Source organism: Bacillus sp. A015 (genome assembly GCF_053851875.1).
Genome location: NZ_JBSPZB010000013.1, coordinates 1 through 57,671, shown reverse-complemented (window position 1 = coordinate 57,671; position 57,671 = coordinate 1). Strand labels below are relative to the sequence as shown.

Annotated in this window: 54 protein-coding genes and 1 riboswitch (1 of these 55 running past the window's edge); of the genes, 37 read left to right on the top strand and 17 right to left on the bottom strand. The window is 43.1% G+C overall.

Features of this window, described 5'->3' with window-relative positions:
• A protein-coding gene (locus ACSLGF_RS12260) for an SMI1/KNR4 family protein (RefSeq protein WP_456005798.1) crosses the window boundary here: on the bottom strand, nt 1-47 show its 5' end (the start). The gene continues 406 nt to the left of window position 1, outside the view; only the first 47 of its 453 coding nucleotides appear in the window; its start codon is at nt 45-47; its stop codon lies beyond the left edge, outside the window.
• Nucleotides 48-266: 219 nt separating this feature from the next.
• Here ACSLGF_RS12260 and ACSLGF_RS12255 point away from each other — a divergent pair, with 219 nt between their 5' ends.
• Both ACSLGF_RS12255 and ACSLGF_RS12250 read left to right on the top strand, forming a co-directional pair.
• Complete coding sequence (locus ACSLGF_RS12255) at nt 267-959, top strand: winged helix-turn-helix domain-containing protein (protein WP_456005795.1); 693 nt, start codon at nt 267-269, stop codon at nt 957-959.
• The gene (locus ACSLGF_RS12250; RefSeq protein ID WP_456005792.1) at nt 949-2,376 is read left to right on the top strand and encodes an ATP-binding protein; all 1,428 of its coding nucleotides are present in this window, start codon (nt 949-951) and stop codon (nt 2,374-2,376) included. Before ACSLGF_RS12255 ends, ACSLGF_RS12250 begins: the two co-directional genes overlap by 11 nt.
• 36 nt (nt 2,377-2,412) lie before the next feature.
• Here the strand turns inward: ACSLGF_RS12250 and ACSLGF_RS12245 are convergent, their stop codons facing one another.
• From ACSLGF_RS12245 to ACSLGF_RS12230, 4 genes are all read right to left on the bottom strand, one after another.
• Nucleotides 2,413-3,258, bottom strand: a complete 846-nt coding sequence (locus ACSLGF_RS12245) for a GAF domain-containing protein (protein ID WP_456005790.1) — start codon at nt 3,256-3,258, stop codon at nt 2,413-2,415.
• Between the two features lie 162 nt (nt 3,259-3,420).
• The gene (locus ACSLGF_RS12240; protein ID WP_456005787.1) at nt 3,421-4,797 is read right to left on the bottom strand and encodes an aspartate kinase; all 1,377 of its coding nucleotides are present in this window, start codon (nt 4,795-4,797) and stop codon (nt 3,421-3,423) included.
• Nucleotides 4,798-4,971: 174 nt separating this feature from the next.
• Nucleotides 4,972-6,405 (bottom strand): MDR family MFS transporter, encoded by a 1,434-nt coding sequence (locus ACSLGF_RS12235; protein WP_456005784.1) that lies wholly within the window; start codon nt 6,403-6,405, stop codon nt 4,972-4,974.
• 16 nt (nt 6,406-6,421) lie between these two features.
• On the bottom strand, nt 6,422-7,288 hold the full coding sequence (locus ACSLGF_RS12230) for a TetR/AcrR family transcriptional regulator (protein ID WP_456005782.1): 867 nt from the start codon (nt 7,286-7,288) through the stop codon (nt 6,422-6,424).
• 198 nt (nt 7,289-7,486) lie between these two features.
• On the opposite strand from ACSLGF_RS12230, the gene ACSLGF_RS12225 reads away from it, so the two are divergent.
• Nucleotides 7,487-7,798 (top strand): ArsR/SmtB family transcription factor, encoded by a 312-nt coding sequence (locus ACSLGF_RS12225; protein WP_456005779.1) that lies wholly within the window; start codon nt 7,487-7,489, stop codon nt 7,796-7,798.
• A gap of 31 nt (nt 7,799-7,829) precedes the next feature.
• On the opposite strand, the gene gabR is transcribed toward ACSLGF_RS12225, so the two are convergent.
• On the bottom strand, nt 7,830-9,254 hold the full coding sequence (gene gabR, locus ACSLGF_RS12220; protein ID WP_456005776.1) for a MocR-like transcriptional regulator GabR: 1,425 nt from the start codon (nt 9,252-9,254) through the stop codon (nt 7,830-7,832).
• A 108-nt stretch (nt 9,255-9,362) separates the two neighbouring features.
• On the opposite strand from gabR, the gene gabT reads away from it, so the two are divergent.
• Genes gabT through ACSLGF_RS12205 form a run of 3 tightly spaced genes read left to right on the top strand, consistent with a single transcriptional unit; the run spans nt 9,363 to nt 13,458 of the window.
• Nucleotides 9,363-10,679: a 4-aminobutyrate--2-oxoglutarate transaminase gene (gabT, locus tag ACSLGF_RS12215; RefSeq protein ID WP_456005774.1), complete on the top strand. Its 1,317-nt coding sequence runs from the start codon at nt 9,363-9,365 to the stop codon at nt 10,677-10,679.
• A 21-nt stretch (nt 10,680-10,700) separates the two neighbouring features.
• Entirely contained in the window at nt 10,701-12,089 is a 1,389-nt protein-coding gene (locus tag ACSLGF_RS12210) for an APC family permease (protein WP_456005772.1), read from the top strand.
• Nucleotides 12,064-13,458 carry an NAD-dependent succinate-semialdehyde dehydrogenase gene (locus tag ACSLGF_RS12205; RefSeq protein ID WP_230031291.1) on the top strand — a complete coding sequence of 465 codons (1,395 nt, stop codon included), beginning with the start codon at nt 12,064-12,066 and terminating at the stop codon, nt 13,456-13,458. Before ACSLGF_RS12210 ends, ACSLGF_RS12205 begins: the two co-directional genes overlap by 26 nt.
• 44 nt (nt 13,459-13,502) lie before the next feature.
• On the opposite strand, the gene ACSLGF_RS12200 is transcribed toward ACSLGF_RS12205, so the two are convergent.
• The 3 genes from ACSLGF_RS12200 to ACSLGF_RS12190 form a co-directional block, all read right to left on the bottom strand.
• On the bottom strand, nt 13,503-14,099 hold the full coding sequence (locus ACSLGF_RS12200; RefSeq protein WP_099726045.1) for an NAD(P)H-dependent oxidoreductase: 597 nt from the start codon (nt 14,097-14,099) through the stop codon (nt 13,503-13,505).
• Nucleotides 14,100-14,230: 131 nt separating this feature from the next.
• Entirely contained in the window at nt 14,231-14,845 is a 615-nt protein-coding gene (locus ACSLGF_RS12195; protein WP_456005770.1) for a YcnI family copper-binding membrane protein, read from the bottom strand.
• 16 nt (nt 14,846-14,861) lie between these two features.
• On the bottom strand, nt 14,862-16,496 hold the full coding sequence (locus tag ACSLGF_RS12190) for a copper resistance CopC/CopD family protein (RefSeq protein WP_456005767.1): 1,635 nt from the start codon (nt 16,494-16,496) through the stop codon (nt 14,862-14,864).
• Nucleotides 16,497-17,001: 505 nt separating this feature from the next.
• Between ACSLGF_RS12190 and ACSLGF_RS12185 the strand changes: the two genes are divergently transcribed.
• The 5 genes from ACSLGF_RS12185 (at nt 17,002) to ACSLGF_RS12165 (ending at nt 22,771) form a co-directional block, all read left to right on the top strand.
• Nucleotides 17,002-18,444 (top strand): PTS mannitol transporter subunit IICB, encoded by a 1,443-nt coding sequence (locus ACSLGF_RS12185; RefSeq protein WP_456005764.1) that lies wholly within the window; start codon nt 17,002-17,004, stop codon nt 18,442-18,444.
• A 96-nt stretch (nt 18,445-18,540) separates the two neighbouring features.
• Nucleotides 18,541-18,975 carry a PTS sugar transporter subunit IIA gene (locus ACSLGF_RS12180; RefSeq protein ID WP_012008933.1) on the top strand — a complete coding sequence of 145 codons (435 nt, stop codon included), beginning with the start codon at nt 18,541-18,543 and terminating at the stop codon, nt 18,973-18,975.
• A gap of 1 nt (nt 18,976) precedes the next feature.
• A complete protein-coding gene (locus ACSLGF_RS12175) occupies nt 18,977-20,098 on the top strand; it encodes a mannitol-1-phosphate 5-dehydrogenase (protein WP_456005762.1) in 1,122 nt (373 codons plus the stop codon).
• Nucleotides 20,099-20,403: 305 nt separating this feature from the next.
• Nucleotides 20,404-22,152 carry a methyl-accepting chemotaxis protein gene (locus ACSLGF_RS12170; protein WP_456005760.1) on the top strand — a complete coding sequence of 583 codons (1,749 nt, stop codon included), beginning with the start codon at nt 20,404-20,406 and terminating at the stop codon, nt 22,150-22,152.
• Between the two features lie 226 nt (nt 22,153-22,378).
• Nucleotides 22,379-22,771: a RidA family protein gene (locus ACSLGF_RS12165; RefSeq protein WP_456005757.1), complete on the top strand. Its 393-nt coding sequence runs from the start codon at nt 22,379-22,381 to the stop codon at nt 22,769-22,771.
• 242 nt (nt 22,772-23,013) lie between these two features.
• Here ACSLGF_RS12165 and ACSLGF_RS12160 read toward each other — a convergent pair whose 3' ends face one another.
• From ACSLGF_RS12160 to ACSLGF_RS12150, 3 genes are read right to left on the bottom strand one after another with little or no spacing between them, the layout of a single operon-like run.
• Nucleotides 23,014-23,256 (bottom strand): DUF2651 family protein, encoded by a 243-nt coding sequence (locus ACSLGF_RS12160; protein WP_456005754.1) that lies wholly within the window; start codon nt 23,254-23,256, stop codon nt 23,014-23,016.
• A 26-nt stretch (nt 23,257-23,282) separates the two neighbouring features.
• Nucleotides 23,283-23,576 carry a DUF5316 domain-containing protein gene (locus tag ACSLGF_RS12155; protein WP_456005752.1) on the bottom strand — a complete coding sequence of 98 codons (294 nt, stop codon included), beginning with the start codon at nt 23,574-23,576 and terminating at the stop codon, nt 23,283-23,285.
• A 27-nt stretch (nt 23,577-23,603) separates the two neighbouring features.
• Nucleotides 23,604-23,981 (bottom strand): VOC family protein, encoded by a 378-nt coding sequence (locus tag ACSLGF_RS12150; protein WP_456005750.1) that lies wholly within the window; start codon nt 23,979-23,981, stop codon nt 23,604-23,606.
• Nucleotides 23,982-24,165: 184 nt separating this feature from the next.
• On the opposite strand from ACSLGF_RS12150, the gene ACSLGF_RS12145 reads away from it, so the two are divergent.
• The 8 genes from ACSLGF_RS12145 (at nt 24,166) to ACSLGF_RS12110 (ending at nt 30,845) form a co-directional block, all read left to right on the top strand.
• Nucleotides 24,166-24,432, top strand: a complete 267-nt coding sequence (locus ACSLGF_RS12145) for an excalibur calcium-binding domain-containing protein (protein WP_456005747.1) — start codon at nt 24,166-24,168, stop codon at nt 24,430-24,432.
• A gap of 104 nt (nt 24,433-24,536) precedes the next feature.
• Nucleotides 24,537-25,316, top strand: a complete 780-nt coding sequence (locus tag ACSLGF_RS12140; protein ID WP_456005744.1) for a Cof-type HAD-IIB family hydrolase — start codon at nt 24,537-24,539, stop codon at nt 25,314-25,316.
• A 163-nt stretch (nt 25,317-25,479) separates the two neighbouring features.
• Nucleotides 25,480-26,238 carry a LamB/YcsF family protein gene (locus tag ACSLGF_RS12135; protein ID WP_456005742.1) on the top strand — a complete coding sequence of 253 codons (759 nt, stop codon included), beginning with the start codon at nt 25,480-25,482 and terminating at the stop codon, nt 26,236-26,238.
• A 26-nt stretch (nt 26,239-26,264) separates the two neighbouring features.
• On the top strand, nt 26,265-27,482 hold the full coding sequence (locus tag ACSLGF_RS12130) for an NRAMP family divalent metal transporter (RefSeq protein ID WP_456005740.1): 1,218 nt from the start codon (nt 26,265-26,267) through the stop codon (nt 27,480-27,482).
• 5 nt (nt 27,483-27,487) lie between these two features.
• Nucleotides 27,488-28,279, top strand: coding sequence for a putative hydro-lyase (locus ACSLGF_RS12125; protein ID WP_456005738.1), 792 nt, complete (start codon nt 27,488-27,490; stop codon nt 28,277-28,279).
• A gap of 18 nt (nt 28,280-28,297) precedes the next feature.
• The gene (gene pxpB / locus ACSLGF_RS12120; RefSeq protein ID WP_456005735.1) at nt 28,298-29,044 is read left to right on the top strand and encodes a 5-oxoprolinase subunit PxpB; all 747 of its coding nucleotides are present in this window, start codon (nt 28,298-28,300) and stop codon (nt 29,042-29,044) included.
• A complete protein-coding gene (locus tag ACSLGF_RS12115) occupies nt 29,041-30,057 on the top strand; it encodes a 5-oxoprolinase subunit C family protein (RefSeq protein WP_456005732.1) in 1,017 nt (338 codons plus the stop codon). The genes pxpB and ACSLGF_RS12115 overlap by 4 nt, the downstream gene beginning before the upstream one ends.
• Nucleotides 30,058-30,071: 14 nt before the next feature.
• Nucleotides 30,072-30,845, top strand: a complete 774-nt coding sequence (locus tag ACSLGF_RS12110; RefSeq protein WP_456005730.1) for an IclR family transcriptional regulator — start codon at nt 30,072-30,074, stop codon at nt 30,843-30,845.
• Nucleotides 30,846-30,879: 34 nt separating this feature from the next.
• Here ACSLGF_RS12110 and ACSLGF_RS12105 read toward each other — a convergent pair whose 3' ends face one another.
• Entirely contained in the window at nt 30,880-31,515 is a 636-nt protein-coding gene (locus tag ACSLGF_RS12105) for an FMN-dependent NADH-azoreductase (protein WP_099726026.1), read from the bottom strand.
• 416 nt (nt 31,516-31,931) lie between these two features.
• On the opposite strand from ACSLGF_RS12105, the gene ACSLGF_RS12100 reads away from it, so the two are divergent.
• The 3 genes from ACSLGF_RS12100 (at nt 31,932) to ACSLGF_RS12090 (ending at nt 35,953) form a co-directional block, all read left to right on the top strand.
• A complete protein-coding gene (locus ACSLGF_RS12100; RefSeq protein WP_456005728.1) occupies nt 31,932-32,564 on the top strand; it encodes a GDSL-type esterase/lipase family protein in 633 nt (210 codons plus the stop codon).
• Between the two features lie 86 nt (nt 32,565-32,650).
• Complete coding sequence (locus tag ACSLGF_RS12095; protein ID WP_456005726.1) at nt 32,651-33,733, top strand: C45 family autoproteolytic acyltransferase/hydolase; 1,083 nt, start codon at nt 32,651-32,653, stop codon at nt 33,731-33,733.
• A 132-nt stretch (nt 33,734-33,865) separates the two neighbouring features.
• Nucleotides 33,866-35,953, top strand: a complete 2,088-nt coding sequence (locus tag ACSLGF_RS12090) for a BglG family transcription antiterminator (protein ID WP_456005724.1) — start codon at nt 33,866-33,868, stop codon at nt 35,951-35,953.
• A gap of 16 nt (nt 35,954-35,969) precedes the next feature.
• Here ACSLGF_RS12090 and ACSLGF_RS12085 read toward each other — a convergent pair whose 3' ends face one another.
• Nucleotides 35,970-36,581 (bottom strand): class I SAM-dependent methyltransferase, encoded by a 612-nt coding sequence (locus ACSLGF_RS12085; protein ID WP_456005854.1) that lies wholly within the window; start codon nt 36,579-36,581, stop codon nt 35,970-35,972.
• Between the two features lie 160 nt (nt 36,582-36,741).
• Between ACSLGF_RS12085 and ACSLGF_RS12080 the strand changes: the two genes are divergently transcribed.
• The 3 genes from ACSLGF_RS12080 to ACSLGF_RS12070 all read left to right on the top strand — a co-directional run bounded on the left by ACSLGF_RS12080 (nt 36,742) and on the right by ACSLGF_RS12070 (nt 38,992).
• Nucleotides 36,742-37,611, top strand: a complete 870-nt coding sequence (locus ACSLGF_RS12080) for an SDR family oxidoreductase (RefSeq protein ID WP_456005721.1) — start codon at nt 36,742-36,744, stop codon at nt 37,609-37,611.
• Nucleotides 37,612-37,903: 292 nt separating this feature from the next.
• Entirely contained in the window at nt 37,904-38,326 is a 423-nt protein-coding gene (locus ACSLGF_RS12075) for a pyridoxamine 5'-phosphate oxidase family protein (RefSeq protein WP_456005719.1), read from the top strand.
• A gap of 399 nt (nt 38,327-38,725) precedes the next feature.
• On the top strand, nt 38,726-38,992 hold the full coding sequence (locus ACSLGF_RS12070; protein WP_456005717.1) for a hypothetical protein: 267 nt from the start codon (nt 38,726-38,728) through the stop codon (nt 38,990-38,992).
• A 149-nt stretch (nt 38,993-39,141) separates the two neighbouring features.
• Here ACSLGF_RS12070 and ACSLGF_RS12065 read toward each other — a convergent pair whose 3' ends face one another.
• Nucleotides 39,142-39,360, bottom strand: a complete 219-nt coding sequence (locus tag ACSLGF_RS12065; RefSeq protein WP_251191103.1) for a hypothetical protein — start codon at nt 39,358-39,360, stop codon at nt 39,142-39,144.
• 160 nt (nt 39,361-39,520) lie between these two features.
• Between ACSLGF_RS12065 and ACSLGF_RS12060 the strand changes: the two genes are divergently transcribed.
• On the top strand, nt 39,521-39,937 hold the full coding sequence (locus ACSLGF_RS12060) for a hypothetical protein (RefSeq protein WP_456005715.1): 417 nt from the start codon (nt 39,521-39,523) through the stop codon (nt 39,935-39,937).
• A gap of 32 nt (nt 39,938-39,969) precedes the next feature.
• On the opposite strand, the gene ACSLGF_RS12055 is transcribed toward ACSLGF_RS12060, so the two are convergent.
• Complete coding sequence (locus ACSLGF_RS12055) at nt 39,970-40,266, bottom strand: DUF3817 domain-containing protein (RefSeq protein ID WP_456005713.1); 297 nt, start codon at nt 40,264-40,266, stop codon at nt 39,970-39,972.
• A gap of 136 nt (nt 40,267-40,402) precedes the next feature.
• Nucleotides 40,403-41,077 carry a GntR family transcriptional regulator gene (locus ACSLGF_RS12050; RefSeq protein ID WP_456005710.1) on the bottom strand — a complete coding sequence of 225 codons (675 nt, stop codon included), beginning with the start codon at nt 41,075-41,077 and terminating at the stop codon, nt 40,403-40,405.
• Between the two features lie 153 nt (nt 41,078-41,230).
• Between ACSLGF_RS12050 and ACSLGF_RS12045 the strand changes: the two genes are divergently transcribed.
• The 11 genes from ACSLGF_RS12045 (at nt 41,231) to ACSLGF_RS11995 (ending at nt 57,359) form a co-directional block, all read left to right on the top strand.
• Complete coding sequence (locus ACSLGF_RS12045; RefSeq protein ID WP_456005708.1) at nt 41,231-42,058, top strand: AraC family ligand binding domain-containing protein; 828 nt, start codon at nt 41,231-41,233, stop codon at nt 42,056-42,058.
• Nucleotides 42,048-42,833 carry a DMT family transporter gene (locus ACSLGF_RS12040; protein WP_456005706.1) on the top strand — a complete coding sequence of 262 codons (786 nt, stop codon included), beginning with the start codon at nt 42,048-42,050 and terminating at the stop codon, nt 42,831-42,833. Before ACSLGF_RS12045 ends, ACSLGF_RS12040 begins: the two co-directional genes overlap by 11 nt.
• A gap of 96 nt (nt 42,834-42,929) precedes the next feature.
• Nucleotides 42,930-43,985 (top strand): tartrate dehydrogenase, encoded by a 1,056-nt coding sequence (locus ACSLGF_RS12035; protein WP_456005703.1) that lies wholly within the window; start codon nt 42,930-42,932, stop codon nt 43,983-43,985.
• A 72-nt stretch (nt 43,986-44,057) separates the two neighbouring features.
• Nucleotides 44,058-46,244: a DNA topoisomerase III gene (locus ACSLGF_RS12030; protein ID WP_456005702.1), complete on the top strand. Its 2,187-nt coding sequence runs from the start codon at nt 44,058-44,060 to the stop codon at nt 46,242-46,244.
• 198 nt (nt 46,245-46,442) lie between these two features.
• Nucleotides 46,443-47,525, top strand: coding sequence for a glycosyl hydrolase family 8 (locus ACSLGF_RS12025; protein ID WP_456005699.1), 1,083 nt, complete (start codon nt 46,443-46,445; stop codon nt 47,523-47,525).
• Nucleotides 47,506-48,357 (top strand): diguanylate cyclase domain-containing protein, encoded by an 852-nt coding sequence (locus tag ACSLGF_RS12020; RefSeq protein WP_456005697.1) that lies wholly within the window; start codon nt 47,506-47,508, stop codon nt 48,355-48,357. Before ACSLGF_RS12025 ends, ACSLGF_RS12020 begins: the two co-directional genes overlap by 20 nt.
• Nucleotides 48,347-50,062: a DUF2334 domain-containing protein gene (locus ACSLGF_RS12015; RefSeq protein WP_456005695.1), complete on the top strand. Its 1,716-nt coding sequence runs from the start codon at nt 48,347-48,349 to the stop codon at nt 50,060-50,062. Before ACSLGF_RS12020 ends, ACSLGF_RS12015 begins: the two co-directional genes overlap by 11 nt.
• Before the next feature lie 37 nt (nt 50,063-50,099).
• Nucleotides 50,100-51,323: a glycosyltransferase family 2 protein gene (locus tag ACSLGF_RS12010; protein WP_456005851.1), complete on the top strand. Its 1,224-nt coding sequence runs from the start codon at nt 50,100-50,102 to the stop codon at nt 51,321-51,323.
• Between the two features lie 4 nt (nt 51,324-51,327).
• Complete coding sequence (locus tag ACSLGF_RS12005; protein ID WP_456005692.1) at nt 51,328-53,418, top strand: cellulose biosynthesis cyclic di-GMP-binding regulatory protein BcsB; 2,091 nt, start codon at nt 51,328-51,330, stop codon at nt 53,416-53,418.
• Nucleotides 53,419-53,484: 66 nt separating this feature from the next.
• Nucleotides 53,485-53,628, top strand: a riboswitch (cyclic di-AMP (ydaO/yuaA leader).
• Between the two features lie 112 nt (nt 53,629-53,740).
• Nucleotides 53,741-55,567, top strand: a complete 1,827-nt coding sequence (locus ACSLGF_RS12000) for an APC family permease (protein WP_456005690.1) — start codon at nt 53,741-53,743, stop codon at nt 55,565-55,567.
• A gap of 70 nt (nt 55,568-55,637) precedes the next feature.
• Nucleotides 55,638-57,359: a pyruvate oxidase gene (locus ACSLGF_RS11995; RefSeq protein ID WP_456005688.1), complete on the top strand. Its 1,722-nt coding sequence runs from the start codon at nt 55,638-55,640 to the stop codon at nt 57,357-57,359.
• The last annotated feature ends 312 nt before the right edge of the window (nt 57,360-57,671 follow it).

Genomic DNA, 57,671 nt, shown 5'->3' with positions numbered 1-57,671 from the left:
TCTTGATATTTTTTAAAGTAATGTAGAATCATATCTTCAACTAACATCTTGGGCCACCTTTTACAACGCCTTATCGAGGAATTTTCTTCATTTTCCCCCATTCTAACATTTTATTGGATGATGCATCCAACGCCATCAAAAAGTATGAATAAAAGATGACCAAACCATGATAAGTTCATGAAATCGTTTGAATCCAATTGAGATTTGAGAAGGAACATGTAAAATAAAGCTACATAAAGAAAAACAAGCAACAGCGGAGGCTGATGATGAAAATATTAATGATTGAAGACAATCAGAGCGTTTGTACAATGACAGATATGTTTTTTCAAAGAGAGGGGTTTCAAGCAGAATTCGTTCATGATGGACTAGAAGGACTGAATCGGTTTCAGCAAGAGGAGGATTGGGATTTGCTCATCTTAGATGTCATGCTTCCGTCGATGGATGGTTTGACCATTTGTCAAAAGGTGCGCAAGATCAGTGATGTTCCGATTATTATGCTGACGGCAAAGGAAACCGAGTCTGATCAGGTGCTTGGTTTTGATCTTGGAGCAGATGATTATGTGACCAAACCCTTTAGTCCTTTGACCTTAATGGCAAGAATCAAAGCGGTGAAGCGACGCTTTGCTCATACATCCACTCTAGAAAAGGTGAAAGAGGACGAACGGCTGGAGACAGCGCATTTTCAATTAGATAAGAAAACGAGAGAAGTCTTTTTGGATGGAGAGCGGATTGAAAACTTAACGCCAAAGGAATATGATCTGCTGTGCTTTTTTATTCAGCATCCTCGGCAAGTGTTTTCGCGCGAGCAATTACTGGAACAGATTTGGGGATATCAATTTTATGGAGATGAACGGACGGTTGATGTTCATATTAAACGGCTTCGCCAAAAAATTGGGGACGGGCCTAAGCCCTTTTTATATACAGTATGGGGCGTAGGGTATAAGTTCGATGAAGATTAAATATTTTTATCAGCTGCTGATTAGCCACCTTGGGTTATTGCTCATCGCCATCATGATTATCAGCACCCTCTTATCTCATTTTGTGAAAGATATTGCCTATCAAAACAGGGTCGATGAAATGAGCTCCTATGGCAATGAAATCTTGCAGAATTTTAAACAGCTGTCTAAAACCGAGATGATCTTCCGTCTGCGCCCATTTGAAGATATTCTCTCGACAAGACAAATTCGCTTTTTCGTATTTGATGAGAAAGGGGATGTTCTGTCTCAGCAGCAAGGGATGCCTCCGCATGAAGCTTTGCTGACAAAGGATTTATGGGTCAAGCTCTCAAAAGGAGAGCAAATCATCGTGAAACGGAGTGATTCACGCCGCCTCGATCAAGAGGCATCACTTGTGGCGCTCCCTGTCATGGAGGATGGGAAGCTGAAGGGCGGAGTCGTCCTCATTGCTCCGATTCAAGGAGCTGAACAGCTCATCGCCCAGATGAACCGCTATCTGTATATCATCGTATTTGTGGCACTGACGATTACCTTTATTCTCAGTCTGTTTCTGTCTAAATTTCATGTGAACCGAATCAAAAAATTGAGAGAGGCGACTGAAAAGATTGCACAAGGCGATTACAATATCAACCTTGAAAACAAACACCTTGATGAAATTGGCACACTTAGTGAGGATTTTAATATGATGGCCGAACGCCTCCAACGATCAAGAGAGGAAATTGACCGGCTTGAAAAGCGGAGACGTCAATTCATCGCTGATGTGTCTCACGAATTAAAAACGCCGCTGACCACCATTCGAGGGTTGGTAGAGTGGCTGAATACAGCGGATGTGCCCGCAGAAGAGAAAGAGAAATGCTATGCTTTAATCACAGACGAGACAAAACGAATGCTGCGCCTCGTCAATGAGAATATGGATTATGAGAAAATCAGATCGAATCAAATTACCCTTCAAAAATTTCACTATCCACTCATTGATACGTTTGAAGTGATCAAAGAGCAGCTGAGCCGAATCGCTGAAGAGAAAAACAATCAGCTGATCGTAGACGTTGATCCTGAACAAAAGGTATACGCAGATTATGACCGGCTCATTCAAATCCTTGTCAATATCACAAAGAACGCCATTCAATTCACAGAAGGCGGCCATATTTCCTTAAGAGGGAAACAAGAGAATCAAGAGACGGTCATTGAAATTGAAGACACGGGCATTGGCATTGCGCCAGACGAAGTCAAACACATATGGGAACGTTTTTATAAAGCGGATATCTCCAGAACGAATACACCGTATGGAGAATACGGACTGGGTTTGTCCATTGTGAAGCAGCTTGTGGACTTGCATGAAGGGCATATCGATATGAAAAGTGAAAAAAACAAAGGAACAACATTTACCATTCGACTGCCGTTTCCAGAAGAAAAGGGCTAAAACAAAATCGTTTTAGCCCTTTTGACGGATCATCACTTATTCATTTTTGGTAAACGTTAAGCCGATATGAGCTAGCGCTTGCGGTAAATCTTTACGAATGGTGATATCTTTAAATGAAATATTAGACTGAATCGCACTTAAAGTAAGGTCTTGCTTAACACCTGTTAATACAGCCGAAATCCCTAAAAGTCTCAGCGTTTGCGCATAGCTGACCAAATATTGAATGCTTTGTTCATTCAGGCGTTTTGTTCCCGATACATCGATGACCAGATGAGAGAGCGACAGCCTGTAGCTTTCCTGTAAAATGGTTTCTAAAATATGCTGAGCACGTGTCTCTTCGATATCACCAAGAAGAGGGAGCACGGCGACACCGTCAACAACTGGTACGATCGGTACAGATAATTGCTGAATCTGCCGGTTGGCACGGTCGAGTTCAAGGACGTAGCTTAATAAAGAAGCCATCGTTTCAAACATATACACATGCTCTTCTGTAAACTGCTGCACCCTTAGATCAAGTCCACAAATCGTTCCGTAGTTCGTGCCATCTGTAAAATCAATGGGAACCCCAATGAACGAGCCGCCTTGAAGCCGTTTCGTGACCTCTAAGTATTTAGAACGGTCATCCAATGAAATATCAGGGATCACCAGTGTATCCTGATAATCGACCGCCAGCTTGCAAAATGTCTTTTCGTAAGGAAGTTCTTCCCCTTCTTCAAGAAGCTGCTCGTCATGATTTAGCACCTTTACAATCTGATTGGTGTTTTGATCGTTTTTAGCAATAAACAGTGTATTCACATCAATGAATTGACTCATCATGTTTAAAATACTTGTAGAAGCATCATGAAAATTGCGAAACTGTTTTAATAGTTGTTGACGAGGCATGGATTAGGACTCCTTGTAGCTCCGATCAAAGGCCGGAACGATAGTTGATTTGTCTCTATCATACAAAATCAAACGAGGAATAGATATACTTTAATGCGCAAATCAGCTTGAATCGTGCGAGATCAAAAAGACTGCCGATCCGGAGATCTGACAGTCTGCTAATTAAATGGAGACAGGTACAGTAGACATAGAGAAAAATTCCTCATACAAGGCCTGAACGGCTTCTTTTTCTTGAGCCGCTTTGACGCCAAACATCATGCTGACCTCTGAAGAGCCTTGGTTGATCATTTCAATATTGACCTTGGCTTTTGACAGTGCCTTTGCCGCTCTTGCTGTTGTGCCAACATTATGACGCATCGCTTCTCCTACGACCATAATGAGGGAGAGATTCCGCTCTAAAGTGACCTCATCAGCATCAAGCACGAGCTTCAGGCGGTCTAACAGCTCTTGTTCAATATGCTGCTCCTCCAGTTGATCCTGCCTTAAAATAATGGTCATATCATCAATGCCTGAGGGAACATGCTCATAAGTAAGGCCATATTCCTCTAATGTTTGCAGCACCTTACGTCCAAAGCCGACTTCTCGGTTCATCAAATATTTACTGATATAAATGCTGCAAAATCCATGATCTGAGGCGATGCCAACAACAGGTCCATTCGTATGATCCCGCTGACTCACGATTTTTGTGCCTTTGGCTGCTGGATTATTGGTGTTTTTAATTTGAACAGGGATGCCTGCCCGGAAAGCTGGAATGAGCGCTTCATCATGGAACACAGAAAAACCAGCATAGGACAGTTCGCGCATTTCCCGATACGTCAGCTCAGTGATCTCCTTTGGCTCGTGAACGATCGTTGGATTGACGGCGTAGACAGCATCCACATCTGTAAAGTTTTCATACACATCTGCCTTTAGCCCGTTTGCCAAAATGGAGCCGGTAATATCTGATCCGCTTCGAGAAAAGGTGACGATATCACCCGCTAGACTGAAGCCAAAAAACCCAGGGAATACAATGATGCCAGAGCGTTCTCTTAATTTGTACAAATGATCATATGATTCCGGGAGGACTTGCGCTTGGCCAGGCTCGTCGCTCACAAATAAACCAGCTTCCTTTGGATTCACATAGTGGGCCTCGACACCTTGATGGCGGAAATAGGCGGCAATCAGCTTCGCGTTATTATCTTCACCACTTGCTTTGATAGCATCAAGATAACGCTCAGGATGAGACGAATCAGCCTGTAATAATGCGTCTAGGTCGTGCCGGATGGTGTCAATAATGTGATGACCTAAACCTAGTTCATCAGCAATCGAGGCATACCGCTCGATGACGGCTTCCTGTAAATCATGTGCTTCACCTAAACGTAAATATTGTTCACCACAGCTAATTAATAGATCGGTGACCTTCGTATCCGTTGAATGCCGTTTTCCTGGTGCGGAAACAACGACTGCTTTTCGAGCTGGATCTGCTGTTACAATGTCAAATACCTTTTGCAGCTGCTTGCCAGATGCAAGAGAACTGCCACCAAATTTAACGACCTTCAATGCATACATCTCCTATAGTAAAAATTTTCTCACAAATTGAATAGTTCCTATTATCAACTCTTTTCTTCAAATGATCAAGGTTTTTCTTCACTAGAAAAACAAATGTATTTTCAGGGAGGACGATATAGAGGGATTATATGAAAAAAGAGCCGGCAATATGCCGAGCCCTTTTTCTTATGAAGAAGATGAGGAGGAAGATAGCTCCTGTTTCATCACTTTGTCCTCACGTTTTTCCTTTAAGAAAAAGGCGAGGACGAGTCCAACGACCGCAATCAGACCAGAAACGATAAATGACGTATTCATGCCATGAACGGCTGATTTCAATGGATTAGCTATTTCTGCATTTGCAGCAGAGCTGCTCATAATGGAGACAAGCACAGCCGTCCCAATAGAGCCGCCCATTTGTCTCATCGTGTTATTCATCGCTGTCCCATGCGGGATAAGCTGCGGTGGTAAAGAGTTAATACCTGCTGTTGTCAGCGGCATCATGATCATCCCAACTCCGATTAAGCGAAGCGTGTAGGCCACCGTAATGAGAGCAATCGAAGAATCAAGGCTAAGCATCATAAATGGCAGGGAGGTGACAGTTAATATCGTAAACCCGCCTATTGCCAGCCCTCTTCCGCCGACTTTATCAAAAATCCGTCCGATAATCGGTGATAGCAATCCCATAAAGAGAGCACCCGGCAATAAGATGAGCCCTGTATCAAGCGCAGACAATCCTCTGACATTCTGCGTATAGAGCGGCAGAATGGTCTCAGTTCCAATCAGTAAAGCAAAGACGAGCATGCCGAGGAAGGTTGTTAAGCTAAAGACCGCAAACTTAAATACACCAAACTCAAGCATCGGTCTTTCCAAATTCGACTGACGCAGGATAAAGAGGAATAAGCTCACGGCGCCGACAATCAGCGAAATGAGGACAGGTGCACTCGTCCATCCATATGATCCGACACTAGAAAACCCGTACAGTAAACCGCCGAAACCGAAGGACGACAGGATGACGGATAAGACATCAATACGTGTCTCTCTTTGCTGCGTGACATTTTTCATTAAGAAATAAGCAAGAATGAGATCAATGATACCGATTGGCAGAACAATATAAAACAAGAATTTCCAACTAAAGGAATCGACAATCCAGCCGCCAAGTGTTGGCCCAAGCGCTGGTGCGAACGAAATGACAAGTCCGACCATGCCCATGGCCTGCCCGCGTTTTTCTTTCGGGAAAATGGTCAAAAAGATCGTTTGCATCAGCGGCATTAAAATCCCTGCGCCGGCTGCCTGTACAATACGCGCTGCAAGTAACACAGGGAAATTTGTTGCAAACGCAGCAAGAATCGTACCTGCTGTAAAAATGCTAAGAGCCGTTAAAACTAAGGCACGGCTCGAAAATTTCTCTATTAAAAAGGCGGTAACCGGGATGAGAATCCCGTTTGTCAGCATAAAGGCTGTTGTCAGCCATTGTCCTTTGCTGACATCAATATTGAATTCCTCCATGATATGTGGGATCGCTGGAATGAGCAGTGTTTGGTTTAAAATCGCTACGAATGCCCCGACGAGAAAAATCCCAACAATCACAGGTCGATGATACGATGTTGTTGATTGGTTCATGTTATCCCTTCTTTATCTATAAAATGATGCTTTTCAGCTGTGACACGTTTTGAGATAAAACGCTGTATTTGCCTAAATAATCGAGCAATGAGCTGATTAAAAAGGTTCTCGGTTGATCCTTTGATAATTCTTGATTCAGCAGCTCAAATGCAGAGAGGAGATCGTCCTTCTCTTCTCCGTTTGATAGTGCATGAAGCTCCTGCTTGATCTTCGTTAAGTACGTAATGACATGTTTTTCTTCATCATATTCGTCCTGCGAGGAAAGCAGATAAGAGTCCATCAGCTCATCTGTTAACACAGGCTCAATGGAGCAAGGCTTTTTCGATACACGGTCCATCACACCGATGATCATCTCGGCAGCATTTTCTAATTGAATGTTCTTATGCTCAATCGCCAGCATTAAGATGACTTCTCTCATTAATCCATTGAGGACAATCACAAGATCCCAGACATAAGGAGCAACAGTTTCGCCATATGTGCTTAAAATAATATCTCTGTGCCGCTGCATGATAATAGAGCGTGTTTCACGCAAATGCTTTTTGACAATGGGGGAATGCTGAGAAAATGCCTCGAAGGACAACATATTCAAAAATTTATGATTCTCTTTAAACTCTTCAAGCTCAAGCTTAATCTTCTTTGTGAATTTTTCCTTTTTGGACAGCGTCGTTTCTGAATGAATGAGGTGAGAAATCTCCCTCATCTTGCGCTGATTATATTTAATCAGTTCTAATAGAAGCTCTTCCTTTGAATCAAACAGTTTATAAATAGACGCTTTTGATATTTTACAGGCATCAGCAATCGACTGCATGGAGACACTCATATAGCCTTTTTGTGAAAACAATTTTTTCGAAACCCGCAAAATCTCTTCTTGCTTTTCTTTCATTTTCTTAAGTCCTTTCCGAATCGGCAAAACCATGTGGTCACAATGGAAACCGAGTGGTCACTTTTGACATAATAACAAAACCAATGGCTTATTTCAAGAAAACGAACTTTAAAAAATACCTATCTGTATGACAGGTATTTGATCGTTCTATTTAGGAATGAGATTGTATGTTATAAAGAAATACGATACATTTATCATATGAATAATCCAATCCATCCAACCCAAGAAGACATGACACTGATTTCTGTGCTGCAAGCATTAGCTGACCCTGTCCGATTAGAAATTGTCCGCTGCTTAGCAGAAGCGGGGGAGAGGACATGCGGCACGTATGATATGAACATTGCCAAATCCACGCTTTCCCATCACTTCAAAGTGCTGAGGGAGGCAGGCGTCGTGAAAGTGAGAATTGACGGGAAGCACCGCTACTATTCTCTAAGAAAAGAAGACATCGAGACCGCTTTTCCTGGACTTGTGTCATCGATTTTAGCTGTAGATAAAGAGCGGTGGTAAGTCAGCTGTCTATGAAGAGCAGCTGGCTATTTTATTTCCCATAAATCGACTCGTACAGCCGTTTCACCGCTGGCTGAATATCCTCTGGCCGCATATGTGAGAAGCCAAGGACGAGCGGGACAAAGCCTTCTTGATGCCCTGGCAAATACTCATCAAGGGTAAAACGGTCCATCCCGTACATTTTCAGCTTTCTTTCTTTGGCTCGCTTTAAAATGTCGTGCTGCGTTCGATCTGAGCGGAACTCTGCGATAAAATGAAGACCTGCATTTTCCCCAATAATGCGCACGCTGTCAGCAAAGACGATTTCGAGTTCTCCGATGAGCTGCTTCCTTTTTTCTTCATATAATCCATTCATTCTCTTAATATGCCGCTGATACGCGCCGTCTTTCATAAAATGAAGAAGGGTGTATTGGGTAAAAAGATTGGCTGTTTGAATGAAAAAATGCTGTTCTTCCTTATAGCGTCTTAATAAATGCTGCGGGAGCACCATGTAGCTTAGCCGCAAGCCGGGCAGCAGTGATTTTGAAAAGGTGCCCATATAAATCACTTTGTCATAGCGATCAAGACTCTGCAAAGCCGGTATGCTGTCTGTGCCATACTTAAATTCACTGTCATAATCGTCCTCAATGATATAGCGGCCTGGCTGATCAGCCGCCCAGTTTAACAACTGTATCCTCCGAGAAATCGGCATGATCACTCCTGTTGGGAACTGATGAGAAGGGGTAATGATTAAGACATTCGGCTGTTTTTTGTGAATGTCGCTCATCCGCACACCTTTTTGGTCAATCCCAATCGTTTCAATTCGGTGATGATTGTTTTTCAGCATTTGATAGAGCCTGCGGTAGCCAGGGTTTTCTAACCCGTATACTTGATCAGCCGGAAGGATGCTCGATAACGAATGAATGAGTGACTGTGTGCCTGCGCTTAAAATGAGCTGCTCTGGGTAGCATTTAACGCCTCGTGCAAGTCCGATCAGCCGGGCAATCGTTTCCCGCAGCTCATAAACGCCTTGTGGATGCGGAAGCTCACCAAAGGCTTCTTGGTGGAGGCTGATCGCCTTTTGTTCACTTTTCAGCCAGCTTTTAAAAGGGAAGTTTGCTGTATCAACGGAGATGTGTGAAAAGGAATACCAGTCGTCTCGCGCAATAGGCTCTTCCTTTAAATCCGCTGGAAGGGAAGAGGGTTTCAGCTGACCTGATTCATGAAACGTGTCTAGTGATTCCACAAAAAAGCCTTTGCGCTCAACCGAATATAAATATCCCTCGGCAAGCAGCTGTTGATAGGCGCCATTCACCGAATTGACGCTGACTTTTAATGTATCGGCTAACTCTCGTTTAGAGGGTAATTGATCGTGCGGCTGAAGATTTCGATTTAAAATTTCATCTTTAATTTTTGTATAGATTTGATGATAAATAAAGCCGTTTGCCCCTGTTGGATCTAGTTGAATTGTCAGCATCACGCCATTCCATCCTCTCTGATACCATCAAAAAAATGATATTGGTACTTTCTATCATACCAAAAAATATTCAGAATAATAAAAAAGACATAAAGGGGATGGATGACAATGAGTCAAACGACAACAAACCGTTTTTCAACAGAAGAATGGCAGGGGAAAAGAGATCAATACGTCGCAAGGGGCGTCAGTAATGGCAACCGTCATCTTGCAGGGAAAGGGAAGGGAGCCGAGCTGTTCGATATTGATGGGAATCGTTTTATCGATTTTGCAGGCGCTATCGGTACATTAAATGTAGGGCATTCACATCCAAAGGTTGTGGAAGCAGTCAAGGCACAGGCAGACAGTCTGATTCACCCAGGATTCAACGTGATGATGTACGAATCCTATATCGAATTGGCAGAAAAGCTATGCCACCTAACGCCAGGCGACCACGAGAAGAAAGCCATTTTCTTAAATTCAGGTGCAGAAGCTGTGGAAAACGCGGTGAAAATTGCCCGTAAATATACGAAACGACAGGCTGTTGTATCTTTTACAAGAGGCTTCCATGGCAGAACGAATATGACGATGAGCATGACGAGCAAGGTCAAGCCATATAAATTTGGGTTCGGACCATTCGCATCAGAGGTGTATCAAGCGCCGTATCCTTATTACTATCAAAAGTCTGAGGGATTAAGTGATGCGGCCTACGATGAGTACATCATTGATCAATTCAATCAATTCTTTGTCGCAACCGTTGCACCAGAAACAGTTGCTTGTGTGGTCATGGAGCCTGTCCAAGGGGAGGGCGGATTCATTGTACCATCGAAGCGCTTTGTACAGCACGTCGCTTCATTCTGTCAGCAGCACGGTATTGTATTTGTCGCAGACGAGATCCAAACAGGTTTTGCGAGAACGGGGAAATACTTTGCCATTGAGCACTTTGAGGTTGTGCCAGACTTAATCACTGTGTCAAAATCACTTGCAGCTGGCCTGCCGCTAAGCGGTGTCGTTGGCAGAAAAGAACTGCTTGATGCAGCGGATCCAGGCGAGCTCGGGGGAACGTATGCTGGAAGTCCGTTAGGCTGTGTGGCAGCATTAGCGGTTCTTGATATCATTGAAACAGAACAATTAAATCAACGATCTGAACACATTGGACAAGTCATTGAGGACAAAGCAAATGATTGGAGAACAAAGTACCCATTCATTGGAGAAGTCCGGAGATTAGGGGCAATGGCAGCAATTGAAATTGTGGAAGATCAAAGAACGCGTACACCTGATAAGAAAACAGCCGCAGCGATTGCAGCATATGCAAACGAGCATGGGCTGCTCTTATTAACGGCAGGGATTAATGGGAATATTATTCGCTTTTTAACGCCACTTGTCATCACAGATGAGCTGCTGCATGAAGGATTAGGGATCATCGAGGACGCCTTCAAAGCACGCTAAACAACAAAGGGGGATGGTTGTATGCAAAAACAAGAAATGGCAAAAACCATGTCGCAGTCAGACGTAATGTTTTTGTCCATTGGTGCAATGCTTGGCTGGGGCTGGGTTGTACTTTCGGGAGATTGGATTTTAACAGCTGGATTTTTAGGAAGTGTGATTGCCTTTGTCATAGGGGGCATTCTCGTCATCTTTATTGGACTCACGTATGCCGAGCTTTCGTCGGCAATTCCAGAGACAGGCGGGGGGCTCGTCTTTGTCCAGCGGGCCTTTGGGATAAAATCAGCGTTCGTCTCCGCATGGGGCGTATTGTTTGGTTATGTGTCCGTCATTACGTTTGAAGCTGTCGCACTGCCGACAGTGATTGACTATGTCATTCCAACACAGCATGTTGGTTTCCTATGGAATATAGGGGGATGGGACGTTTATTTCACGTGGGTATTGATTGGATCTGGCGGTGCGTTATTTTTAACAGCTCTGAACTACATTGGCGCAAAGCCTGCTGCCATTTTTCAATCAGTGTTCACAGTGGCGATTATTCTGACAGGTTTTCTCCTTTTAGGTGGAGCGACGTTTAATGGCGATTTTGCAAACCTTGAGCCGATGTTTCAAGGCGGGGTTGGCGGTCTCATGGCCGTTTTAGTCATGATTCCCTTTTTATTCGTTGGATTTGATGTCATTCCGCAAGTGGCGGCAGAGATCAATGCACCGAAGAAGATCATCGGGAGAATCTTGATTATCTCCATCGTGAGTGCCGTTGTTTTTTATCTGCTCATTGTCTTTGGCGTATCGGCTGGGTTGTCAAAGAGCCAGCTTGAAGCCTCTTCACTGGCGACAGCAGATGCCATGGTACAGCTTCTCGGTCATCAAGCATTTGGGACAGTGCTTGTGATTGGCGGTGTAGCAGGGATTGTGACGAGCTGGAATGCTTTTATCATTGGTGCAAGCCGTATTTTATACGCAATGGCGGAAAGAGGCATGATTTCCAAATGGTTTGCGTATATTCATCCAAAGTATAAAACACCGACAAATGCGATTTTATTTTTAGGGGCATTGGCCTTTTTTGCTCCACTGCTAGGCCGCCCTGCCCTTGTCTGGATTGTGAATACAGGCGGTGTGGGAATTATCGTCGGGTACTTAATTGTGTCCATCGCCTTTATGAAACTTCGCAAAACAGAACCTGAGCTTGAGCGTCCATACTGCATTAAATATTGGCGGACGACAGGCGTTTTAGCCATCGGACTTAGTCTCCTTTTTCTTTCATTTTATTTTCCGGGGATGCCGGCGTCTCTGTCATGGCCAGCTGAATGGATCTTGCTTTTAGGTTGGGCACTCATTGGGTATATACTATATGTAATGAATCCAAGAACGAAGGGGAAGGTAGAGAATGACAAACGAACTCAAAGTGTATAATCCTGCAACAGGGGAAGAGATTGCTTCAGTTGCTCAGCATACAAAAGAACAGATCGAAGACGCGATATCTCGCTCACACAAAGCATTTAAAACGTGGGCAAAAACGTCCGCCCATGATCGTGCAAATATCATCCGCAAGTGGTTTGATCTCATGATCGAACATAAAGAAAGGCTTGCCAAAATCATCACGGAAGAAAATGGGAAGCCTTATCAAGAAGCATTAGGGGAAATCGTCTATGCAGCTGGATATATTGAATGGTATGCAGAGGAAGCAAAGCGAATCTATGGCAGAACCATCCCGTCTCATACGACAAATAAGCGTCTTTTCGTCACAAAGCAGGCAGTCGGTCCTGTCGCTGCGATTACACCGTGGAATTTCCCTGCGGCGATGATTACGAGAAAGGCAGCACCAGCACTTGCGGCGGGCTGTACGTTTATTGTGAAACCTGCTGAAGACACGCCGCTCACGGCCATTGAACTTGTGAAATTAGGACATGAAGCCGGGATTCCAGAGGATGCTCTGCAATGGGTTGTTGGAGATGGAAAAGAAGTTGGTGAAATCTTCACAGATAGTCCATTGATTCGCAAGATCACGTTTACAGGCTCAACGCCAGTCGGAAAGCATCTGATCAAAAACAGTGCGAGCACAGTGAAACACGTATCGATGGAACTTGGCGGTCATGCCCCGCTGATCGTAGACAAGGATGCAAATCTTGAACTGGCTGTGAAACAAGCAGTAGCATCTAAGTTCCGCAATGCAGGACAAACCTGTGTCTGTGCCAACCGCTTAATTGTACATGAGGAGATTCATGAAGCGTTTGCTCAAGCGTTCAGCAAAGAAGTGAAAAAGCTGAAAGTGGGAAATGGGTTTGAAGAAGGCACATCAATCGGCCCAATTATCAATAAGCGCGGCTTTGATAAAATTGTCGGCCAAATTCAAGATGCAGTGGATAAAGGGGCGAAAGTGCTTGTCGGCGGCGATACGGATTTTGACGATGAGAAGTCATATTATTTTGTTCAGCCAACGGTGCTCACACATGTCGATCCTTCGATGAACATCATGCATGAAGAGACCTTTGGTCCTGTGGCACCGATTACGACGTTCCAAACATTAGATGAGGCGATTGAATTAGCCAACGATACACCTTTTGGACTTGCGGCATATTTCTTTACAGAGAATTACCGGAACGGACTCTACATCTCAGAGAATCTTGATTACGGTATTATTGGCTGGAATGATGGCGGCCCATCGGCTGTTCAGGCACCTTTCGGCGGTATGAAAGAGAGTGGAATTGGTCGTGAAGGCGGTATTGAAGGCATCGAGCCATATTTAGAAACAAAATATGTATCCATAGGTTTAGATGGATAATGAATGATTGAGACTGACCGAGAAACCTCGGCAGTCTTTTTTTATTAAACAGCTGGCGGGAAGAGTTGATCCACTGTTTCTTTCGTTTCCTGGAGGATTTCGTGGATATAATCAGCAGATGCTTGATCCATGCTGCTAAATAAAAGCCGTTCGACAGGCTCAACACCGATAAAACTGAAGACTTCTGTATCAGTTGTCATGTGATGGGAAGGGGGAACGATCATATTGGAATCAAGAAAGGTCCTTGGGGCATCGTGTGTGTTGATAATAACACCTTTTTTGTCCCGAAGCAGATTTTCAATAGCCCCGTGCTCATTTACCTGATAAGCAAATCCCTCCGAAAAGACGCGCTCCACATAGCCCTTTAGCATAGCCGGCAAGCCTGTCCACCATATCGGAAAAATAAACGTCAGAACATCCGCTTGTTGAATAAGCATCTGCTCTGTTTGAATGGCGATCGGCACATCACCGCGTTTGATCGCAGCCTTTTCCGCTATGGTGAGCTCTGGCTGAAAGCCGAGGGCATAGACATCACGAACAGTCACATCATGACCATTGTTCAAAAGAGTGCTCACAACAAGATCTAATAGGGTTTGATTTAAGCTTTGCTGGGGATGAGCAAATATAATTAGATGGTTCATCTCATAGCCTCCTAGGTGATCATCTGTCTCATTATGGCATGCGCCTGCATCCTATTCAATCCTATATTGGAAATGATAGGTTGGGAAAATAAAAAACGATCGCTTGTGAAAAACGATCGCTCATGTATGATTTACTTCTTTCTAAAAGCAAGACCAAGCGCAATAAGTGCTACGACTAGAGCGGCAATGGACAGGCCAAGGACAAGTGGTGAGGAAGAAGTGGACGCTGTTTCAGACGCCTTTTCTTCTTTTGGTTTTTCTTGACCATGTGAATCCGTTAAGGTATTAGATGCAACAATGTTTGTGATGGAATGAGGTTTATCAGCGTCTTGATCGCCAGTCCATTCAACGACCGTTCCATCTTTATAATATTGATACGCATCCCATGCAGCTTCACCTGCTTTTTCAGGGTTTTTTGCCACAAAAACGAATTGTTGGAACTGTCCAGCAAGCACACCATCACCCGTTGCTTCCCAAGTGACTCTTGTCACCTTGCCATCTTTCTCTTCAGTTGTTGTTTTCCAGCCAGGTACTGGCTCGTATTGTTGGAACTCTACGCCTTTAGGCATTGTGATGACAACCTTTGTTGTCGGGCTGTCACTTTCAGAAGGTACTTTTAACGTATAAGTTTCCCAAGCGTTTGTCGCAGACGTATCAGGTTTGACTGTCACGTGCGCACTCACAGGAATCGCCAGTAAAAATGAAGCGAGAAGCATTGGTAATAAAGCTTTAACGTATTTTTTCATGTGATCTAAACTCCTTTTAGTTTCTTCTAATAAATGTGGTATCGATCTTTTCAAAAGAACCAGTCAACGCATGGATGTCAATTTTCCAAGTGCCTTTTTCATTTAATAAGAGATTTTCAGCAGAGAAATGTCCATTTTTTAATCGTTTCAGCTGAAATTCACTCGGGGACTCATCACCGAACAAGGCAACTTTATGGATCTTGGCTGTCACAGATTGAATGTCAGTGATCGTTTGTCCATCCTTCTTTGTAAATGCCACCTCAAATGTATTTTTCCCAGGGGCATTCGGGGTAATGCTCAAGGACACAATGTCACGATGCTCCACTTGGTTTGCGCCGAAGAACGGCTCAGGTGCAGGCGGAGGAGGGCTCGGAATATTGGTGAATACAGCTGTTAATAACAAAATAGCAATTCCGATAATCCACTCAGCTCGTAACGAAACGTTTTGTTTCTGTTTCTTTTCCCATCTCAGCATCAAGTAGTGGACAAGTCCAAGGAGGCCCATGATGATAAATAAACCAAGCTTGATTAAAAAGGTTCGTCCGTATGCTGATTCGAATAGTGCATCAAACGATTGCAAAATAAAGATCGCATTCACAAATCCTGAAAACACAATGAGTCCAACAGAAAGCAGTGCCCACGGATGAAAGGCTGTCAGTGTCCTGCGTATGAGCGGCTGATCTTCATCTGGCAGCTTCTTCATTAATAGAAGGACAATGGCTGTTAAACCACCGACCCAAATGGATGCAGAGACGAGATGGATGAAATCAAGTGACGTTGTCAGTATTTTATTATCTGTTGCTGCTGGATGACCGATTTGTGCTTTCAGCCAAAGGAGCACCGTGAAAATGAGCAGCGGGAACAGCCATACCCGAAAAGAAGTGAAGTTCCCTTTTTTCAGCGCCACAATGGTCCAAATGGCAAGAAGAACAAACGATGCCATGAGCATCATCCACAGACTCCCGCCAGAAGTCGACGCAATGGTTTCTTGTAAAAGCGATGGTTGAAACGCCCCCCAAAAGGACACGCCTGCTGCTGATTTTGTTTGAATCGGCAGCTGGAACACGAGTGCTCCGCCCATCATGATAAGTGACAATGTCAGAAGCCACTTCATTCGTTTAGCTAATGCGTGTGAAATGGATGCTTTAAACCAAAACAGTCCAAACAAAATGGTTCCGAGGAATAAGCTGAACGACGTATAAAGAAAGGCTTTGTCAATGGTCGAAGCCATATCGATGGATTCATTCGATTGACCTTGATCTAATTGGTCAAATCCTCCATCCGCTTTTCCAATACTAAACGGGATCATGCCAGAGACAGAGTGTCCATCCGCAGATACCGCATTCCACTGAATGGTGTAAATCCCTTTTGGTAAATCCTTTTTTAATGCAGCTTCCATGATCTTTTGATCTTGAATGACCGTATCTCCCTTATCCACACGATCACCTTTTGCATTGAACACCTTAATGGCATGAAATCCGCTTTCGATTCCTTCACTAAATGTGATAGAAACTGAAGGAGGCTGCTTATCCAGCTCTTCATTTGCCGCTGGATTCGAGCTCACCACGTATGCATGAGCAAATGCTTCCTTTGGAATGAAAAAAGCGAACAAGAAGATAAGAAGCAGAAGCCACTTACTATTTTTCAACAAGGTGAATAACCGCCTTTCTACCTATGAAAATGTCTCATGTATCAGAAAGAAAGCGGCAGTAAACTATGAATCACAGAAAAAACCGCTCTTCCTATTGTGCCGCCCACTCTAAAAGGTAAACGAAACAACAGCAAGATGGTTCACTTTTTCTGGATCGTGTCTGCGCAGACGTTTCTTGAATGAATAGGTTTGATCAATATAAGCCTATTCGATTTAAGAAGAGGAAACAAGAAGTGACCATTTGAAAGTTGTGAAATTCCAATGAATTTTGCGCCAAAACAACGGCATATCAACCTTTTCACCTGTTATAACCTGTGATCTGACAGAGAATTCACATCATTTTTCAATTTTGTCACACACTATGTGACAAAGTGACGTTTAGTTTCAATTGAAGGGAAAGTGAAAGCGTTTTACGATAGGGATAAGGGCTTCACTGACACTTGTTCTTATATCTTTTGACCTATAAAGCCCTGAATAATGGGAGAGAAGAAAGGAGTTTTCACAGATGCAGGAAAAAAGCGGATTCCGTGTAAAAGTACAGCGCTTTGGAAGCTATTTAAGCGGTATGATTATGCCGAATATTGGAGCGTTTATCGCTTGGGGACTTATTACAGCTTTGTTCATTCCGAGTGGTTATTTTCCAAATGAACAATTAAATACACTCGTTGGACCAATGATCAACTACTTACTGCCGCTATTAATCGGTTACACAGGCGGTAAGCTCGTATATGACCACCGAGGCGGAGTACTCGGTGCAACCGCTACGATTGGGGTCATTGTCGGTTCGGACATCCCAATGTTTTTAGGTGCCATGATCATGGGGCCGCTTGGCGGTTATCTCATTAAGAAAATTGACCAGCTGTTCAAAGATCGAATCAGATCAGGCTTTGAAATGCTTGTGAATAACTTCACGGCAGGTATTCTAGGTGCCATTCTTGTCGCAATTGCTTTCTACGCAATCGGCCCAGTGGTACTTGGTCTTAATAAAGCCCTTGCGGCAGGTGTAGATATCATTGTCAATGCACACTTGCTTCCACTGGCAAGTATCTTCATTGAACCAGCGAAAGTATTGTTCTTAAACAATGCAATTAACCAAGGTATTTTAGGTCCTTTAGGGGTGGAGCAAGCAGCAAAAACGGGTCAGTCCGTCCTGTTCTTGCTTGAAACAAACCCAGGACCAGGTTTGGGTGTTCTTCTTGCGTATATGTTCTTTGGAAGAGGGAGTGCGAAGCAGTCTGCACCTGGTGCGATTATTATTCAATTTTTAGGGGGAATCCATGAAATTTACTTCCCGTACATCTTAATGAAGCCAAAGCTCATTTTGGCTGTCATTGCAGGGGGAGCAAGCGGTGTTCTGACCTTTACACTTTTAAATGCAGGATTAAAGGCTGTGCCATCACCAGGAAGTATTATCGCGCTCATGCTGATGTCTCCAAAAGGCGGCCACCTTACCGTTCTAGCAGGTGTTGTGGTGGCAGCGATCGTATCCTTCCTTGTCGCTTCTGTGATTTTAAAAGCGTCCAAGGCAGCAGATGAGGATCTAACAGCAGCAACAGAAAAGATGCAAGATATGAAAGGGAAGAAAAGTGCAGCAGCAGCTGCTCTAACTGCACAAAAGGAAGAAGCTCAAGGAAGCGAGCAATCAGCATCTCCGAGTGATGTCAATCCAGCTGACGTGAACAAAATTATCTTTGCCTGCGATGCAGGAATGGGCTCAAGTGCGATGGGCGCATCCATCTTAAAGAACAAAGTCAAAAAGGCAGAGCTTGATATTGACGTGACAAACACATCCATCAGCAACATTCCAAATGATGCCGATGTGGTCTTTACCCATAAGGATTTAACAGACAGAGCGAAGGCAAAACTTCCAGCAGCTGTGCATATCTCAGTTGATAATTTCTTAAACAGCCCGAAATACGATGAGCTGATTGAGAAGTTGAAAAAATAACATGACGAAACGGGTTGAGTTCAATTTTTCCTGATTGAACTCCCCGTTTTGGTTGTTTTCCTGATTTTCCATTCTAAAAAAGGTGTGTGATCATTCATGAAACAAGTACTTTCAAAAGACAATATTTTTCTAAACGAACAAGCAGGCTCTAAAGAAGAAGCCATTAAAAAAGCAGGCGAAGTCCTAGTGGCTAACGGCTATGTCACAAGCGATTATGTCGACAAAATGTTTGAAAGAGAAAATATCTCTTCTACATTTATGGGAAACGGGATTGCGATTCCTCATGGAACAGAGGATGCCAAAGCCGCTGTCCTTCATTCAGGGATTTCAATCATCCAAATTCCAGATGGCGTTGAATATGGAGAAGGAAATATCGCCAAAGTCGTATTTGGTATCGCTGGGAAAAACAACGAGCATCTCGATATTCTTTCTCAAATTGCAATTGTCTGTTCAGAAGAAGAAAATGTAGAACGCATCATTCATGCAAAGGATCAGGATGAACTGATCGCCATCTTTAACGAGGTGAACTAACATGAAGGCACTTCATTTTGGAGCAGGGAATATTGGCAGAGGGTTTATCGGATCTTTGTTAAAAACATCAGGCTTTGAGCTTGTGTTTACCGATGTAAATGAAGCGGTGATCCACGAGCTGAATGAAAGAGGAGAATACACGGTCGAACTCGCAGCACCAGGACAGAAGCAAGAAGTAGTAGGTCCTGTTTCAGCGATCAATTCCGCGCAAAATCCAGCGGCATTAACAGAGGCCGTTGCACAAGCCGATTTGATTACAACAGCTGTTGGACCAGCCGTACTGAAGATCATTGCTTCATCTATTGCTGATGGATTAAAACAAAAAAAGCCGGACCATATCATCAACATTGTTGCGTGTGAAAATATGATTGGGGGCAGCTCTCATTTAAAAGAAGCCGTCTTCTCTCATTTAACAGCAGATGAACAAGAAGCGCTGTCACGTACAGTTGGTTTTCCAAACGCTGCCGTTGACCGCATTGTTCCTATTCAGCACCATGAGGACATTCTGAAAGTATCAGTCGAACCATTTTTCGAGTGGGTCATTGATGAGACGGGCTTTATTGGAGATGTTCCTCAAATTGACGGAGCGACCTTTGTACAAGATTTGACGCCATATATTGAACGTAAGCTCTTCACTGTCAACACAGGACATGCACTAGCTGCTTATGTCGGGTACCAGCAAGGTGTCCAAACGATTAAAGAAGCCGTCGACACGCCAGAGATTCGTCAAATTGTCGAAGGCGCACTTCACGAAACGGGCAGCTATTTAATTGACACATATGGCTTTCAAAAAGAAGAACATGATGCGTATATACAAAAAATCATCAAACGATTTGAAAATGCCTTTATTTCCGACGAAGTGACTCGTGTCGCACGTTCCCCGCTTAGAAAGCTGGGGACAGATGACCGCTTAATTGGTCCAGCGAAGAAGATCAAACAGCCAGTTTATTTAATCAAAGGCATTGCCGCAGCTTTGGCTTACGACTTTGCAGAAGATGAAGAAGCCGTTCGCATGCAAGCTTTAAGAAAAGAAAAAGGCATTGAAGGTGTGCTAGAAGAGGTATGTGGACTCACGCCAACAGACGATCTCTATCAAGCCATTCTCAAAGAAACAGCTCTATAATCAAAAAATCCCTTTTCAACATGTGAAAGGGATTTCAGCGTGTAGACAAACCCTCGCATTCGGTGTCAGTCCTGCGTGCCGGTGCTCACGAATGTCAAATTCGCTCCGCTCCAGTACTCGTCCTTCCTAGACTTCAAAGGTTTTCTATCACGCTGACCAGAAGACAAAGGACTAAAATAAAGATCATTTTAGCCCTTTGTCAACAATCTGAAAATCCCTTTCCAACATGTGAAAGGGATTTTTTCTATGACTTTTTTAATACTTTTCCCCGCTGGACGATATATGAAGTAAGGGGGAATTTGAACATGAAAAAGAAAGCGTTTGCTTCAAGAAGTGTCTTTTTTCAATTAATGTCTGCTATTATCGTGATGACGATTTTAACAGGCGGATTTGTTGGAACAACGGGATATTTGCTAGCGAAAAATGTATTAATTGATGCAGGGAAAGCAGATCTAAAGCACATCGTCAGCGGAGCGATGGCCACACTTGAACAATTGAATGACCGTGTGGAGAAAAAAGAACTGACGCTTGAACAGGCGCAGGAACAAGCCCGCATTTACTTAAGCGGGCCTAAAAACGACAACGGGAAAGGATACCAATTTCAAAAATCAGATTTTATCTATAAAAATAAAGGCTATCTCGTCGCATATGGAGCGGATTATTCATCACAAGTCCATCCTGTCAACGACATTGGCGTCATCCCGGATAATACGACCAATCGTCAAAAAATGGTCGCTGGAGCCACAGCAAAAGGCGAGGGAGCCCACTATGTCACCTATATGGATAAAGACGATGCAACTGGGGAAGAAAAGCAAAAGCTGGCCTATATGAGCCAGTTCACGCCGTGGAATTGGAGTGTAGGAATTGCCGTATTCCAGGATGAATTTTATAAAGAGTTAGAGCAGATGAAGCTCTATATTATTCTGATTACAGCGGGTGTTGCTCTCCTGAGTCTTGGGGTCTTTTATTTGGCCGCGCGAGGAAAAGTCAGGCTGCTCAAGCAAGTCACCGCTGCTTCAAAAGAAATTGCGGCGGGTAATATTGAGCGCATGAACTTAAAGGAAACAACGGATGAAATCGGACAGCTGGCAACAGGCTTTAACCATATGTCTGGAGAGCTCAGAGCACTTGTGAGCGGTTTGCAGGAAACGAGCAGTCAACTCGTCGAATCAGCGACAGATTTATCCGCGATATCTGAAGAAACATCAGCCAGCAGTGAAGAAATTGGCCGAGCGATTGGAGACATATCGACTGGTACGCTTCATCAGGCATCTGATCTTGACGTAGCCAATCAACAAATGACCCAGTTCAATCAATCCATCGAAAACGTCAAAGAACAAAGCGATCAAATTAAACGAATTTCTGACCAATCGAATCAGTCATCACAGCAGGGCCAGCAAATTGTTCAGCAATTAAAACAATCAAATGAACAATCAATTCAGGCATCTCAAGGCATTAGAACAGGGATCGAGCAGTTAAGTACAAAAGTGCAGGATATCTCTCAAATCACAGATACGATTGAAAGCATTTCAAATGAGACCAATTTACTTGCACTGAATGCGAGCATTGAGGCAGCCCGCGCAGGAGAGCATGGCAAAGGCTTCTCAGTTGTGGCGAGTGAAGTGCGGAATTTAGCTGAGCAGACAAAACAATCAGCGGTTCAAATTCAGCAAATGATTCAAGGCATTAAAGAAGAAACGACTGCAACAGCCGGCATGATGTCCAACACAATGGATCGTTTTGCAGAGTTAGATGAGGCGGTACACGCAACAGAACATGAATTCAATGCCATCTCTACATCGATTTCACAAACCATTGTCGAAACAAATGCGATGACAAAAGAGCTGAACGCACTGCTGGAGCAAAACGATCTCATCACAAAAGCGATGCATGGTGCGGCACATATTTCTCAAGAAAATGCTGCTGCTATTGAAGAAATCACAGCATCTACAGACGAACAAGTGACAGCCATCTCCAATGTGGCCAAGGCAGCAGAAAGACTCAATGAGCTGAGTATGCGATTAAATCAGGATATTGCACGTTATCGTCTATAAATCATTTTGACTGCGTGTCTCGCGTAAGGTAGTATGAAGTTAATGAAACCCTGCTCACAGGATAAAAAAAGGAGTGTTCCAGTCATGAAAAAGAAAATATTGATGTTCTTGTCTTGTGGCTATGGATACTCCACTGCTGTTTTCTTCTAGAATAGAGAGACATTAGTGAAGTCTGTCTACATGATGAAGAATCTAGCAGAAAAATCATAGTGAGTGAGGGATATACATGGAAAAAATCACGAGGAAAAACCCAGAATGTATGCCGAAACCAGTGGGCAACTATAGTCATATCACAAGAGTGCCAAAGGGTGCGGGGTTATTTGTTACATCGGGTCAAGTAGGAACAGATATGGATGGGCAGATACCATCAAGCTTAAACGACCAAGTAACAAATACATTTGAAAATATTAAAAAAGTCCTTGAGTCAGAAGGATTGAATGAAGAGCATGTGATCAAGGTCAATATATGGGCAACAGAAGAAATCGACTGGGATCACCTATATCCTCAGTGGGATGCCATCTTCAAAACAGCTTACCCGTCTATGACGGTTGCTTATGTATCAGCATTAGGATGGCCTGAGCTGAAAATTGAAATTGAACTATGGTGTGCCGATATTTGATCAAAAAAAGAACAGTGCAAGCTGTTCTTTCAGCGTGTAGACAAACCCTCGCATTCGGTGTCAGTCCTGCGTGCCGGTGCTCACGAATGTCAAATTCGCTCCGCTCCATTACTCGTCCTTCCTAGACTTCAAAGGTTTTCTATCACGCTGAAAAGAAGACAAAGGGCTAAAATAAAGTTCATTTTAGCCCTTTGTCAACAATCTGAAAGAACAGTGCAAGCTGTTCTTTTTTTCATGAGTATTTATGAAACAGCTTTGATTCGCTTTGTGATCAATCCAGCGAGAAACGTAAAGACTGTATAGATGATGACCCAAATGAGAAAGGATTCATCCCCGCCAATATATGTGAACATCAGGATGACACTCGCTAACAGCACAATCAAAGTTGGCATCCAAACCTTCTTCAAAAGCAGCGTGCCGAGAATGCCAATCAGCACGGAGATAATGGGAAAGCCAAATACAATGAATAACACAAAGACAGCCATACCGCTAACTCCTTTTTATCAAGTGTTTACATCAAAACATATAAGACTGCCGCAGCCATATGCGGAAGTGCAAAGATCATAAAAAGAAAAGCCGTATCAAGACGCCACATGCGGTGCTCTTTTGTTTCAGAGTGATAGGCTGCTCGTGTTTCTTCCCCGTTTGTCCATGCACCCATTAAAAATCCAGACACAACGATCCCAATAATAGCGATCCCACCACTGACAAACCCAATCCACTCATGGTGCTGCAGAATGATAGCGGCACTGCAAATCACAATCATTGAGCAAACACCGGCGAAAAAAGCATGTTTTTTTCTCATTCCGGTTCACTCCCTTCAAAGAAGACATTAGGAGATGGCATCACATATTTCAATGAAATGACCATCAGGATCAGACACATAAGCGACGGTTTGACCCCATGGTTTTTTTGCAGGTTCTTTGATGATAGGTACCCCTTTTTCCTTCATTGACGTAATCGTTTGTTCCACATCGTCGACGACAAAGCCAATCTCAAAGGTTTGAGACGAGCTATTCGCCTCTGGAACAGGTAATCCAAGTGCATCTTTTACATCTTGGCGCGAATTAATGGATAAGGTCACTTCTCCAGTATCAAACTCAACATAGGATTCAACCCTCAGTTTGATAGGGAAACCAAGTACATGCTGATAGAAATGAATACTCGCCTCAACATCGTTTACATATAGAATGGTATATTTCATTTTCATGTGAAAAACTCCTCTCTTCATATACGTGTCAAAACCGGAAAGGTTTCCCACCTATTTTATCATACAGGAAATAAGACGCATCTAATTCCAAAAAAAACAATATTTCTAGCTGAATAGACTTGAAAAACAAAAAATGGTGACTTATGATAAAAATGTAAAATGAGAAAAAATAGGGGGATTACACATGTTGAAAAAAATCATGTTGGCTGTCTTGTCTTTAGGTCTTTTACTAAGCTTTACACAAGTCGACACCCACACAGCGGATGCAAAGACAGTCAAGTACAAAAACTGCAAAGCACTCAACAAGGTTTATAAAGGCGGAGTGGCGATCAGCAAAAATACGAAAAACAAAGGCGGCAAAACAAAGTACAAGCCTTATGCATCAAAAGCGCTTTACTTAAAAAATAAACACCTCGACCGCGATAAAGACGGTATTGCTTGTGAACGCTAAACACATGTGAAAAGACCTGTAACAAGGTCTTTTTTTCTATGGGATCAATCTCGTCCCTTTGTGCCAACATCGTCTTTATATTAAAATAAAGATAGTTTCAAAAAATGATACAAAGTGGGGTACTCAATTTGCCAACACAAGCTGATAAGAAAGACATCCGATTGATTGCCATTGATATGGATGGCACACTATTAAATAGTGAGCACGTCATTCCTGAGGAAAATAAACAAGCCATTAAAGAAGCAGAAGCGAAAGGGGTCCATGTCGTCATTAGCACAGGGCGTACGCTGATAACTTGCCGAGAGCTTGTGGAGCCGCTCAAACTCTCCTCCTATCTTGTGACAGCAAACGGAAGTGAAATTTGGGATTCAAATTTTCAGCTGATCGAACGAGATCTGCTCCATCCTGATCACGTCCAAATGATGTGGGATCTAAAAAACAGGTACGAAACCGATTATTGGGCTTCCACTGTGGATAAAGTGTGGAGAGGTGAATTCCCGGACCGAATACATGACCATGAATGGCTAAAATTTGGCTTTGATATTCATGATGATGACGTTCGTGAGGAAGTGCTCAATACATTGAAAACAAATGAGCATCTAGAGATCACAAATTCAAGTCCAACCAATATCGAAGTCAATGCGGCAGGCATTAACAAAGCTGCGGCACTTGCAAAGGTAGCAGAACGTATTGGCTGTACAATGGACAACGTCATGTCACTTGGCGACAGCCTAAATGATATGGCCATGATTCAAGAAGCCGGATTAGGAATTGCGATGGGAAATGCGCAAGAAATCGTGAAAGAAGCCGCTGATTGGATTACGGCTCCTAATACAGAACACGGTGTAGCAAAAGCTATACAACATTGGGTGCTATCTAAATAAAAAGGCGAGAGGACATCCCCTCTCGCTTTTTTGCTTTCTCCTAGTTCTATTGTTATGTTTTCTGACAATTTCATGTGCAGTCTCTCCAAAGTTGGTATAATCAATATAAATTCGAATATTCGGACTTGTGATTCCGTATTTCGGAACATTAAGGAGGGGTCCTATGTATCAAGTGGATATCAACTGTGATTTGGGAGAAAGCTTTGGTCAATACACAATCGGTGCAGACGAACAAATTCTTGAATATGTTACCTCAGCCAACATTGCTTGCGGTTTTCATGCAGGAGATCCAACGGTAATGAGAAAGACGGTCAGAATGGCGCTAGATAAAGGGGTTCAAATCGGTGCGCATCCAGGTTTGCAAGATTTAGTCGGCTTTGGCAGACGTCCAATGGCCATCTCGGCAGAGGAAGCCTATGATCTCGTCATTTATCAAATTGGCGCTCTATCAGCCTTTCTAAAAGCAGAAGGCGGCAAGCTGCAGCATGTCAAACCACACGGTGCTCTCTACAACATGGCGGCTAAAAATACTGAATTATCTGAATCAATTGCGAAGGCTGTATATGATGTTGATCCGAACCTTGTGTTATTTGGTCTGTCTGGCAGTGAACTCGCGTTAGCAGGTGAAAAAATAGGTCTTCAAGTGGCACATGAAGTCTTTTCTGATCGGACGTATCAAATTGATGGGACACTAACGTCCCGCCGCGAACCACATGCACTCATTGAAAAGGATGAGCTGGCGGTCGAGCAGGTCGTTCGTATGGTACGAGAAGGAAAGGTTCGGACAGTTCAAGGGGAAGATATTCAGCTCAAAGCAGATACGGTTTGCATTCACGGAGACGGCAGCCATGCGCTTCAATTTGCAAAAACCATTACAGCGAAGCTAAAAGAAGCCAATATTCACATCGGGGCCTTTCGATAAAAAACGACATCAAAGGGGGAAACAGCATGAAAACAGAGAAAATCAAAAACATGAAGGCGCCAAAGGGAAACCGGTCTATGCTGATGGGCGCAGCCTTCTTAATGGCTACGTCCGCCATCGGACCGGGATTTTTAACACAAACAACCGTGTTTACACAGCAGCTTGCAGCTAGCTTTGGATTTGTCATTTTGATCTCCATTCTGTTAGATATTTTTGCACAAACAAATGTATGGCGCATCATTGCCGTCTCAGAAAAACGAGGGCAGGATATTGCAAATATGGTTCTGCCGGGTCTCGGTTATGTGCTAGCCTTTTTGATTGTCATTGGTGGTCTCGCCTTTAACATCGGAAATATCGCCGGTGCTGGTCTCGGTTTTCAGGTCATTTTCGGTGTCGATCCGCGAATCGGAGCAGGGGTCAGTGCTGTCATTGCTATTCTGCTTTTCGTGATCAAAGAGGCTGGAAAAGCGATGGACCGTTTCACACAGATAGCCGGCTTTGTCATGATTGCTCTTATGCTGTATGTGGCCATTTCAACCGCTCCACCAGTTGGAGAAGCAGCAGTGAGAACATTTGTCCCAGAGAAAATTGATATTTTGTCGATTGTGACACTTGTGGGCGGAACAGTAGGCGGCTATATCGTCTTTGCTGGTGGTCACCGCCTGCTGGATGCTGGTATTAAGGGAAAGGATGCACTGCCGCAAGTGACGAAAAGCTCCATTTTCGGTATCTTGATTACATCTGTGATGCGTGTTGCTTTATTTTTAGCGGTTCTGGGAGTTGTCTCAAAAGGCTTACAGATTGATCCATCGAACCCGCCTGCTTCAGTTTTTCAACTAGCATCTGGAAATATCGGGTATAAAATGTTCGGGATTATTATGTGGGCTGCGGCGATTACTTCGGTCATTGGAGCGGCATACACATCTGTCTCCTTTTTTAAAACCTTCTCGCCAAAAATTGAGCAAAATCAACGCGGCATTATCATCGGATTTATTGCCCTCTCGACCATCTGTTTTATTACGATCGGAAGACCTGTGAACATATTGATTTTGGTTGGGGCGATAAATGCAATGATTTTGCCGCTGGCACTTGGAACATTGCTTATTGCGGCCTATAAAAAAGAGATTGTCGGTGATTATCGTCATCCATTCTTTTTGACAGTGTCAGGTGCGTTTGTTGTCGTCATCATGGCTATTATGAGCGGGTATACAATCATGAATGAAATCCCGAGATTATGGAGCTGATTCAGATGAATGCATATCAAACTTGTGAGCCTTCACAGTTTAGGGAATTGATTCGCAAAAAGGAGATCACAGGACCAACAGCAGGCTTTGCAGAGGGATTTGCTCAAGCCAATTTAATGATTGTCAAAAAAGAACTTGCCTTTGATTTTCTTTTATTTTGTCAGCGGAATCCGGCTGCATGCCCCTTGATTGATGTGCTGGAGCCAGGTGATCCAGTGCCAAGGCGGTCAGCGCCTCAAGCGGATATTCGAACGGATTTTCCAAAGTACCGTATTTACCGAAAAGGGATTCTTCAGCAAGAGGTGACAGATATCTCCTTTTATTGGGAGGATGATATGGTTGCCTTTCTCATCGGATGCAGTTTTACGTTTGAGCACGCGCTCATGCTGAATGATATCCCTGTACGTCATATTGAAGACGGTCATAACGTGCCGATGTATGAAACGAATCTTTCCTGTGAACAGGCAGGGGTGTTCCATGGCCCGATGGTTGTCAGCATGAGACCCATTCCGGCGCATCAAGTCACAAGAAGTGTTCAAGTGACGTCTAGATTTCCTTCAGTACATGGCGGTCCCATCCATATAGGTGACCCTGCTGTAATTGGAATCGCAGATGTGGATAAACCAGACTTTGGAGAACCGTCTGTTATGAAAGAAGGAGAAGTCCCGGTGTTTTGGGCATGCGGTGTGACGCCGCAAGCCATTGTCATGCACACAAAACCAGACATTGCGATCACTCATGCACCCGGTCATATGTTCATCACAGACCGAAGAGATCAGCAGCTCGGAGTGCTGTAGAAAGAGAGGTGTCCTCAAGTGGCGTTTTCAACGATAAAAGATTCTATCACCTTCCACCCGCTAGGAGATGCAGCGATCGTCATTCAAGCTGGCGCCGACATACGTGAAGAGATTCATGAGCGTGTTGAGCAGCTGTTCGCATGTATTGAACAGCATCCATTTGACGGATATGTTGAAGCCGTTCAGGCCTTTACAAACGTGACGGTTTTTTACGAACCATATACCGTTCATCAATCTGCTCATCTTGATCCACATGGCATGTCTCCATATGAATGGGTCAAAGCCTATATCCAAAAACTTCTTGAAGACAAATGGCAGGAGGGGTTTCACGCAAAGAGCCGCATCGTCGATATTCCTGTTTGTTACGGAGGAGCGCTTGGTCCTGATTTAGAAGAAGTCGCCCGCATCAATGGGTTGACACCTGAAGAAGTGGTGCGTATTCACACAGCAGGGACGTATCTTGTCTATATGATTGGATTTGCCCCGGGGTTTCCGTTTTTAGGCGGGCTTTCTGAAAAGATCGCAGCTCCGCGCAGGGAAACACCGAGAATGTCTATTCCGAAAGGGTCTGTGGGCATTGCGGGGAAGCAGACAGGCGTTTATCCGATTTCCACCCCAGGAGGCTGGCAGCTTATTGGACAAACCCCGCTGTCATTGTTTCGGCCGGATGATGAGATACCAAGTCTACTGAAGGCAGGGGATGAGGTCAGATTTGTCCAAATGTCTGAAAAGGAATTTTTCAGCATGAAGGAGGCAGAACGTTGAGTATTCATGTCATCAAGCCGGGGATGTTCACAACCATTCAGGATAAGGGGCGAAAAGGCTATCAGAAGTATGGCGTCTTAACGAGCGGCGGCATGGATCCGCTCTCACTCAGAATCGCCAACATCCTCACCGGAAACCAAGAAAATGAAGCCGTGCTGGAAATGACTTTGATGGGGCCAGGTCCTGTGTTTACGTGTCAGAAGGATCAGCTGATTGCAGTCACTGGCGCTGATGTGGAGATCGATATTGATGGAGAGCCAGCACCTTTATGGAAGCCGCTTTTTATTCGAGCAGGAAGCACCATCACCTTTGGGCCTTGTAAGAGAGGCTGCCGTTCCTATCTTGCTGTGGCAGGTGGATTCGACGTCGAGCCAGTCATGCAGAGCAAAAGTACCTATGTGAGAGCGGGGATAGGCGGACTGAAAGGGCGCACGCTAGAAAAAGGAGACATCCTGACCATTGGAGAGCCCTCTTCAGTAGCAGCGAGCCTGTTTCACATGCTAAAAAGCAAAGAGAAACAAGCGAGATATAGCGCCCCTGATTGGACAGTGAGCCATGCTCATTTCTTACCGCTGCGGAAATCACCAGTGATTCGGGTGTTGGCAGGCCGACATCTCTCTTATTTTCAGGAAGAATCTCAAACAGCCTTTTTTGAACAGCCCTACCAGGTCACGCCCCAATCAGATCGCATGGGATGCAGATTGAAAGGGGAACCCATTCGCTTAAAGCAAAAGCTTGAATTGATTTCAGAAGCTGTTGCCTTTGGCTCTGTTCAAATCCCTCCTGACGGCCAGCCAATTATACTGCTGGCAGATCGCCAAACAACAGGCGGATACCCGAGAATTGGAGAAGTGGCAACAGTAGATCTACCGCTCATTGCGCAGGCGATGCCTGGTGCGAACCTGTATTTTGAGCAAATCGACCATCATGAAGCAGAACAGGCACTATTCAAGCAAGAAGCGGAAATAAGAGAACTGACCGCAAGAATAAAGCTGGAAGCATTTTCGTTTTAGAAAAGGTGAGGAACATGCAAAACACAAATAAAACCGTTGTGAAATCAATGGAGATTTTGCGGCTTTTTATCACACACGAACAATTAACGTTAAATGAGATGATTGAGCTAGCCCAAATGCCAAAAACATCTGTACACCGAATGGCGAGCTCATTAGCGGATATGGGGTTATTAGAAAAGCATGATTCAGGTGTTTACCGGTTAGGATTGATGTTCCTTGAATATGGTCAGCTTGTAGCCGACCGCCTCGATATCCGGAAGATTGCGAGGCCTTTTATGGAAAGCTTACGAGATGAAGTGGGAGAAGCCGTACAGCTCATTATTCGTGAAGGAGACGAAGCCATTTACGTTGAAAAAATCGAAGGTACGCAGCCTGTACGGCTCTACACCGCTGTCGGCAGGCGATCTCCACTATATGCAGGAGCCTGTGCGAGAAGTATTCTCTCCTTTTTGCCAGAGAAAGAGAGACTGGCCTATATTGACTCGATCGAGCTAGGGAAAATCGGAATTGGAACCATCACAGATAAAGAAGTCCTGCGAAACATACTAGAAGAATCAAATAAACGAGGCTATACGTTAAGCTATTCAGAGCTTGAAAACTATACAGCTGCTATTGGAGCGCCTATTTTCAATCATCTCGGAGAAGTGGCCGCAGGCATTAGCATTGCAGGGTTTGAAGCAGGATATCAAAAGGAACGCCTGCCTTACTTAATTGAGCAGGTCAAAAAAGCCGCCAGCGGTATTTCGAGAGAACTAGGTTTTTCATCTAAACAAATAAAAAGCCAATGACCGTCAAGATCATTGGCTTTTTCTGTATAATTGATTAGAAAGTTTTTCCTAAAGCTTTTGCGCGTTCAATGGCATCTGCTTTAATTTGTTCTGCTTTCGCAGGCTCAGCATTGTGACCTTCAACAATAAGACCTTCGAAAGAAGGAATTCCGAAGAAGCTCGCAATTGTTCCAAGGTAACGGTGACCTGCTTCAAGCTCAGCTGCAGGACCTTCAGAGTAGTATCCGCCACGTGCTTGGATGTGTAGCGCTTTTTTGTCTGTTAATAAACCAACAGGACCTTGCTCTGTGTATTTGAATGTTTTACCAGCTACAGCAACAGAGTCGATGTATGCTTTAAGAACTGGTGGGAATGAGAAGTTCCAAAGTGGTGAAACAAATACATATTTGTCAGCAGAAACGAATTGATCGCTTAATTCGTTTAGGCGAGCAACTTTCGCTTGCTCCTCAGCTGAAAGTGTATCGAAGCCAGCACCAGATTGTAGCTTGCCCCAGCCAGCGAATACATCTGCGTCAATGTGAGGAATGTTTTCTTTGTACAAATCAATATGTACAATCTCGTCACTTGGGTTTGCTTCCTTATAAGATTCGATAAATGCTTTAGCAGTAGCCATACTGTAAGAAACTGTTTCATCATGCGGATGTGCAGTGATGTATAAAACTTTTGCCATAATTCATTCAATCCTTTCTGTTTCAGTGATTTTTTTTAGCGTATCCCAAAGATACACTGAATATGTGGCATCTTTAATCATATTGGAATGCTATGAAAAAGATGTAACAAGCACAGTTACATAAAAACTGATATTTTCATTGTAATCACAATGTAGTTTGAAGTCAAGGTATAAAGTCTCGAAATCAAGATAAAAAGTTTGTAAATTTTTCTGGAACGCATTGGAACACGAATTAAGTATAAAAAGCCTATTCCTATTGAACAAAAAATCGATCGAGATCGCAAGTAAAGAGTTTGTAAAGGCGTCTCATCCTGTGGATTTGAAAAAAAGATGAATGCCCCTAAGCCACCTGCTACAAGCATCTGTTCTCATTTTTCGTATATATAAGAGAAGGCAGGAGAGAGTGAGGGATAAGAGTGGGACGATCCTATGTTGCGATTGGAGATTCCTTAACGGTGGGGGTGGGGGCGCGTTTATTTGGCGGAGGCTTTGCCGAGCGGTTTAGGGCGATGCTTGAAAAAAAGCTGCATACGCCGGTCGAGCTGTCCGTTTTTGCGAAATCAGGGTTAACGACGGAGGAAATCTTACAGCTCTTCAAGCGGTCTGATGTGAGACGTGCTATTGCAAAAGCGGACATCATCACCATTACAGGCTGCGGGAATGATCTTGTTCAAGCTGTTCAGCAGTATGAAGAAGGTGGAGATGAAAAGAAACTGCTGCAAGCGACGCTGCATTGCCAAGCGAATTTCAGCAAAATGATTCAAGAAATCGCTCAGATCAAAAGAGGGCAGAAGCAGCCCTATTGCGTGTATCTCATGAATTTATATAATCCTTTTCCGCAAATACCTATAGCTGGGCGATGGCTGCAGCAATATAACCATCATCTTCGTTTGCTTGCAGCCAATCCGCATGTAGAAGTTGTGGATGTTTACCGCGCATTTGAAGGACATGAAAGAGCTTACTTATCGATTGATCAATTCCATCCGAACCATAAAGGATATGAAGCAATGGCAGAAGCATTGTTTCAACAATCCTCTAAACAGCTGTAATCCGGTGGGATTGCAGTTTTTTCATTCTTTTAAATGAAGGGCTGTTTCGATATGATAAAAGAAACGAAGACAAAAGAGGTGTATGTATGCAAGAGATCAACGCGTATTTTCATGAAATAAACGGAACAGCTTATGAGGTGGGAAAGCAGCAGGCTGGCTGGCTTAAGGAGAACCCTTTGCTAAAGACACAATATATTCGATCAGAACCGGTGGCAAAAGAGGCTGTGAAGGAAACGAAGCAGCTGCTTCGTCCCTATCTTCCTCAGTTAGATGAAGAGATCGCGGGGTTTTGTGATGAACTGCAATTGGATGAAACCTATTTGACCTTTTACTATTCATCGCATCTTCAGCCAGGCTGCTCCCATTGCGTGATGCAGGGAAAAAAGACGACAGATCAACAAACGGTGTTGCTGCGTAACTATGACTTTTCCCCGATATTTGATGATATGCGCCTTGTGTCTACACATGTAGAAGGCTCGGCCGTTCATACAGGCTCGTCACTGCTGTTGTTTGGCAGGTCTGACGGGATGAATGAGCATGGGCTTTCTGTGACATTCTCTGCATGCGGGCCGCCAATTGGCAATGAACCCGGCTTAAAGCCTACAGCCGTTGCTGGTTTGCAAGTATATCATGTGATTCGATCTGTTTTGGAATACTGTGAAACAGTTGAGGAAGCCATTCGTTCTATACAGGAAATGCCTGTTGCCTCAAATGTGCACCTCATGCTTGCCGATCGAAAAGGAGAGGCGGCTGCAATTGAAATGATGGATGGACAAAAAGCTGTTAGAAGACCGGAGCGTGGTTATATTGCAGCAACGAATCATCCGCTTGCTGATCAAACGGTAAAAGGGATGACCAAACACCATTCTGTCGTCAGGTACGAAATGTTAATGGAGGCTTTAGAAGAACAACGATCAAGCGATTCTCTCGTCAAGCTATTTCAGACAGAATATCCAGATGGTCTGACTGTGCACAATTATGAGGAGCTGTTTGGGACGATGCGAACTGTCATGTTCCGGCCGGAGGAAGGGGCGATGGATTATTGCTTTGGCTCTCCAGTATACAACCGAACTTATTCATTAAGAGCTGGGGGCACACTGCCCTTCCGTGAACAAAAGGTTCAATTTCATCAAAAGGAGTATGGACCATCATTTTGGAAAAACGTATGACCGGGACATGGTCTTTCATTTTTGTCACAGTCAATGTGCCAAAGTCAGATGAACTAAAGATTGCATCGCTTGTTGAAAGCGTTTTATATTAAGGTGTGACAATAGACCTATTTTTGCAGAAGGAGGCATTTCATGTACATAACGGCACGAGAACAGAAGATCATCAAATACATCATTCAGCAAAATCGTTATGTCACCATTCGTGAGATAGCCGATTCTGTTCAGGTGAGTACAAGAACGATTCATAGAGGACTAAAATCGATTAAACCCATATTAAAGAATTATGATCTTTCACTAGATAAACAGCCGGGGAAAGGCTTGAAGGCAGTCGGTGAACAGGAGGATAAACAGCGGCTTCTTGCTCATATGTCAAATGAGGATCAAATTGAATATAGCTCTGACGAACGGAAACTCTTAATATTATGTGCGCTGCTTGAAGCAAAGGAACCGGTGAAATTATATACACTCGCCGCCGACTTGCAGGTCACAAATGCGACCATCAGCTACGATTTAGATGAGCTGACGGACTGGATCGCTCCTTACGGCTTGCAGCTTATTCGAAAGCGCGGGTACGGCATTGAATTAAAAGGGCCTGAGGAAGCAAAACGAAAAATTGTCGGCAATCTCATTGTTGATCGGCTCGACATTCAATTATTTTTGGAAACGATTGAAATGAATATTAAGCATCGAACGAAGGCGACGGAAAAGGTGTTTGGCGTTGTCAGCAGAGGACAGCTGCTCAAGGTAGAAAGACTGCTCTTTCATTTGAAAAATCGACTGCCTCTCTCATTGTCTGATAGTGCATATATTGCACTTGTCGTTCACTTAACGTATGCCATCGAACGCATTCAGATTGGCGAAACCATTCGCATGGAAGAAGAAGAGCTGCTTGAATTAAAGCGGACGAAAGAGTTTCAATCATCACAGCGAATCGCAAGAGCACTTGAACGAATGTTTAATGTGGAGATTCCTGAAGCAGAGGTCGGATATATGACCATCCACCTGCGCAGTGCAAATCGCAGCTTTCAGTCAGAATATCGCATTGATGAGATTGAACTGGATATAGCGCTGAGAACGAAGAAGCTCATTGATTTTATTTCAAATAAAACCGGCTACCATTTAAATGAAAATGATTCATTGTACGAGGGACTCGTGTCCCATCTTGAACCTGCCATGAACCGTTTAAAGGAAAAGATGAGAATTTATAACCCGCTCACACAACAAATCAAAAAAGATTACTTTTTGCTTTTCATGGCGATTGAAGAAGGAGTCGAGCGTTTCTTTCCGGAGATTGAATTTCCAGAGGATGAAATTGCCTTTATTGTGCTGCACTTTGGCTCAGTGCTTGAAATCAAAAAAGAAGAAACAAAGATGCATGCATTGGTCGTTTGCTCAAGCGGAATCGGCTCCTCTAAAATGCTCGCATCACGGTTGAAAAAAGAGCTGCCAGAGATCGCTAAATTCGATCTATCTTCCTTGATGGAGCTAAAGGAAATTAATGCCGCGAGCTATGACATGATTGTATCGACGGTTCCTATTCCCTATGATCATATCGATTACATCATGGTCAGTCCGCTTTTAAATGAGGATGATGCCATGCGTGTGAAGGCTCATATTAAACGAAAGATTCCTTATATGATAGAGAAAAAAAGAACGAAAGAATCTGTCAAAGAGTCCGTGCAAGAAACCGTTGATATGATGGCGGTCGCAGAGCAGGTGACGAACTATATGTCTGTGATTCGCGGCATTTTGTCCCATTTTACGATAGAAAATAAGAAGACGCTGCCGCATCATGAGGCAACAATCAGACAGCTGCTTCGTCAGATTGAAAGTGAAGGATATGTAAAACATGCGGACAATGTCGCGACCAGCTTACTTGAACGTGAACAGCAAGGCGGTTTAGGGATTCCAGGTACTGAGTTTGCTCTTTTTCACTTAAAGCATGAATTCATCAAAGAGCCTATCTTTCATATCTATGATCTTGATGAGGCATACGAGGTCAAAAGCATGGATGGCGGTCAGCAGATGATGTCACGAATGCTCATGATGCTGGCGCCGCTAGAGCTTGGCAAGGAAGGCTCTGAAATGTTTAGTCTGATCAGTTCATCCATCATTGAAAGTGAAGAAAGCATGGCGCTTTATGGACATGGTAAAAAGGAAGAGATTGAACAGAAATTAAATCAGCTTTTCTATCAATTTGTGAAAGAGGCAAAGTGGTAAGAAAAAGGCCGAGAGCTTATTCGCTTCTCGGCTTTTTTGCTGTGACACAGACAGCGAGGGTTGGACGAATTTCCTCGTACTCAACAGAAAAATGTTCAAACCCCGCAAACTGTAAGTCATTCAGTATGTTTTCACCCATCTCTTTTGTTCGATTGGTGTCAGCCCCTTTTTCTCTTGGCTGCATCACAATGACGATTTTTCCGCCCGGCTTTAAGGTGTGATAAAGATTGAGTAAGTCGGTCTTTGGGTCATCCCAAATCGTGTAATTGTTAACAGATAGCACTTTGTCATACTGCTCTCCTGGCAGACGTGTTTTCTCAATTTTCCCGACATACAGCTGGACCGGTTCGCCTTTTGATCGTTTGCTGACGCGGGACTGTGCTTGCTCCTGCATGGTCGAAGAGGCATCCAGCCCATCAATGTGAAGATCTTCATAATGCTTAAGCATATGTTTCATGCTATAGCCGGGGCCATAGCCTATCTCTAAAATATGTTCACCATCATCAAGCTCTAAATGGCGGATCGCCCACTGATTCAATGCTTTATTTTCATTTGCCATAATGAAGCCTGCGATGCTTCCAAGCCAGCCTTTTGGTCTGCTAAAGGTTTTCGAAAGGGTTGACAGCATATGAGAACGCTCCTTTTTGATGTTCATGTAACCGATTTTTCCTATGTTGAAACATGACCATCTGTTTTTCAAAGCGCATCTGTACAGCATAGGGATGTTTGAGTGGAAAAATGAAGTGGTAATGAAAGGATACATCAACAAATCAAGGAGGAGCTTACACATGGATTTACGTGAATACTTAACAAATGGCATTCCGCGTCAAACACAGGATCAGCAGCCAGGCAGTGAAAGAGAAATGAATCCTGCGCCGATCTTTGAGGATGAATCGTATCAAGGGTCTGGCAAGCTAAAAGGGAAAGTTGCGCTGATTACAGGTGGAGATAGTGGAATTGGACGTGCCGTTTCTGTTGCATATGCCAAAGAAGGAGCACATGTCGCCATTGTGTACTTAAATGAACATGAGGATGCAGAGGATACGAAAAAGCGTGTAGAGCAGGAGGGCGTCAAATGCTTAACGATTGCAGGAGATGTCGGAGACGAAGCCTTTTGCGAGGAAGCGGTAGAAAAAACGGTTGAAGCCTTTGGTCAATTAGATATATTAGTGAATAATGCGGCTGAACAGAATCCGAAAGAACGTATTCAAGATATCTCTAGTGAACAGCTTCACCAAACCTTTAGAACCAACTTCTATTCCTATTTTTATTTTACGAAGAAGGCACTTGATTACTTAAAACCGGGAAGTTCAATTATTAATACAACATCCATCAATCCATATCGAGGTAACGCAGTGCTCATCGATTATACAGCGACGAAAGGGGCCATCAACGGCTTTACTCGTTCTATGGCACAGTCGCTTGTGAAAGATGGGATTCGGGTGAACGGTGTAGCGCCTGGTCCAATTTGGACGCCGCTCATTCCATCTACATTTGACGAAGACAGTGTGGAAAGCTTCGGGGCAGAAACCCCCATGGGAAGACCAGGGCAGCCTGTAGAGCATGTCGGCTGCTATGTGCTGCTTGCTTCTGACGAATCGTCTTATATGACAGGACAAACACTTCACGTCAACGGCGGTTCCTTTATGAATACATGATCAATAGCGCCACCGCCCAGCTTTGATTGGGCGTGTGTTTAGTATTTCTTGCGATTCTTCTGCACAGATGAGACAGACCATACGATAATGCCCACAACAACTGCCGCAATGACAAGTGAACTCAAATGGAACATCGTTTCATGATGCATGTTCAACTTCTCCCTTCAATGAGCCTGTTTTCTATAGCATCAGCCAGAAGATCTCTTTTTATGAAAAACACATTTCTTTGTTTAATGAATGGATTGTCGTGGAAACCTAAGAGTACGGATGAAATTTGAAGGAGTGAAACGATATGTCACAAGAAGAATTAAAACAAAAGGTACTCAGCCTATTAGATGAACAAAAGGTTGGAACACTAGCGACCGTTGAACAGGATAAGCCGCATACCCGCTACATGACTTTTTTCCATGAAGGGCTGACATTATATACACCAACAAGCAAAGAAACACATAAAGCAGACGAAATTGAAAAAAACCCGAATGTCCATATTCTCATTGGTTATTCAGGTGAGGGTTTTGGTGACACGTATGCAGAAATCGCAGGTACCGCAACATTAACCAATGATCCAGAACTGATCGACCGCCTTTGGTCTGAGGAGATGGAGAAATGGTTTAAAGGAAAAGATGATCCGAACCTAGTGATTCTGAAGATTGATCCAACCTCCATTCGCTACATGAATGAAGGAAGCCGTACTCCAGCAGAATTATCACTTTAACACTTGCGTAAGCAGGGGGGATGTGTTATAGTTTGATATTAAGTGTTGAAATAAGCAAATAAATAAAGAAAGTAAACTTTCTTTTTTCTATGACATAATGAGAAGCAATAGAGCTTCTACTAGATAAGAACGAGACGCTGTCAAAGCGAACAAACTTATTCTTTTCCTTCTGCACCCGCCCCCTATAAAAGCGGAAGAGTGGAAAAAAGACGTTTTGATTTACAATTCACACTGGCACGGCTTCGGAGCCGTAAGGACGAATGAGAGGTAGGGCTTTCGTTGTCTTGTTATCCAGAACTTCCATGGCGTTTACTTTCAAACGTAGGTTCACTCGGAACACATATGACACACTGATATGATCGAATCTTGATTCATAAACTCCGTGACGGAGATCACACATTGATTATTTATTTGCATGAAAAGAGCAAGGAAAAGGCTGCCATCTATTTGGCAGCCTTTTTCATTGGGTTAAACAATAAAATCCCGAAACCAATCAGTCCAAGAACAGGAAAGGTGAAAGTAGAAACCAAACGCATTGCGTCCGCCTCAAAAGGCTTCGACATCAAAAATAGGCCAATGAATGCACAGGTGACAACAGTGAATAAGGCGAGCTTCATCATCACTCACTTCGCCCCTTCTTCTGATACTGCCAAATCCTCCGAATAAAAAAGAACATCACCGCAAACAAAATAGAAAAAATGAACATGTCCAAGAGTGTCACGCCTCTATTTGGGTGCACAATGCCAAACCAAACCCATTGCAGAACAAAAGAGATAGCAAAATAACTTATGGATTCTTTCATGATTTTCCCCATTTCACTTATTTTTTTGACCTTTTAGCCATAACAGCCAAATGAAGAAGGAACCGATGACACATGATAGCAAAGTGATGGGCGGCAAGGTATGCCAGCTAGTCAGCCCCTTTACAAAACACATATAAAAAAAGAAAATGGAAATGGATACAAGCACCCATTGCTTGAACCAACGAGGAACACGCAGCCAAGCCGCTAGAATGATCGATGATAGCTTACTCATTGAGATAACATCCTTTTTTTGAATCTGATTGGATTTTATCGCAAACTACCAAGTTTGTAAAATATGGAACTCGAAGGCTGGAATGGTATTCTTCTAGCAAGAAACATTCTCGCTGCACTGACGTATAAGGTAAAGGAACCTCATGAAAGGAAGCGATCAATTGAAAAGAATACCATTGATTTCAATTGCCATTCATGAACAAAAACCTGTACTGCTGGATGTGACTGTTTCAAACGGAGAGCAGTCCATCACAAAAACGGTCAGTCAATTCATCCCTGATCATATGCAGATCGCAGCAGGAACTCAAATCACGATTCAGACAAAGAAAGAAGATCTGGATAGAGAAATGTCCCTGTTACAAGAGAAACAAGGAAGTGCAAAAGTGACCAATGCTGCCTTTGCTGGGGTGATCGGCCATTTCCCGTTAGCAATTATTCAGGTGGAGAGAAATGGCATGCTGTATGAAGTGAAACAGCCAATCGATCCAATCACTAGCGTATTGCCTGGTGATGAATTATGGGTGGCGTATCACGAAATGACGCGTCAAGCAACCATTGTGAAATATGCATCGATTTAAAAAAGCGTTCCTTTACAGGAGCGCTTTTTCGATTAAGACTTTGTATCAAATTGGCGAAGCACCTTATCATAGGCGAAATTGCCGAAAGGAATGAATGCCACAAAAAAACCGGCGATGGACCATTTTAAATGCCAGCGAACTTTAAATGTCACATATGCCAAAATGAGCATATAGATCACAAACAATCCGCCATGAAGAGAGCCCACAATGGTGACTGCCATCGGAATATCCGCAAAATATTTTAGAGGCATGGCAATTAAAAGAAGGGTTAAAAGAGACATACCCTCAATAAAACCCGCCTGTCTCAGACGGCTAATACTTGTATGCATATACAAATCCTCCTGTATAAAAGCTAATTTCTCATCTTCTAATATAAACGAAAGATCGTCCGGACATGCTAAAATCTACGAAAAATTCAAAATATGTTCATGTAATGTTTAAAAAATGGGAAAAAGGAAGAGTCACTTAAACTTTGGTTGTTTCAGAGAGTACTTGCTTTAAGTGCGTCACATCATGTAATAAATGATCTGTCATCGCTTGAACGGCTTCCGTGGAACGGCGCTCTTCGATCTCAGCGAAAATGGCGGCATGCTCCCTTTGAATTGTCTCAGCACGCGTCCCGCCGCTAAAATGGAAGATGCGGCAAAAGTGAATAAGTGCATTTACGTGATTCAATTGTTTACATAAGCGGTCATTGTGACTGGATAGAATGATTTTTTGGTGAAAGGCTTCGTGTAACTGGACGATGTCTTTAGATGGCCGCTGCTGCTTGATCGCTTCGTCCGCCTGCGTGAGAACCTGCTCAATTCCATCAATCTCTTTTTGTGTGGCTTCCTTGCAAGCAAGCTGAACAGCAAGTGTTTCTAAGGCCATCCGAATTTGATAAAGTTCTTCAACATCTCTTTCCGTTAACGTATAGACAGAGTAGCCTGATTTATGATCAGCGATTAATAGCTCATCCTTTTCTAAAAGCCTCATCGCCTCTCTGACCGGCGATCGGCTCACTCCAAATTGCTTGGCAAGCTGTGTTTCATTGATGCGCTCACCTGGCTGGAATTGCCCGTCAAATATCATTTGCTTCAGCTGTTCATAAAATTGCATGTGATACGGTGTTGGTCTTTCAATCTCGAATGAATTCATCCCATCATTCCCTCTTTACTCATGATCTTTTGTCTCATGTTATCCAAGTTCCTGCCTCTAAGCAAGCCCGCATCAAAAAGTCAATATCGTACAATCGAAGAGAAAAACGGTGTGCTACACTAATGATCAGTTCAGTGAAAAGAGGGGAACGAAATGAAAACACAAGAAGAACGAACTGTGCACTTTGACCAAGACTTGCAAATAGAAGCGTATCGCTTTCATGGCATCATGCAAAAATTCCCAAATCATTTTCATACATACTATGTGATTGGATTTATTGAAAGCGGTCAAAGACGTTTAATCTGCCAAAATCAAGAATACATCATTGAAAAGGGAGATATTCTTCTTTTCAATCCATATGATAATCACGCATGTGAACAAATTGATCATAAGACGTTAGATTATCGCTGCTTAAATATTGAAGCAGACGTGATGGAGAAGATGTTGCAGCACAAGCCGCATTTTAAAGCCCCTGTGTTTTCACAAAGTGATCTGACAAAGCCGTTATATGAGCTTCATCAAATGATCACAGAAGAAGCTCCTGCTTTGAATAAACAGGAAACCTTCTATTTTTTCATGAAGCAGCTGATCGGAGCCTATGCTGATATGCCAGAGAAAAAAGCGTCAGCATCGCATACTAATGAACAGAAAGTCCAAGACGTACAGGAATATATCGAGGCGCACCTCACGGAAAATATATCGTTAGACGAATTAGGTGAGCTTGTGTCAATGAACAAATACTCACTGCTTCGAGCTTTTACAAAGTTCAGAGGGACCACGCCTTATCGTTATTTACAGACAGTCAGAGTGAACTATGCGAAGGAACTTCTCGCCCAAGGATTGAAGCCTGTAGATGCAGCTGTCTCCGCTGGATTTTCTGACCAAAGTCATTTGAGTCATTTCTTTTCAGAATTTATTGGGCTCACGCCAGGACAATATCAGCAAATCTTTGCAAAGCAGGTAACAGCTGATGAAAAATAAACAGCTGCTTGGTCATCTAGCGGCCATGTTTACCATTTTTTTATGGGGATCTACCTTTATATCAACCAAAATATTATTAACGGCTTTTTCTCCGACAGAGGTTTTATTTCTTCGTTTTTTCATTAGGTATCTTGCCCTTATGATTATCTATCCGGTGACCATGAAGGTACGCCATAAAAAGCATGAAGGGATGTTTGCGCTTGCAGGGCTGTGCGGGGTGGTCTTGTACTATTTTTTAGAAAATGTTGCACTTACTTATACGTTTGCTTCAAATGCGGGTGTCATCAGCTCGGTTGTGCCATTCTTCTCTTTTTTATTGGCTTATTTTTTGTTAAAAGATGAGCCGTTGCATATCCAATTTTTCATTGGCTTTTTCATCGCTATGATGGGGATTGTTCTGATTAGCTTTAACGGGATGACGACGTTCCAATTGAATCCACTCGGTGATGTTCTAGCATTAACTGCAGAGCGATTGACGAATCCATCGCTTGCCTTTCACTTGCTATTTTTAGGTCTTTTCGCCTCCGCGGTTTGTTTCCTGACATGGAGCTTTTCGGTGAAAACGCTGGGTGTGGTGAAATCAAGTGTGTACATTTATGGGGTTCCCATTATCACGATGGTCATTTCAATGATCGTTCTAAAAGAGAGATTGACCCTCTTGTCAGTGCTTGGAACTGCACTGACGTTAGGAGGCTTGTTTCTTTCAGATAAAAAAGACAAGGGGAAAAAGAAACAGAAAGCCCCGATGCTTTTGCAGGATAAAAAGGCGCTTTAATCAAAAAAGCGCTTTTTGTCCATTGAAAGAACATGTACTCTCTAGTAAACTCAACTTAACTAGTCGACGGTCGACCGATTATAAGGGGGAAAATCAATGAAGCATTTTTCAATTGCAGTGATACCAGGTGATGGGATTGGGAAAGAAGTAGTACCTGAAGCAGTACGAGTATTGAAAGCGATATCAGAAGTGCATGGCAGCCTGTCTTTTTCCTTTCAGGATTTTCCTTGGAGCTGTGAATATTATTTAGAGAATGGCGAAATGATGCCAAAGGATGGATTGGATCAACTGAAAGCCTTTGACAGCATTTTCTTAGGGGCTGTCGGAGATGCCAACTTAGTGCCTGATCATGTCTCACTTTGGGGGTTGCTCATTAAAATTAGACGAGAATTTGAGCAGGTGATTAACGTCAGACCTGCAAAACAGCTGAGCGGCATTCGCTCACCGCTTGCCCAGCCAAAGGATTTCGATCTTCTTGTTGTGAGAGAAAATGGTGAAGGTGAATACAGTGAAATTGGGGGGCGTATCTATCAAGGGGAAGATCAGCTCGCGATTCAAAATGCTGTTTTCTCTAGAAAAGGAACAGAGCGTGCCATGCGCTTTGCTTTTCAATTAGCAGAAAAGAGACGAAAGCATGTGACAAGTGCAACAAAATCGAATGGCATCGTTCACACAATGCCATTTTGGGATGAAGTGTTTCAAGACGTATCAAAGGACTACCCTGAGATTACAGCAGATTCGCAGCATATTGATGCGCTCTCGGCCTTCTTTGTGACAAGACCGGAGAAATTCGATGTCATTGTAGCCAGCAATTTGTTTGGCGACATTTTGACTGATCTTGGTGCAGCCATTATGGGAAGTATTGGCGTGGCGCCAGCAGCTAATATCAATGTGAATGGCAAATATCCATCCATGTTTGAGCCGGTACACGGATCAGCTCCAGACATTGCGGGAAAAGGGATCGCCAACCCAATCGGTCAAATTTGGACCGCTAAACTTATGCTTGATCATTTCGGAGAGGAAGAGCTGGGCACACACCTCCTCGAAACCATCGAATCGGTCACAGCAGACGGCTTTTTAACCGCAGACATCGGCGGAGTCTATCAAACACAAGAGGTCACAAACGAAATCATCAAACGATTGAAGAAATAACCCGTCATTAGAACCGTGTCTCCACGTCTGCTATAATAAAAGGATGGATAGAAGAAAGAGATGTGAAACCTAGTGTCAAAAACAGTTGTATTAGCAGAGAAACCTTCAGTGGGGCGTGACCTTGCGCGTGTGCTGAAGTGTCATAAAAAAGGAAATGGCTTTTTAGAAGGAGATCAATACATTGTGACGTGGGCGCTTGGCCATTTGGTCACACTGGCGGACCCAGAAGGTTACGGAAAAGAATTTCAATCTTGGCGTTTAGAGGATTTACCGATCATTCCAGAGCCGCTCAAGCTTGTGGTGATGAAAAAGACAGGCAAACAGTTCCAAGCAGTGAAAGCGCAGCTTGCGAGAAAAGATGTAAAAGACATTGTCATCGCAACAGATGCTGGACGCGAGGGGGAGCTTGTCGCAAGATGGATTCTTGAAAAAGCGCATGTGAAAAAGCCTCTGAAACGACTATGGATCTCATCTGTCACGGACAAAGCGATTCAAGAAGGCTTCAAACGATTAAAAGACGGCAGAGAATATGATAACCTGTATCGCTCAGCGGTCGCACGTGCAGAGGCAGATTGGATTGTAGGGATCAACGCGACAAGAGCGCTGACGACCAAGTTCAATGCACAGCTCTCCTGTGGACGGGTGCAAACACCAACCGTTGCCATGATCGCAAAGAGAGAGGAAGACATTCAGCAATTTCAGCCGAAGCCGTTCTTTGGGCTGACTGCACAAGTAGACGGACTCACGTTGACATGGCAGGATGCCAAAACAAAGCAAAACCGCACATTCCAGGAGGATCTGATCAAGGAGCGCTTGGCAGGCTGCAAAGGAAAACCGGCAGTGATTGACGCGTTGAAAAAAGCAGCCAAAAAGGCCTTTGCTCCAGGGTTATATGACCTGACAGAATTGCAGCGTGATGCCCACAAACGCTATGGCTTTTCGGCAAAAGAAACACTGTCTACTCTTCAGCGGCTGTATGAGCAGCATAAGCTCGTCACTTACCCGCGTACAGATTCCCGTTTTATTTCAGCGGATATCGTTCCCACATTAAAGGATCGGTTAAAAGGAATGAACGTCAGACCATATGCACAGCATGTGAACCGTATTTTACAATCAGGTATTAAAGCGCACAAAGGCTTCGTCAACGATGCCAAAGTGTCGGATCACCATGCGATCATTCCAACCGAGGAAGAGCTGTACCCTGGTGCATTAAGTGATAAAGAGCGTAAATTATATGACCTGATTGCCAAACGATTTCTTGCGGTACTCATGAACCCTTTTGAATACGAGGAGACAACTGTTATCGCAAAGATAGGCAGTGAAACATTCACAGCAAAAGGGAAAATCGTTCAATTAGCTGGCTGGAAAGCCGTGTACGATGATTCCTATGAAGACGAGGAATCAGCCGAAGCAGATCAGCATCTGCCGCTACTCTCAGAAGGCCAGTCCCTTGAAGTACGACTTCTGAAAGAAACAAAAGGAGAAACAAAGCCTCCTGCACGTTTCAATGAAGCAACCCTTTTATCTGCTATGGAGAATCCAGCGGCATTTATGCAGAACCAGGAAAAGGACTTAGTGAAAACCCTTGGTGAAACCGGTGGTCTAGGGACGGTAGCAACAAGAGCTGATATCATTGAAAAGCTCTTTAATAGCTTTTTAATTGAGAAAAAAGGCAAAGACATCTTCATCACATCGAAAGGGAAACAGCTGCTCTCTTTAGTGCCTGAAGACTTGAAGTCTCCTGCGTTAACAGCAGAATGGGAACAAAAGCTTTCGAAAATTGCGAAAGGCCAATTGAAAGCTTCTCAATTCATGAGTGAAATGAAGTCATATGCAAAACAAGCTGTATCTGAAATCAAACAGACGAACCAAACCTTTAGGCATGACAACGTTACTGGAACCCATTGTCCGGATTGCGGAAAACTTATGCTGAAAGTGAACGGAAAAAATGGCACAATGCTTGTCTGTCAGGACAGAGAATGCGGACACAGAAAAAACGTGGCGAAGAAAACAAATGCACGCTGCCCGAACTGTCATAAAAAACTCGAGCTGCGCGGAGAAGGCGATGGCAAAATCTTTGCTTGTGTGTGCGGTCATAGAGAAAAGCTGTCTGTTTTCGAAAAACGCAAATCACAATCCAATCAAAAACGAGCTAGTAAGCATGATGTATCTAAATATATGAAGAAACAAAAGAAAGTGGAAGAGCCGATCAATAACGCACTAGCTGAACAATTAAAGAAATTAAAATTAGATCAATAGTTGTGTAAAAACCCATGCGAGGCCGCATGGGTTTTTCAGTGCAATCAAGCATATCGGCATATTTTTTTTCTGAAAATGGGAATGCATATGCGAAAAGACTCGTAATTTGGTATAAAATATTTATTTGAATTTAAACAGAAACGCTCTATAATAAATCGTTAGATGCTAAGAGAACTGGGAGTTGAAAGGGGGACACGAATGGATACACCCATACATCGTACGGCTATCGTTATATTCATTGTCATTCTACTAGGCGGATGTACCTGGAACCAGGAGAAAGAGCCAGCTCATCCAGAATCAGCACAGCCTGTATTGCCAGGAGAATATTTCATCAATCATCACTTAATGACAGATCAGGGCATGATCCGCACCTCTTTTGCAGAGCAGAACCTCTATTTATCTGAATCGCTTGGACTTTGGATGGATTATCTTGTTCTAAAAAAAGATCAAGCCTCTTTTGATCAACAGGTAGACGTTCTGCACACTCAATTCTTACTAGATCATGATCTCCTCAGCTGGCAAATTGAATCTCATCAAAAAAGTAAGGTCAATGCTTTAGTCGATGATTTACGTGTAGTGGCAGCACTTCAAAAGGCAGATCAACTGTGGCAGAAGTCAGCATATGAGACCACATCGAAAGAAATCGCACAAGCGTTAAAAGACAACAACATGTTCAAGGGCATACTCACCGATTATTATGATGCATCGACAAAGCAAACTTCACACACAATCACACTCTCATATATGGACCCAAAAGCAATCAAAGAATTGGTATCCCTCCAAATATTCACGAAACAAACGATGAGCAACCAATTGGCCATTCTAAAAAATGCACCGAGACAAAAAGGATTCTTTCCTAAATCCTATGACATAGCGAAAAAAGCCTACTCATTTGATCGAGAAATCAACTTGATTGATCAACTTTATACGGCTCTCCATGCCGAACGTGCACAGGTTGATACATCAGCGATCATGAAATGGCTGAAAACAAATTTTCAAGAAGAAGGAAAATTGTACGGACGATATGAACTAAGCACTTTGAAGCCAGCTGTGACGTATGAATCGCCCTCGGTATATGCACTGGTGATCTTATATGCTCTCAATCAAAACGAGCTGGATTTTGCAAAAGATGTCTATTACCGAATGAAAGAATTACAAATCCAAGATCCTCTTAAGCCCTATTACGGAGGATACATGAACGAAAAAGACACACACTCTTTTGATAACTTATTGCCTCTTATTGCAGAAAGGGAGCTTCTAAATGAATCGGTTATTCAGTAACACGTATCGCTTGTATTATTCTCTGCTCCTCACGTTTGCAGGTCTTATTTTGTTTATGGGCTACTTAAACGTACATGATGCGGAGAGTTTCATGATCATCTCGTTGACATTTGTCGTGTTAGGATGCGGCATTTTATTTGGTATTTTACCAGCATTAACTTTTACCTTACTTATTTTGTTTTTTATAGGAAGCGTCATGTTCTTTTCAGAGCTTAGACTCACGAATCTGCTCTTTTCCAATCAAACATTGCAAGATGTTGTGATCTGGGGTGTGGCACTTCTCTTTTTCGCTATTTCAGCAGGGAACATGCATGAGCGTATCAAGACGATGCGTCACACCATTGAACAACAAAAGCAGGCCATCAAACAATTTGTGGCGATTGACTCAACAACAGGATTTGACAATGCAGAGCGGATGAAGCTGGAGTTGTCCGAGGAAATGAAACGGGCAGAACGATACAAACAGCCATTTGTCTTCATCCTTCTTCATATGCACTACGCAGCGGAATTCAAATCATTATATGGAGAAAAAGAAATGCAGCACCTTTTTCAGCAATTGAGTATCAAGATCCGCGAGAGTGTGAGAGAAACCGATAAGAAATTTCGAATATCCGAAGAACGAATGGGTCTGATGCTCACCCACACACCTGAGGAAAACGTCTCTGTTGTTCTTGATAAGCTAAAGGATAAACTGCAAACGCATGTCTTACTAAACGGTCGTGAAGTGACCCTGACATTCCATGTCTGTCATTTAACAAGCAGCTCGGACTATCGAACACCAGAGCAATTTTTAGAAGAACTAGAAAACGAGATGATAATGAATGAACTTTAATCCTTTGATGAAATGCAGTTTGTTGATCGCTCTTTTTTCCATGCTCTCGTTCAAACATATAGCTTTAGCCGATGCTCTTGTCACGCAGCCGGATACCCTCATTATTTATTCGACAGAATCGGGGGAAGCGACTCCAGCTGTTCATATGCTTGATTTACTCGTCGGTCATTTTTCCAAACAAACGACAGTGTTATCAGATGAACAAACCGCTGAAAAAAAGCTCAATGAATTTCAGCAAGTCATCTATATCGGTGAAGTAAAGAAAACCTTGCCAAAACAAACCATTCGTGCGATCAACGAATCAAAACGTCTAATGGCCATTGGATACAATGCGGAACAGCTTCGCACGTTCTCCAAGCTCACTTTTCAAAAACAAGATCACACCAGTCAAATCAAACATACACATGATCAGACCTACCGTCAGCTGGAGAGAGGTATCACAGCGCTAACGGTTCAAGGGGCAGATCTGCGAAGTGAATTTCTATTGAAGAAAAATCAAGCTGCTCTGCCATTTGTGGTTCAAACAAAAGAAAATGCGGCATATATCGGAATTTTAGATGTAGTGCAGCACAACAAGCTTCTTGCAGAAGTGCTAGAAACACTCCTGCCGTCTTCTGATCAAATGACGACAAAATACTTACGGCTGGGGAATATCAGTCCAGTCACTGACGAGAAGAAGTTGCTTGAACTTGGACAATACGTATCCGCCCGGCATATTCCTTTTCTGATAGCGGTGACCCCAGTATGGATTGATTCGGCAACAGGTGATGAAGTGACACTGAGTGACCGACCTCAGCTTGTGCATGCGTTAAAACAATTGCAAAGCAATGGAGCTAGCGTGATCCTTCATGGATTCAGCCGTACGTATCGAACCGAGGAATCTGGTCAAGGCTTTGAGTTTTGGGATGCAAAGTACGATCAGGCCATTACTTCAAATGAACCGAAGGAAGCCGAAAAGAAGCTGAGTAAAAGCCATTTTCCGAATGAAAAAGACTTCGATGCTTATACCAAATCCGCTCTGCACCAAGAAGTCATCTATACAGAAGAAAAGCTGACAAAAGGCATTGAGCTTCTAACACAGCAAGGACTATATCCACTTGCATTCGAGGTGCCGCATGATGCCATATCTCAACAAGGCTATCAAGTGATTTCTCGGCATGTTTCAAGTCTCTTTGGGCAGGTGCAGCTTTCGGACCGCACATGGAAAACAAGTGGTGCACCGCCATTTATGACGACACCAGCCATGCTCCATGGCATGACCTTATATCCTGAACAGCCTGTGGATATAGCGTCTGGCCAAGAGGATTCAAACGTTCTGACGGAACAGACGATTCAATCCATGCAGCATCTTCAATCTGCCACGATTGGGATGTCCTATGATGTGGAATCGGGGGTAGATGGTTTACAGGATCTGATGACACAGATGGAGGCGATCCCTTCTAGTGAATGGTTGGATTTAAAGAAAACAAAACAGACTGTCCAAACCGCACATGTACAGATCCAAACATCAGGTAATGGACATATTCAAGTACAGCAATCCAACATAGCAGACACAAAAACAGTCAAAAGGAGCGGCATGGAAAATATGCTGCGAATTCTCACAGTGGTGGTGCTGCTATTTATTGTGGCATTTGCTTTTTACACATTGTATTTAAGGCTGACAATGAAAAAACGAATTTTTAAGGAGAGAAAATCAGGTGGCTGATGTTTTATTTTATCTTTCATTAATACTGATTTGGATCATGCTCCTATACCATATGTTTCTGATGCAGGGCGGCTTTCAGCACTATCTCACCTACGAAAAAGTGCTGCCTAAATGGACGAAACAAGGGAAAGAGCTGCCGACAGTCAACATCCTTATTCCTGCTCATAATGAAGAGGTAGTCATTCGGCAAACGTTAAAAGCCATGGTTCAGCTATCCTATCCAAAACATCTTCTTGAAATCATTGTGATTAATGACAATTCCTCTGATCGCACCGGAGACATCGTACAATCATTCAGTGAGCAATATGATCATGTCCATATGATTGAAACGAAGCCGCCATTTGCAGGAAAGGGGAAATCCACTGCACTGAATGAAGGCTTGAAGGCTTCTACAGGAGAAATGATTTGTGTATATGATGCAGATAACATGCCTGAACAAAAGGCTGTCTATCATTTAGTTCTTGGGTTATTGAATGATCCAAAAGCTGGCGCTGTTGTCGGGAAATTCAGGGTCATCAATGCAGCCAAAAACCTGCTTACCAAATTTATTAATATTGAGACCATCTGCTTCCAATGGATGGCGCAGGGCGGGAGATGGAAGTGGTTTGGGATTGCGACAATACCAGGCACAAACTTCGCGATCCGCCGGCACATCTTAGAAGAGCTTGGCGGCTGGGATGTGCATGCTTTGGCCGAGGACACCGAATTAACGATCCGTGTATATAACCTTGGATATATAATTCGATTTTTCCCTGCTGCGATCACCTGGGAACAAGAGCCTGAGACATGGAAGGTCTGGTGGCGGCAGCGAACGCGCTGGGCTAGAGGCAATCAATATGTTGTCCTTAAATTTTTAAGGCAGTTTATGAAGCTGAAACGAAAACGAATGATTTTCGATTTATTTTATTTTTTCTTTACGTATTTCTTGTTTTTCTTCGGTGTGCTGCTTTCAAATGGCATATTTATCGTGAACTTATTTGTTGACCTTCACTTATCTGTAGGGGCTGTCGCACTGATTCTATGGGGATTAGCCTTCTTCCTCTTTCTAACAGAAGTGATGATTACATTGAGTATTGAGAAAACAGAGCTGACCAAACAGAACATTCTCATTGTGGCTCTCATGTACTTCACCTATTCTCAAGTATGGATTGCGCTTGTTGTGTACTCCTTATGTGTAGAGGCAAAGAGCCGATTATTGAAACAAGAAGTGAAATGGTACAAAACTGAGCGTTACGATCAACAACAAAAGAAAAGCGGGTGATAAATTGAAATCGGTAAAATGGATAATTTTTATATTGGCATTATCCCTTGCCATTCAGCCTTTTTTCATGGCAGGTCAAGCAATGGCGCAATCAAATCAAGTGCAGGTGAAAGATGATTGGGTACGTGCATCAAAAGGAAGTAAAGCAGAAACGCAGCATCTAACAGAAGATGTGGTGACCTTATACGGACAAGAAGACCGCACTGAATTTTCCTATCAAGTTGAGAAAGAAAAAGTAGAGTCTAGCACTCTTACATTGAATATAGAGGCTTCACTATTACTCATTTCGCCATCCTCATTCACTGTTATGGTTGATGGAGAGATTAAAAAGACGATTCCCGTTTCAGGGAAAAACCAAAAGAAATCGATTCAAATCAAATTAAACAAAGCGCAATTGAAAAAAGGATCTCATCGGATTCAGCTCGCATTTTACGGTGTCTTAAAAGAAGGTGTGTGTATCAATCAAGAGACACCTGCCAATTGGCTGAAGGTATATCCTGAAAGTAAGCTGGCATTCAAAGGCATTCAAACGAAAGACCTCACATTAGACAGCTTCCCATCACTTTTCATTCAAACAGGTGATCAGAAAGAGCAAACAAATATTGTGCTTCCAAATACACCAGATGAGGCTGAATTAGAAGCAGCCATCAAGGTATACCGTACGTTGAAAAACAAAGACCGCCTAGCGGACATCAAACTCATTCAGGAGAAGGACAGCAAGCAAATCGCGCATCCAACCATTGCTATTGGGGCGAAAAGAAGCTGGGATGGAAGGATCAAATCGATTGAACAAACTGCGAAAATCAAAACAGAAAGTAATCATCTCACGTTAGCGGTAAGAACCCTGACAGCAAAGAAAAAAGAACAGCCCGTCTTATTTGTCACAGCTGACCAGCCAAGAACAATTGCTGAAAAAATCAATGTTCTCACTCAACCAGAACTGACAGGTCAACTTACTGGTACGGACTTAATGCTTCAAAAGGTCGCAGCTAAAACCTCTAAGCCATCTCACCATATCCGTTTAAAAGATTTTGGCGGAGATGATGTCACTGTTGGGACCAAAAAGACGGCTTCTGATCACTACTATTATCCGAGAGCATTGATTGCTAACCGAAAATCAGGCGCCAAGCTAAATCTGTCATTTAAAAAATCTGATGCAGCGAACAAAGCAGAACGCCTAACTGTTATGATCAATGACGAACCGCACGACGTACCATTAACAAAACTAGGAAACAAAGATGAGAATGGATTCTATCATGTGTCTATTCCAGTCGATTCACACGTACTTCAAAAAAATGAATATATTGATTTGCAATTTGTCACAACTGGTTTTAAAAACATGGAATCCTGCAGACATACGGATGAAGAAGGCTGGATTTTCATTGACAAGAACAGTTCTCTTCAAATTCCAGAAGGAACAACTAGTGATACACCGGATTTAGCTGTATGGCCGCTTCCTTTCACTTCAAAGGCTCAGCAAGAAAAAACATTGATCATCATGCCGGATCAAATCAACCGTGAAACGATCAATCAAATGGCGATGCTCACAGAATCATTTAGTCAGCCAGCAGCTGCTCAATATCATTTGATCAAAGCCTCTAATGTGACAAACGAACAATTGAAGAATCACTCTCTCATTTTCATCGGGGGCATTCAAACGTTCTCTCTTTTAAAAGAAAAAGCGAATGATCTGATCGTTCCGACGAAAAAGGAACAATATGATGTATCCTCTTTTGGCATGATCAACGAAACAACTGCTCGTATTGTATGGACGCAGCCATCTGTTTGGAATAAAGAACAGACAATGATAGTCTTTTCAGGAATGAATGCAGCTGAAGCTGATGTGTCAAATGAAGTGATTCATTTCCTCCAAACAAATACAGAGACCGCAACAGTTGCGATAGAGAGCAAAAACAAAGACATGTTCTCTAATCATCAAACGATCAGCAGCACATCAAGCAATCTGAAAATAGGTGCAAAACAAAGCAGCAGTGAGTCTTGGATCTACTTTGCATGTATAGCTGCGCTCATCATTTTTGTGCTAGTGATGATTATCTATTTCTTACGAAAAAACCGCAAAAAGACTGAGTCATAAACGATCAAAAGACCTTGAAAAAATCTCTTTACTTTGGTGTCGAACGGGAGTATGATCTCTTTTATAAAAGACCAATCGCTGAATCATTTCGATGAGCGGGGGAACCAATTGTGGTATAAAAACCACGTGGGGTGAATCCTTTTCAGGTAGGGCAAAGTCTCATGCGCCCGAATCCGTCAGCTAACCTCGTAAGCGTTAAAGAGAGCAAAGACCAACCTGTGATCTAAACAATAGGCACAGGGGCATTCTATTGCCTCTGTGTCTTTTTGGCGATCGATCTTCTGTAACTTAAATCGTTTGACACTAAAGGAGCGGGCATCACATGTACAGTTTGATGAAGCGTATTTTAATTGGTAAACCATTAAAATCACAGGCAGCAGGAGAACAAAAACTATCAAAAATCAAAGCTTTGGCATTATTGTCATCAGACGCATTGTCATCAGTTGCATACGGTACAGAACAAATCTTGATTGTTCTATCAGTCGTCAGTGCGGCAGCGTTTTGGTACTCACTCCCGATTGCAGGTTGTGTATTCATTCTTTTAATGGCGTTAATTCTATCTTACCGCCAGATTATCTATGCTTATCCAGAAGGCGGCGGGGCATATGTCGTCTCTAGCAGGAACTTAGGTGAAAAACCAGGGCTGATCGCTGGTGGATCATTGCTGGTAGATTATATTTTGACTGTAGCAGTGAGCATTTCAGCGGGTACCGATGCCATCACATCAGCTTTTCCAGCACTATATCCATACCACGTCATGATCTCAATCGTTCTGGTCTTAGTGATTATGGTGCTAAACCTTCGTGGATTAACAGAATCGGCATCTATTTTAGCTTATCCTGTATACCTGTTTGTCTTTTCACTTCTCATTTTAATTGGGGTTGGCGGCTTTAAACTATTAACAGGGGAAGTACCACCAGCACCTGAGCATACGGCGTTAGGCACACATGTATCAGGCATTACATTATTTCTTTTATTAAAAGCATTTTCATCTGGTTGTTCTGCTCTGACAGGAGTTGAAGCCATTTCAAATACCATTCCATCCTTTAAAAAACCAGCTGCACAAAATGCAGCCAGAACGCTATTGATGATGGGTGGATTACTGGCCGTTTTATTTGTAGGTGTGACTCTGCTTGCGTTTGGTTTTGGCATCTCACCAAAACCGGAAGAAACCGTTGTGTCACAAATTGCATCAGATACATTTGGGCGTACATTTTTCTATTATGTCATTCAGGCTGTCACGGCTTTAATCTTGATACTAGCGGCAAATACCGGATTTTCAGCCTTTCCATTATTGGCTGTCAACTTAGCAAAGGATAAATATATGCCGCGCATGTTTACAGTAAGAGGAGATCGACTTGGTTACTCCAATGGCATTATCTTTTTAGGCGTAGCCTCTATGCTGCTCATTTGGTTGTTTGGTGGGAAAACGGAACACCTGATACCACTTTATGCTGTCGGTGTGTTTATTCCATTTACCTTGTCTCAGACAGGCATGTGTGTGAAGTGGATTCGGGAAAAACCACAGGGCTGGAAAATGAAAATGCCAATTAATATAGTGGGAGCACTTATTTCTTTCACGGTTCTCATGATTCTCATTTTGACCAAGTTCCATCTTGTATGGCCAGTTTTTATTTTCATGCCAATCGTTCTATTTATTTTTCATTCCATCAAAAAGCATTACCTGTCTGTAGGAGAACAATTACGTTTATTGAATGAAACAGAGCCTGTGGAGATCAAAGGAAATGTGGTCATCGTACCAATAGCAGGTGTAACACGTGTCGTCGAACAATCTGTTCAATATGCAAAATCCTTATCAGAGCAGGTCATAGCGGTTCATGTCTCCTTTGATAAAGAGCAAGACAAGAGGATTGAAGCAGATTGGGAAAAGCTGAATAGTGATGTGCGTCTTGTGATTTTACATTCGTCTTATCGAAGTCTCATTCACCCTCTTGATAAATTTCTTGAAACGATTGAGGCAAAAGCAAATGCGCATCAATACAAAGTGATGGTGCTCGTGCCTCAATTTATCCCGAAAAAAAGATGGCACACCATCTTGCATAATCAATCTGCTTTTTTATTAAGATTCCGTTTGTTATGGAAGCGGGATATTGTTGTCGCCACCCTTCCATATCATTTTAAAAAGTAACAGGAGCAAGTTGAAACGTTTGATCAAAAGGGTGCGGTGGTATGGAGTAAGAAAAAAGGGGTTTTCTCACATGCCGCAAAGAACCGCAGGAAAAGAAGTAACAGCGCTACTGGTTGAGTGGGGCGTGAAACATATTTATGGAATGCCCGGCGACAGTATAAACGAATTGATTGAAGAACTAAGGCATGAATCAAGCCAAATACAATTCATACAAACGAGACATGAAGAAGTGGCAGCACTTTCAGCAGCAGCTGATGCCAAACTAACTGGTAAACTCGGTGTTTGCTTATCAATTGCTGGACCAGGTGCTGTCCACTTATTAAATGGACTATACGATGCAAAAGCAGATGGTGCGCCCGTTTTAGCGATTGCAGGGCAGGTTGCTTCGACCGAAGTAGGCAGAGACGCATTTCAAGAAATCAAATTAGAGCGGATGTTTGACGACGTAGCTGTTTTCAATCAGCAGGTACAAACAGCAGAGGCTATGCCAGACTTATTAAATCAAGCCATCAAAGCAGCTTATACTCATAAAGGCGTGGCGGTTCTCACTGTATCAGATGATTTATTTTCTCAAAAAATTAAGCGTAAACCTGTTTATACATCTCCTCTTTATATAGAGGGGGAGGTGCGGCCAAAGAAAGATCAACTGTTAAAGGCTGCTCAGCTCATTAACAATGCGAAGAAGCCAGTCATCTTAGCAGGTAAAGGATTAAGAAATGCGAAAGAAGAGCTTCTTTCATTTGCAGAAAAGGCTGCTGCACCTATCGTAATCACACTTCCTGCAAAAGGAGTTGTTCCAGACAGGCATCCGTACTTCTTAGGAAACCTAGGTCAAATTGGAACGAAGCCGGCATATGAAGCGATGGAAGAATGTGATCTCTTAATCATGCTTGGAACCTCCTTCCCATATAGGGACTACTTACCGGAGGATACACCTGCTATTCAATTGGACATAAAGCCAGACCAAATCGGTAAAAGGTATCCGGTAGAAGTGGGAATAGTAAGTGACAGCAAAAGTGGTTTGCATGAACTGACCTCCTATATTGAATACAAAGAGCAGCGTGGTTTTCTTGAAGCTTGCACAGAGCATATGATGAAGTGGCGAGAAGAAATGGATAAGGAAAAATCCGTTGCAACATCACCACTTAAACCGCAGCAAGTCATCGCTAGATTAGAAGAAGCAGTCGAAGACGATGCCATTCTTTCAGTTGATGTCGGTAATGTGACTGTATGGATGGCACGTCATTTCGAAATGAAAAAACAAGATTTCATTATTTCCAGTTGGCTTGCAACAATGGGCTGTGGTTTACCTGGGGCGATTTCAGCTAAGTTAAACGAACCGAACCGCCAAGCTATTGCTGTCTGTGGTGACGGAGGCTTCACAATGGTCATGCAAGACTTCGTCACAGCTGTAAAATATAAACTGCCGATCGTTGTCGTGATCTTAAACAACAACAACCTTGGAATGATTGAATATGAACAACAGGTAAAGGGAAACATCAATTACGGTATAGAGCTAGAAGATATTGACTTTGCAAAATTTGCAGAAGCATGTGGCGGCAAAGGAATCTCAGTGTCATCACATGAAGAACTGGCACCAGCCTTTGATACAGCACTTCAATCGGATAAACCAGTCATTATTGATGTCGCTGTAACCAATGAACCGCCATTACCTGGGAAAATTACTTATACACAAGCAGCAGGCTTTAGTAAGTACTTATTGAAAAAATTCTTTGAAAAAGGTGAACTGGATATCCCTCCACTCAAGAAAAGTCTAAAACGCTTTTTCTAAACACACCGTAGTCGGTCCTCTGAAAAGGGGGCTGACTTTTTTTATGATGAATAAGCAAAATCATTTCAATTGTCACTTGTTTTATTTTCTCTAAAAATATTCGGCAATTATTTTTGTAACTTATAGCCTATTTTTCCAATTAACTGAGAAAGGTAAAATAGACTTTATGATCAATAATGGAGGGAGTGGCTTTTTCTGGGCAAGATACTTGATGCAAAAGCACTAACAAGTGCCATGGACACAAGGGCAAAACATTATCAGGCACTCCGTGAAGAAATGACCGATTTGAAAAAAGCTTTACAGGGCGTGGCA

Bases quoted from the DNA above. Each gene is read 5' to 3' on its own strand.
- ACSLGF_RS12255 (WP_456005795.1), top strand. From the start codon at position 267: ATGAAAATATTAATGATTGAAGACAATCAGAGCGTTTGTACAATGACA.
- ACSLGF_RS12250 (WP_456005792.1), top strand. From the start codon at position 949: ATGAAGATTAAATATTTTTATCAGCTGCTGATTAGCCACCTTGGGTTA.
- ACSLGF_RS12245 (WP_456005790.1), bottom strand. From the start codon at position 3,258: ATGCCTCGTCAACAACTATTAAAACAGTTTCGCAATTTTCATGATGCT.
- ACSLGF_RS12235 (WP_456005784.1), bottom strand. From the start codon at position 6,405: ATGAACCAATCAACAACATCGTATCATCGACCTGTGATTGTTGGGATT.
- ACSLGF_RS12230 (WP_456005782.1), bottom strand. From the start codon at position 7,288: ATGAAAGAAAAGCAAGAAGAGATTTTGCGGGTTTCGAAAAAATTGTTT.
- ACSLGF_RS12225 (WP_456005779.1), top strand. From the start codon at position 7,487: ATGAATAATCCAATCCATCCAACCCAAGAAGACATGACACTGATTTCT.
- gabR (WP_456005776.1), bottom strand. From the start codon at position 9,254: ATGCTGACAATTCAACTAGATCCAACAGGGGCAAACGGCTTTATTTAT.
- gabT (WP_456005774.1), top strand. From the start codon at position 9,363: ATGAGTCAAACGACAACAAACCGTTTTTCAACAGAAGAATGGCAGGGG.
- ACSLGF_RS12210 (WP_456005772.1), top strand. From the start codon at position 10,701: ATGCAAAAACAAGAAATGGCAAAAACCATGTCGCAGTCAGACGTAATG.
- ACSLGF_RS12205 (WP_230031291.1), top strand. From the start codon at position 12,064: ATGACAAACGAACTCAAAGTGTATAATCCTGCAACAGGGGAAGAGATT.
- ACSLGF_RS12200 (WP_099726045.1), bottom strand. From the start codon at position 14,099: ATGAACCATCTAATTATATTTGCTCATCCCCAGCAAAGCTTAAATCAA.
- ACSLGF_RS12195 (WP_456005770.1), bottom strand. From the start codon at position 14,845: ATGAAAAAATACGTTAAAGCTTTATTACCAATGCTTCTCGCTTCATTT.
- ACSLGF_RS12185 (WP_456005764.1), top strand. From the start codon at position 17,002: ATGCAGGAAAAAAGCGGATTCCGTGTAAAAGTACAGCGCTTTGGAAGC.
- ACSLGF_RS12180 (WP_012008933.1), top strand. From the start codon at position 18,541: ATGAAACAAGTACTTTCAAAAGACAATATTTTTCTAAACGAACAAGCA.
- ACSLGF_RS12175 (WP_456005762.1), top strand. From the start codon at position 18,977: ATGAAGGCACTTCATTTTGGAGCAGGGAATATTGGCAGAGGGTTTATC.
- ACSLGF_RS12170 (WP_456005760.1), top strand. From the start codon at position 20,404: ATGAAAAAGAAAGCGTTTGCTTCAAGAAGTGTCTTTTTTCAATTAATG.
- ACSLGF_RS12165 (WP_456005757.1), top strand. From the start codon at position 22,379: ATGGAAAAAATCACGAGGAAAAACCCAGAATGTATGCCGAAACCAGTG.
- ACSLGF_RS12160 (WP_456005754.1), bottom strand. From the start codon at position 23,256: ATGGCTGTCTTTGTGTTATTCATTGTATTTGGCTTTCCCATTATCTCC.
- ACSLGF_RS12155 (WP_456005752.1), bottom strand. From the start codon at position 23,576: ATGAGAAAAAAACATGCTTTTTTCGCCGGTGTTTGCTCAATGATTGTG.
- ACSLGF_RS12150 (WP_456005750.1), bottom strand. From the start codon at position 23,981: ATGAAAATGAAATATACCATTCTATATGTAAACGATGTTGAGGCGAGT.
- ACSLGF_RS12145 (WP_456005747.1), top strand. From the start codon at position 24,166: ATGTTGAAAAAAATCATGTTGGCTGTCTTGTCTTTAGGTCTTTTACTA.
- ACSLGF_RS12140 (WP_456005744.1), top strand. From the start codon at position 24,537: ATGATACAAAGTGGGGTACTCAATTTGCCAACACAAGCTGATAAGAAA.
- ACSLGF_RS12135 (WP_456005742.1), top strand. From the start codon at position 25,480: ATGTATCAAGTGGATATCAACTGTGATTTGGGAGAAAGCTTTGGTCAA.
- ACSLGF_RS12130 (WP_456005740.1), top strand. From the start codon at position 26,265: ATGAAAACAGAGAAAATCAAAAACATGAAGGCGCCAAAGGGAAACCGG.
- ACSLGF_RS12125 (WP_456005738.1), top strand. From the start codon at position 27,488: ATGAATGCATATCAAACTTGTGAGCCTTCACAGTTTAGGGAATTGATT.
- ACSLGF_RS12110 (WP_456005730.1), top strand. From the start codon at position 30,072: ATGCAAAACACAAATAAAACCGTTGTGAAATCAATGGAGATTTTGCGG.
- ACSLGF_RS12105 (WP_099726026.1), bottom strand. From the start codon at position 31,515: ATGGCAAAAGTTTTATACATCACTGCACATCCGCATGATGAAACAGTT.
- ACSLGF_RS12095 (WP_456005726.1), top strand. From the start codon at position 32,651: ATGCAAGAGATCAACGCGTATTTTCATGAAATAAACGGAACAGCTTAT.
- ACSLGF_RS12090 (WP_456005724.1), top strand. From the start codon at position 33,866: ATGTACATAACGGCACGAGAACAGAAGATCATCAAATACATCATTCAG.
- ACSLGF_RS12085 (WP_456005854.1), bottom strand. From the start codon at position 36,581: ATGCTGTCAACCCTTTCGAAAACCTTTAGCAGACCAAAAGGCTGGCTT.
- ACSLGF_RS12080 (WP_456005721.1), top strand. From the start codon at position 36,742: ATGGATTTACGTGAATACTTAACAAATGGCATTCCGCGTCAAACACAG.
- ACSLGF_RS12075 (WP_456005719.1), top strand. From the start codon at position 37,904: ATGTCACAAGAAGAATTAAAACAAAAGGTACTCAGCCTATTAGATGAA.
- ACSLGF_RS12065 (WP_251191103.1), bottom strand. From the start codon at position 39,360: ATGAGTAAGCTATCATCGATCATTCTAGCGGCTTGGCTGCGTGTTCCT.
- ACSLGF_RS12055 (WP_456005713.1), bottom strand. From the start codon at position 40,266: ATGCATACAAGTATTAGCCGTCTGAGACAGGCGGGTTTTATTGAGGGT.
- ACSLGF_RS12050 (WP_456005710.1), bottom strand. From the start codon at position 41,077: ATGAATTCATTCGAGATTGAAAGACCAACACCGTATCACATGCAATTT.
- ACSLGF_RS12045 (WP_456005708.1), top strand. From the start codon at position 41,231: ATGAAAACACAAGAAGAACGAACTGTGCACTTTGACCAAGACTTGCAA.
- ACSLGF_RS12040 (WP_456005706.1), top strand. From the start codon at position 42,048: ATGAAAAATAAACAGCTGCTTGGTCATCTAGCGGCCATGTTTACCATT.
- ACSLGF_RS12035 (WP_456005703.1), top strand. From the start codon at position 42,930: ATGAAGCATTTTTCAATTGCAGTGATACCAGGTGATGGGATTGGGAAA.
- ACSLGF_RS12025 (WP_456005699.1), top strand. From the start codon at position 46,443: ATGGATACACCCATACATCGTACGGCTATCGTTATATTCATTGTCATT.
- ACSLGF_RS12020 (WP_456005697.1), top strand. From the start codon at position 47,506: ATGAATCGGTTATTCAGTAACACGTATCGCTTGTATTATTCTCTGCTC.
- ACSLGF_RS12015 (WP_456005695.1), top strand. From the start codon at position 48,347: ATGAACTTTAATCCTTTGATGAAATGCAGTTTGTTGATCGCTCTTTTT.
- ACSLGF_RS12010 (WP_456005851.1), top strand. From the start codon at position 50,100: ATGCTCCTATACCATATGTTTCTGATGCAGGGCGGCTTTCAGCACTAT.
- ACSLGF_RS12000 (WP_456005690.1), top strand. From the start codon at position 53,741: ATGTACAGTTTGATGAAGCGTATTTTAATTGGTAAACCATTAAAATCA.
- ACSLGF_RS11995 (WP_456005688.1), top strand. From the start codon at position 55,638: ATGCCGCAAAGAACCGCAGGAAAAGAAGTAACAGCGCTACTGGTTGAG.